The organism is Aurantivibrio plasticivorans (genome assembly GCF_055392955.1).
Genome location: NZ_AP036020.1, coordinates 3,283,556 through 3,341,226, shown reverse-complemented (window position 1 = coordinate 3,341,226; position 57,671 = coordinate 3,283,556). Strand labels below are relative to the sequence as shown.

At 47.9% G+C, this 57,671-nt stretch carries 48 protein-coding genes, 1 tRNA gene and 1 other RNA gene (2 of these 50 running past the window's edge); 36 read left to right on the top strand and 14 right to left on the bottom strand.

The annotated features are described in order from the left end of the window. The 6 genes from ACZ5NB_RS14960 to ACZ5NB_RS14935 all read left to right on the top strand — a co-directional run. Positions 1-782: the 3' portion of a sodium:solute symporter family transporter gene (locus tag ACZ5NB_RS14960; protein WP_460239159.1), read on the top strand. 655 nt of this gene lie to the left of the window's left edge; 782 of the gene's 1,437 nt are visible here — the last part of the coding sequence; the start codon falls outside the window, past its left edge; the stop codon is at positions 780-782. 262 nt (positions 783-1,044) lie between these two features. Further along, a complete protein-coding gene (locus tag ACZ5NB_RS14955; RefSeq protein WP_460239160.1) occupies positions 1,045-3,282 on the top strand; it encodes a TonB-dependent receptor in 2,238 nt (745 codons plus the stop codon). Positions 3,283-3,363: 81 nt separating this feature from the next. After that, the gene (locus tag ACZ5NB_RS14950) at positions 3,364-4,965 is read left to right on the top strand and encodes a class I adenylate-forming enzyme family protein (RefSeq protein ID WP_460239161.1); all 1,602 of its coding nucleotides are present in this window, start codon (positions 3,364-3,366) and stop codon (positions 4,963-4,965) included. Continuing rightward, positions 4,949-5,854 (top strand): alpha/beta fold hydrolase, encoded by a 906-nt coding sequence (locus tag ACZ5NB_RS14945; RefSeq protein WP_460239162.1) that lies wholly within the window; start codon positions 4,949-4,951, stop codon positions 5,852-5,854. Before ACZ5NB_RS14950 ends, ACZ5NB_RS14945 begins: the two co-directional genes overlap by 17 nt. 255 nt (positions 5,855-6,109) lie before the next feature. Further along, a complete protein-coding gene (locus ACZ5NB_RS14940) occupies positions 6,110-7,354 on the top strand; it encodes an NAD(P)/FAD-dependent oxidoreductase (RefSeq protein WP_464107568.1) in 1,245 nt (414 codons plus the stop codon). Between the two features lie 71 nt (positions 7,355-7,425). Further along, positions 7,426-10,101: a nitrate reductase gene (locus tag ACZ5NB_RS14935; protein ID WP_460233032.1), complete on the top strand. Its 2,676-nt coding sequence runs from the start codon at positions 7,426-7,428 to the stop codon at positions 10,099-10,101. A gap of 73 nt (positions 10,102-10,174) precedes the next feature. On the opposite strand, the gene ACZ5NB_RS14930 is transcribed toward ACZ5NB_RS14935, so the two are convergent. Together ACZ5NB_RS14930 and ACZ5NB_RS14925 are read right to left on the bottom strand one after the other, a co-directional pair. Beyond that, a complete protein-coding gene (locus ACZ5NB_RS14930) occupies positions 10,175-11,584 on the bottom strand; it encodes a DUF5666 domain-containing protein (RefSeq protein WP_460233031.1) in 1,410 nt (469 codons plus the stop codon). Positions 11,585-11,589: 5 nt separating this feature from the next. After that, positions 11,590-12,396: a DUF6502 family protein gene (locus tag ACZ5NB_RS14925; protein ID WP_460233030.1), complete on the bottom strand. Its 807-nt coding sequence runs from the start codon at positions 12,394-12,396 to the stop codon at positions 11,590-11,592. Between the two features lie 296 nt (positions 12,397-12,692). On the opposite strand from ACZ5NB_RS14925, the gene ACZ5NB_RS14920 reads away from it, so the two are divergent. Together ACZ5NB_RS14920 and ACZ5NB_RS14915 are read left to right on the top strand one after the other, a co-directional pair. Further along, complete coding sequence (locus ACZ5NB_RS14920) at positions 12,693-14,369, top strand: alpha/beta hydrolase family protein (protein WP_460233029.1); 1,677 nt, start codon at positions 12,693-12,695, stop codon at positions 14,367-14,369. 175 nt (positions 14,370-14,544) lie between these two features. Continuing rightward, complete coding sequence (locus tag ACZ5NB_RS14915) at positions 14,545-14,934, top strand: PaaI family thioesterase (RefSeq protein WP_460233028.1); 390 nt, start codon at positions 14,545-14,547, stop codon at positions 14,932-14,934. A 43-nt stretch (positions 14,935-14,977) separates the two neighbouring features. On the opposite strand, the gene ACZ5NB_RS14910 is transcribed toward ACZ5NB_RS14915, so the two are convergent. Both ACZ5NB_RS14910 and ACZ5NB_RS14905 read right to left on the bottom strand, forming a co-directional pair. Then, entirely contained in the window at positions 14,978-15,694 is a 717-nt protein-coding gene (locus ACZ5NB_RS14910) for a P-loop NTPase family protein (protein ID WP_460233027.1), read from the bottom strand. 264 nt (positions 15,695-15,958) lie between these two features. Further along, complete coding sequence (locus tag ACZ5NB_RS14905) at positions 15,959-16,921, bottom strand: AraC family transcriptional regulator (protein ID WP_460233026.1); 963 nt, start codon at positions 16,919-16,921, stop codon at positions 15,959-15,961. A 156-nt stretch (positions 16,922-17,077) separates the two neighbouring features. On the opposite strand from ACZ5NB_RS14905, the gene ACZ5NB_RS14900 reads away from it, so the two are divergent. Beyond that, complete coding sequence (locus ACZ5NB_RS14900; RefSeq protein WP_460233025.1) at positions 17,078-17,908, top strand: NmrA family NAD(P)-binding protein; 831 nt, start codon at positions 17,078-17,080, stop codon at positions 17,906-17,908. Between the two features lie 31 nt (positions 17,909-17,939). Then, complete coding sequence (locus ACZ5NB_RS14895) at positions 17,940-18,395, top strand: anthrone oxygenase family protein (protein ID WP_460233024.1); 456 nt, start codon at positions 17,940-17,942, stop codon at positions 18,393-18,395. A gap of 81 nt (positions 18,396-18,476) precedes the next feature. On the opposite strand, the gene ACZ5NB_RS14890 is transcribed toward ACZ5NB_RS14895, so the two are convergent. Both ACZ5NB_RS14890 and ssrA read right to left on the bottom strand, forming a co-directional pair. Further along, positions 18,477-20,045 carry a cryptochrome/photolyase family protein gene (locus ACZ5NB_RS14890; protein ID WP_460233023.1) on the bottom strand — a complete coding sequence of 523 codons (1,569 nt, stop codon included), beginning with the start codon at positions 20,043-20,045 and terminating at the stop codon, positions 18,477-18,479. A gap of 163 nt (positions 20,046-20,208) precedes the next feature. Beyond that, positions 20,209-20,596, bottom strand: a transfer-messenger RNA (tmRNA) gene (gene ssrA, locus ACZ5NB_RS14885). Between the two features lie 309 nt (positions 20,597-20,905). Between ssrA and ACZ5NB_RS14880 the strand changes: the two genes are divergently transcribed. The 3 genes from ACZ5NB_RS14880 to ACZ5NB_RS14870 all read left to right on the top strand — a co-directional run bounded on the left by ACZ5NB_RS14880 (position 20,906) and on the right by ACZ5NB_RS14870 (position 24,350). Further along, a complete protein-coding gene (locus ACZ5NB_RS14880) occupies positions 20,906-22,255 on the top strand; it encodes a Do family serine endopeptidase (protein WP_460233022.1) in 1,350 nt (449 codons plus the stop codon). Between the two features lie 77 nt (positions 22,256-22,332). Beyond that, positions 22,333-23,355, top strand: coding sequence for a type I glyceraldehyde-3-phosphate dehydrogenase (gene gap, locus ACZ5NB_RS14875; RefSeq protein ID WP_460233021.1), 1,023 nt, complete (start codon positions 22,333-22,335; stop codon positions 23,353-23,355). A 110-nt stretch (positions 23,356-23,465) separates the two neighbouring features. Further along, the gene (locus ACZ5NB_RS14870) at positions 23,466-24,350 is read left to right on the top strand and encodes a hypothetical protein (protein WP_460233020.1); all 885 of its coding nucleotides are present in this window, start codon (positions 23,466-23,468) and stop codon (positions 24,348-24,350) included. On the opposite strand, the gene smpB is transcribed toward ACZ5NB_RS14870, so the two are convergent. Next, the gene (gene smpB, locus ACZ5NB_RS14865; protein ID WP_460233019.1) at positions 24,347-24,820 is read right to left on the bottom strand and encodes an SsrA-binding protein SmpB; all 474 of its coding nucleotides are present in this window, start codon (positions 24,818-24,820) and stop codon (positions 24,347-24,349) included. The two genes, ACZ5NB_RS14870 and smpB, sit on opposite strands and share 4 nt — an antisense overlap. Before the next feature lie 209 nt (positions 24,821-25,029). Here smpB and ACZ5NB_RS14860 point away from each other — a divergent pair, with 209 nt between their 5' ends. From ACZ5NB_RS14860 to ACZ5NB_RS14850, 3 genes are read left to right on the top strand one after another with little or no spacing between them, the layout of a single operon-like run. Beyond that, entirely contained in the window at positions 25,030-26,433 is a 1,404-nt protein-coding gene (locus ACZ5NB_RS14860; RefSeq protein WP_460233018.1) for a sodium-dependent transporter, read from the top strand. Between the two features lie 21 nt (positions 26,434-26,454). Then, positions 26,455-26,889, top strand: coding sequence for a type II toxin-antitoxin system RatA family toxin (locus tag ACZ5NB_RS14855; protein ID WP_460233017.1), 435 nt, complete (start codon positions 26,455-26,457; stop codon positions 26,887-26,889). Between the two features lie 43 nt (positions 26,890-26,932). Continuing rightward, entirely contained in the window at positions 26,933-27,283 is a 351-nt protein-coding gene (locus ACZ5NB_RS14850) for an RnfH family protein (RefSeq protein WP_460233016.1), read from the top strand. A gap of 25 nt (positions 27,284-27,308) precedes the next feature. Here ACZ5NB_RS14850 and ACZ5NB_RS14845 read toward each other — a convergent pair whose 3' ends face one another. Continuing rightward, positions 27,309-27,728 (bottom strand): outer membrane protein assembly factor BamE, encoded by a 420-nt coding sequence (locus tag ACZ5NB_RS14845; protein ID WP_460233015.1) that lies wholly within the window; start codon positions 27,726-27,728, stop codon positions 27,309-27,311. A 172-nt stretch (positions 27,729-27,900) separates the two neighbouring features. Here ACZ5NB_RS14845 and fur point away from each other — a divergent pair, with 172 nt between their 5' ends. Then, positions 27,901-28,308 (top strand): ferric iron uptake transcriptional regulator, encoded by a 408-nt coding sequence (gene fur, locus ACZ5NB_RS14840; protein ID WP_460233014.1) that lies wholly within the window; start codon positions 27,901-27,903, stop codon positions 28,306-28,308. Positions 28,309-28,329: 21 nt separating this feature from the next. Here the strand turns inward: fur and recN are convergent, their stop codons facing one another. Beyond that, positions 28,330-29,982, bottom strand: a complete 1,653-nt coding sequence (gene recN / locus ACZ5NB_RS14835) for a DNA repair protein RecN (RefSeq protein WP_460233013.1) — start codon at positions 29,980-29,982, stop codon at positions 28,330-28,332. A gap of 213 nt (positions 29,983-30,195) precedes the next feature. On the opposite strand from recN, the gene grpE reads away from it, so the two are divergent. From grpE to greA, 10 genes are all read left to right on the top strand, one after another. Further along, entirely contained in the window at positions 30,196-30,768 is a 573-nt protein-coding gene (gene grpE, locus ACZ5NB_RS14830; protein WP_460233012.1) for a nucleotide exchange factor GrpE, read from the top strand. A 165-nt stretch (positions 30,769-30,933) separates the two neighbouring features. Further along, entirely contained in the window at positions 30,934-32,859 is a 1,926-nt protein-coding gene (gene dnaK / locus ACZ5NB_RS14825) for a molecular chaperone DnaK (protein ID WP_460233011.1), read from the top strand. Positions 32,860-32,993: 134 nt separating this feature from the next. Next, positions 32,994-34,127 carry a molecular chaperone DnaJ gene (dnaJ, locus tag ACZ5NB_RS14820; RefSeq protein WP_460233010.1) on the top strand — a complete coding sequence of 378 codons (1,134 nt, stop codon included), beginning with the start codon at positions 32,994-32,996 and terminating at the stop codon, positions 34,125-34,127. A 105-nt stretch (positions 34,128-34,232) separates the two neighbouring features. Beyond that, entirely contained in the window at positions 34,233-34,826 is a 594-nt protein-coding gene (locus tag ACZ5NB_RS14815; RefSeq protein ID WP_460233009.1) for a DUF502 domain-containing protein, read from the top strand. Positions 34,827-34,882: 56 nt separating this feature from the next. Continuing rightward, the gene (gene dapB / locus ACZ5NB_RS14810; RefSeq protein WP_460233008.1) at positions 34,883-35,689 is read left to right on the top strand and encodes a 4-hydroxy-tetrahydrodipicolinate reductase; all 807 of its coding nucleotides are present in this window, start codon (positions 34,883-34,885) and stop codon (positions 35,687-35,689) included. A 389-nt stretch (positions 35,690-36,078) separates the two neighbouring features. Continuing rightward, complete coding sequence (locus tag ACZ5NB_RS14805) at positions 36,079-37,215, top strand: trypsin-like peptidase domain-containing protein (protein ID WP_460233007.1); 1,137 nt, start codon at positions 36,079-36,081, stop codon at positions 37,213-37,215. A gap of 367 nt (positions 37,216-37,582) precedes the next feature. Further along, the gene (locus ACZ5NB_RS14800) at positions 37,583-39,130 is read left to right on the top strand and encodes a methyl-accepting chemotaxis protein (RefSeq protein WP_460233006.1); all 1,548 of its coding nucleotides are present in this window, start codon (positions 37,583-37,585) and stop codon (positions 39,128-39,130) included. A gap of 420 nt (positions 39,131-39,550) precedes the next feature. Then, positions 39,551-40,693 carry a glutamine-hydrolyzing carbamoyl-phosphate synthase small subunit gene (gene carA / locus ACZ5NB_RS14795; protein ID WP_460233005.1) on the top strand — a complete coding sequence of 381 codons (1,143 nt, stop codon included), beginning with the start codon at positions 39,551-39,553 and terminating at the stop codon, positions 40,691-40,693. 85 nt (positions 40,694-40,778) lie between these two features. Further along, entirely contained in the window at positions 40,779-44,000 is a 3,222-nt protein-coding gene (carB, locus tag ACZ5NB_RS14790) for a carbamoyl-phosphate synthase large subunit (protein WP_460233004.1), read from the top strand. Between the two features lie 49 nt (positions 44,001-44,049). After that, entirely contained in the window at positions 44,050-44,526 is a 477-nt protein-coding gene (gene greA / locus ACZ5NB_RS14785) for a transcription elongation factor GreA (RefSeq protein ID WP_460233003.1), read from the top strand. Positions 44,527-44,632: 106 nt separating this feature from the next. Here the strand turns inward: greA and ACZ5NB_RS14780 are convergent, their stop codons facing one another. Further along, the gene (locus tag ACZ5NB_RS14780; protein ID WP_460233002.1) at positions 44,633-45,262 is read right to left on the bottom strand and encodes a glutathione S-transferase family protein; all 630 of its coding nucleotides are present in this window, start codon (positions 45,260-45,262) and stop codon (positions 44,633-44,635) included. Positions 45,263-45,360: 98 nt separating this feature from the next. Here ACZ5NB_RS14780 and ACZ5NB_RS14775 point away from each other — a divergent pair, with 98 nt between their 5' ends. Beyond that, entirely contained in the window at positions 45,361-45,798 is a 438-nt protein-coding gene (locus tag ACZ5NB_RS14775) for an excinuclease ATPase subunit (RefSeq protein ID WP_460233001.1), read from the top strand. An 86-nt stretch (positions 45,799-45,884) separates the two neighbouring features. Here ACZ5NB_RS14775 and yhbY read toward each other — a convergent pair whose 3' ends face one another. Next, entirely contained in the window at positions 45,885-46,190 is a 306-nt protein-coding gene (yhbY, locus tag ACZ5NB_RS14770; protein WP_460233000.1) for a ribosome assembly RNA-binding protein YhbY, read from the bottom strand. Between the two features lie 267 nt (positions 46,191-46,457). Between yhbY and rlmE the strand changes: the two genes are divergently transcribed. The 8 genes from rlmE (at position 46,458) to ACZ5NB_RS14730 (ending at position 54,915) form a co-directional block, all read left to right on the top strand. After that, positions 46,458-47,078: a 23S rRNA (uridine(2552)-2'-O)-methyltransferase RlmE gene (gene rlmE / locus ACZ5NB_RS14765; protein WP_460232999.1), complete on the top strand. Its 621-nt coding sequence runs from the start codon at positions 46,458-46,460 to the stop codon at positions 47,076-47,078. 188 nt (positions 47,079-47,266) lie between these two features. After that, positions 47,267-49,168, top strand: a complete 1,902-nt coding sequence (gene ftsH, locus ACZ5NB_RS14760) for an ATP-dependent zinc metalloprotease FtsH (protein WP_460233521.1) — start codon at positions 47,267-47,269, stop codon at positions 49,166-49,168. An 87-nt stretch (positions 49,169-49,255) separates the two neighbouring features. Further along, the gene (gene folP / locus ACZ5NB_RS14755) at positions 49,256-50,110 is read left to right on the top strand and encodes a dihydropteroate synthase (protein WP_460232998.1); all 855 of its coding nucleotides are present in this window, start codon (positions 49,256-49,258) and stop codon (positions 50,108-50,110) included. A 46-nt stretch (positions 50,111-50,156) separates the two neighbouring features. After that, positions 50,157-51,497 (top strand): phosphoglucosamine mutase, encoded by a 1,341-nt coding sequence (gene glmM / locus ACZ5NB_RS14750; RefSeq protein WP_460232997.1) that lies wholly within the window; start codon positions 50,157-50,159, stop codon positions 51,495-51,497. A gap of 135 nt (positions 51,498-51,632) precedes the next feature. Further along, positions 51,633-52,391: a triose-phosphate isomerase gene (tpiA, locus tag ACZ5NB_RS14745; protein WP_460232996.1), complete on the top strand. Its 759-nt coding sequence runs from the start codon at positions 51,633-51,635 to the stop codon at positions 52,389-52,391. A 60-nt stretch (positions 52,392-52,451) separates the two neighbouring features. Next, on the top strand, positions 52,452-52,883 hold the full coding sequence (gene secG / locus ACZ5NB_RS14740; protein ID WP_460232995.1) for a preprotein translocase subunit SecG: 432 nt from the start codon (positions 52,452-52,454) through the stop codon (positions 52,881-52,883). A 327-nt stretch (positions 52,884-53,210) separates the two neighbouring features. Continuing rightward, positions 53,211-53,295 (top strand) — tRNA-Leu (locus tag ACZ5NB_RS14735). 345 nt (positions 53,296-53,640) lie between these two features. Continuing rightward, positions 53,641-54,915, top strand: coding sequence for a valine--pyruvate transaminase (locus ACZ5NB_RS14730; RefSeq protein WP_460234704.1), 1,275 nt, complete (start codon positions 53,641-53,643; stop codon positions 54,913-54,915). Between the two features lie 9 nt (positions 54,916-54,924). Here the strand turns inward: ACZ5NB_RS14730 and ACZ5NB_RS14725 are convergent, their stop codons facing one another. The 3 genes from ACZ5NB_RS14725 to ACZ5NB_RS14715 form a co-directional block, all read right to left on the bottom strand. Beyond that, positions 54,925-55,287 (bottom strand): group I truncated hemoglobin, encoded by a 363-nt coding sequence (locus ACZ5NB_RS14725; RefSeq protein WP_460234703.1) that lies wholly within the window; start codon positions 55,285-55,287, stop codon positions 54,925-54,927. Between the two features lie 100 nt (positions 55,288-55,387). Further along, positions 55,388-55,921: a lytic transglycosylase domain-containing protein gene (locus tag ACZ5NB_RS14720; RefSeq protein ID WP_460234710.1), complete on the bottom strand. Its 534-nt coding sequence runs from the start codon at positions 55,919-55,921 to the stop codon at positions 55,388-55,390. 116 nt (positions 55,922-56,037) lie between these two features. Further along, positions 56,038-57,671, bottom strand: partial view of a proline--tRNA ligase gene (locus ACZ5NB_RS14715; protein WP_460234702.1) — the 3' portion only. The gene runs 91 nt beyond the window's last position; the window shows 1,634 of its 1,725 coding nt (coding positions 92-1,725); the start codon falls outside the window, past its right edge; its stop codon occupies positions 56,038-56,040.

The following is a 57,671-nucleotide window of genomic DNA, read 5'->3' as shown; positions in this document are numbered from 1 at the left end:
GTAGTGGCTATGGTGATATATTTAATCCTGAGAGCAACTTGTATTTCGATTTTTTCTCTGTGTTTTTAAGTGGCTTTATCGTGACCTTCGCGCTGATGTTGCAGCCACACATTCTGACTAAAGTGTTATACCTTCGCAGTGAAAAAGATATTGGAACCTTCATAGGAACGACGGTAATCGTTGGAACATGTTTTACGTTGATGCTGTTGGTCGGCTTCTACGCACGTATAGCCGGTGTTGATGTGTCCTCGCAGGATGCCGTTGTAGGTGAATATTTGCTACATGAATTCTCGCACTCTGTGTGGGGCCAATATGTATTGACGTTAATTTTTATCACGTTATTGGCTGCTGGCATGAGTACTCTTGATGGAATATTGGTGTCGCTATCGGCAATGGTCGTAAAAGATATTGTCTTGCCTTTCACCGGAGATGCAACCAAAGGTCTATTTTGGTCCCGCATCACCTTAATACTAATCGGCTTGGCTGGAGCCGCTGTCGCTTGGGATCCGCCGCCTCTAATCGGGCTCTTTGCGCAAAAAGGTGTTTACGGGTTGGCGGCAGCGTCATTAGTACCAATATTGTTCGGTGTGCTGTTTCAAGGGCGTATACCGTTGTGGGTTGTCGCGATTGCAGCTGTAATGGGTTTGACCATCCACTTAGTTCTTAACCTCTTTGGCGGTGTAGAGAATCCCGCTGTATCTTCTAGCTATGCGATTTTGGCTTCGAGCCTATTTGCTCTGTTGGGCATGCTGGGAAATAAATTGTTGACCTCTAATAGCTAATAAAAAATCCACTTTAACGAATTTGTTATAAGGGGAATGTTGACATTTCAACACTTGTTGAATATTGTCGATTCTGAATTCAACAAGTGTTGAAATATTGAGATGTCGATGTGAAGTCAGGCGAGTTTTACCTCCCAGTGTGCTTCGAGCTTGGGCTCCAGGTTTCGTGAGGTCAGTTTGCGCAGTCGCGTCGAAGAATATGATTTGAAGCTAGATATATATAAATTAATAACGATGAGCCTCAACATAGAAGGTCACAATTATGAATAATAAATTAACGCGTATTGGTTTGGTTGGTACCGCAGCAGTGGTCACAACGATAAGTTCATTCAGTTTTTCGACAGTTGTGTTCGCCGCTGAACCCGGAGCTGTGATTGATGAAGTAGTCGTTACGGCGCGGAGAAGAGAAGAAAATCTGCAAGATGTTCCGGTGGCGGTGAGTGCGTTTAATACAGCTGAGTTAGAAAAGCAGGGTGTCACAGATATTACACAGCTACAGCAGAACCTACCTAACACAACACTCCAAACGAGCCGCGCGACCAACTCAACCTTAACGGCCTATATTCGGGGTGTCGGTCAGCAAGATCCTTTGTGGGGTTTTGAGCCTGGCGTAGGAATTTATATAGATGATGTGTATATCGCCCGGCCTCAGGGTGCAGTTTTAGAAGTGTTGGATGTCGAAACCATTGAGGTATTGCGAGGGCCACAAGGAACGCTCTACGGAAAAAATACAATTGGTGGTGCATTAAAATACAACACTCGTCGTATTGGCAATGAGCCAACGTTTGAAGTGACAGGCCGAGCAGGTAGCTATTCGCAGCGAGATATAATCGCATCCGGTTCTATGCCGATTATTCAAGATCGATTATTTATTGGCGGCGGTATAGCTTCGCTTCAACGAGATGGTTTTGGTGAATTTCGCAACACCGGCGATGAGAACTACAGCAAAGATCTTATGTCCGCTCATATGAAGATCGAATGGCAAGCGTTGGACAATGTATTGGTTGGTTTCAATGCTGATAGGACAAATGATGATACCGACCCGCGCGGTGGTTACCGTTTAACAGAAAGTCTGGTAACGGGCCAATTACCTTACCGTAGTGTTTACGATTCCGATACAAGTATGCCTAACGATAATGAAGTGGTGACTAAAGGCGTATCGTTGCGTGTCGCTTGGGAAATTAACGAAAGCTTTGAATTTAAGTCGATTACATCATCTCGCAGTGGTGACACGTATACCGATATTGATTTCGATTCTACGCCAGTGAATTCGTTCGATGTGCCCGCAGTTTACGATGACTCGCAATTTACTCAAGAATTTCAGTTTAACTATGCAGATGAAAATCTAACGCTTGTATCGGGATTGTATTATTTTGAAGGTGACGCGTGTGGAGCATTTGATGTTGTGCTTGGCCTCGGCGGTATTACGCTTGAAAATGGCGGATGTGTTGACACTGAAAGCTATTCGGCTTTTGCACAGGCTAGCTACGATCTTTCTGATCGTTGGTCGATGAGTATTGGTGGCAGGTATACGAAAGATGAGAAAGTCGCAGATGTGTATCGCTATGTTTACTCAGGCGTTAAATATCCAAACGATGTCGCAACTCCCATTGCAGTTCAATCAGACTTTCAAGGTGATGAGAGCTGGTCAGAATTTTCGCCCCATATAGGAGCGCAATTCAATATTAATGATGACTCTATGCTGTATGCGTCTTTTACCAGCGGCTTTAAGTCGGGTGGGTTCGACATGCGCGCGAATCAGTCAGTAAACCCAAATGCTAACGACCCGTTTGATCCGGAAACAGTTAACAGCTTTGAATTAGGGTGGAAAGCTGCTCTATGGGAGTCACGTTTAAGGTTAAACACTGCGCTATTTTATAATGACTATCAGGACCAGCAGGTGACCGTGCAGCGTGCCGTAGGTGCTACTGATTTTGCGTCGCAAGTCGTTAATGCGGGTGAGTCAGAAATGAAAGGAATTGAATTGGAAGCGCAGCTTTCACTCTTAGATAATTTAAACCTTGCCTGGACACTCGGCTACATCGATGCGGAATTTGTTAGTGTTGAAACGTTCGATCCTAATGTCGGAGCTGTAGTCGATGTTTCTGATGTTTGGGTGGTGTCCAATACGCCAGAATGGTCTTCCAACTTGGCTTTAACCTATTCCCTTGAGTTGGCAGGTTGGCAGAGTCAATGGCAAGCGAGTTGGGCATTTCGTGATGACACCCATATCTTCGAGACTCCATCAGTATTAGATGAGGACAGCTACTCATTGCTGAACGTGAATATCGTATTCACCTCTCCCGATCAACACTGGGCTGTTGGGTTGCACGGGAAAAATCTAACTGACGAGGAATATCGAGTCGCTGGATATAACTTTGCAGCTACGTTTGATAGCAATGGTAATCTTGTGGCTCCTGGTTTGGGCGGAGAAGATACTGTGACGGGGTTTTATGGCGACCCCCGCACAGTAACCTTATCTATTGGTTATCGATTTTAGTTCCCTAGTAGTGTGTAACCCCACTCGGGGTGGCCTTGCCACCCCATTTTTTCTTCAAGTATGTATTTCGGAACTTATAAGATGATCCCTGCTTTTGGAAACAGCTCACCATTACTTCCTGATATTTTTTCTTTGCATGGAAAATGGAGAAACAATCAACCTGCTGTAATTTGTGAAGATGACTCATTGTCATGGCGCGAGCTGATGGATTTAACGCACCAGTTTGCTAATGGCGTCATAGCGAAAGGCATACAACGTGGCGACAGAGTGGGCGTTGTGATGTCAAATGGTATTCCAATGTTGCAAGCGCTATTGGGAATAATGTCAGCGGGCGCCGTATCGGTACCGATTAATCTGTCTGTTAACTCGGAAGCGTTGGTCAACATGATGCGAGATGCCAATGTATCCGCAATTATTGTTACAAGTGATCAGTTATTTCGCATCGACGCATTGCGCCAAGAATTGCCCGCCTCGGTGGAATTATTCGTCTGTGATAAAAAACTGACTGATGAGAAGGAGTGTGATGAGAAGGAGTGTGATGAGCAGTCCAGACATTGGATAACAGTCGAAGAGCTTTGCGCTTCTCAGCCCAATTCGCAACCAGATGTTAGTATCGATCATGATAATTTGTTGAATATTATTTATAGCTCCGGTACTACAGGTATGCCAAAAGGTATTGCCCATACTCATCAGGCACGTAGAGACTGGGCTTATGATTTGGGTATTGCATTACGATACAACGGTGGTGCAAAAACATTGGTTACAATCGGCTTGTATTCCAACATCTCTTGGATCGGAATGTTATGCACGCTAATTGCTGGTGGGACGTTAATAATTCATAAAAAATTTGATGCCAAATCGTTTCTGGACGATGTAAGAGATCGAGGAGTCACTCATACTGCCATGGTGCCGTTGCAGTTTCAGCGAGTATCGGAGCTGATGCATTCGCACCAACATGATGTGAGCTCAATGCAAGCAATGATGTGTTGCGGCTCCCCTCTGCACGCGGATCTCAAACAAACACTATTTGAACAATTTCCCTGTGGAGTTATCGAGCTCTATGGTTTGACTGAGGGCATTATTACCACCTTGGAGCCGGAACAAGCGGAAGGTCGTTGGTCTTCTGTCGGCAAACCGTTGGTTGGCACCGACATACTCATCATTGATGATGAGGGTGCCCCACAAAATAGAGGGGTTAGTGGAGAGGTGGTCTCTCGCGGCCGCATATCGATGGCGGGATATTACAACAATCAAGAAGCGACAAACGCGAGTGTGTATATCGATACTCAAGGGGTTAAGTGGCTTAGATCAGGTGATATTGGTTACCTCGACAGCGACGGATTCTTATTTATCGTAGACAGAAAGAAAGACATGATTTTGTCCGGTGGCCAAAATATTTATCCGCAAGATATTGAAGCGGTGTTAAAAAAACATCAATGGGTCGATGATGTCGCGGTGATTGGTGCAAAAAGTAATCGCTGGGGAGAAACTCCTGTAGCGCTGGTCGTCGCTAAAAAACCAAACATTGATACGCAAAGCTTGAAGAATTGGGCAAATCATAAATTAGGTAAGCAGCAACGTATTACAGATATAAGAGTGGTTCGGGAATTACCTCGCAACCCGAATGGGAAACTATTAAAGCGTGAATTACGTAAAGAGTTTGAAGATGTCGTCTACGAATAAAAACAGTCATAGTTGGCAGGATGTGTGGTGTACAAGCGGCGATGGTTTGAAGCTGCATGCACGATATTATGGTGAAAGAAACGAAACAAAACCAACAATCCTATGTATTCCTGGTTTGACGCGAAACGCAGCTGACTTTCATGCGTTAGCGGAACATCTGTCGAAATATTTTTGCCTGTTCTGCGTTGATCTTCGTGGCAGAGGTCAGTCCGATTACGATAAAAATCCGGAGAATTACACACCGGCTGTATACATGCAGGATGTACTTGGCATGATAGATCAGCTATCGCTACGAAACATCCTGTTGATTGGGACGTCGCTTGGCGCACTAGTTTCAATGCTAATGGTAACTCGGCAACCTCAGCTCTTTGTGGGTATTGTTCTAAATGATTTTGCTCCCAAAATCGAAGCCGCTGGTCTAAAGCGTATTCAATCCTATGTTGGCAAATTGCCGCCAGTACACGATTGGCAGGAGGCCGCTGATCAAGCGAGGTTGATTAATGGCCGTGAGTGCCCCGGTTTGTCGGACGATGAGTGGCTGGCTTTCGCGCGCAATTTGTATCGTGAAAATGAGTACGGTATCCCTGTTTTTGACTATGACCCCGCGATTTCCCAGCCGCTAAACGAAGATGAAGGCGATATAAGATTTTACGAAATGTGGCCGGTGTTCGATAACTTACCGAATGTTCCCCTGCTGATGCTACGTGGTGCAAAGTCTGACCTTGTCGCGGCGAGTACAGTCATCGAAATGGAACGAAGAAAACCCTCACTGGCGGCAGTAGAAGTGCCGAATCGTGGGCATGCGCCTTTGCTCAATGAAAGGGTTTCCTTAGCGGCTATTGACCGGTTCCTGCGCCCTTTTTATCAGGGGAAAGTGGCTGAGCCCTAATATGTGAAACGCCAATGCTTAGGGCTGGGTATTTCGTGTCGCAGCGCGGTATGGGAGAAATAGGTCATCTTCCAGTGTCGACTACGGTAGTTAAATTTTCTTGGATTAGTGCCTGATTATTGTGCGGCGCAACTCTTTTTTGCGCCATTTTAGGCTTTTTGTGTGCGCCATGGCTCCCTATTTTAGTGCCATTTGGCCATGGCCTGCTTTGTGCATTGCTAACCCCACCCGATTTTAGATGTAGTTAATACGGCAATGTCTCAAATAAAGCAGTCTTTGGTAGTCGTTGGCAACGGTATGGCGGCTGGCCGTTTGTTGACTGAAATGCAGGCCTACGACCTGTCACGTTTTCAGATCACTGTGATTGGTGACGAGCACCAGGGCAGCTATAACCGCATCATGCTTTCCTCCGTTTTGGCCCGAGACTCCATTGTGTCTGACATTATTCTTAAAGACCGCAATTGGTTCGATGAGCACGGTATCCTATTTCATTGCGGGCAGGTTTCCGAAATTGATCGGACTTGCCAGCATGTTGTGTGTGAAGACGGTACTCGGTTCAGCTATGACAAATTAGTCATTGCCACGGGTTCGCGTTCCGCAAAAATTCCGGCAGATAATCAACAGCTAAAAGGTATCTACTCGTTTCGCAGCATTGCGGATACCGAGCAGATTATTGATCAGGCACAACAGACTAAGCATGCGTTGGTCGTTGGCGGTGGCTTGCTAGGCCTAGAGGCTGCCTATGGTTTGGCAAAACGCGGAGTAGAGGTCACGTTGGTGCATCGCTCTGGTTGGTTGTTGAATCGTCAATTGGATGAAGCGGCCGCGCGCTTGCTACAACGACAAATGGAGAGTCTTGGCATTCGCTTTGCGTTACGAAACGAAGTGGTCGAGTTTTGCGGCGCTGCAAATTTGAGTGGGGCAAAATTGAAAGATGGTCAGCAGCTTTCAGTGGAACTCGCCATTATAGCGACGGGCATAACGCCCAACGCAGAGCTGGGGTTATCTGCAGGTCTTCTTGGCGACCGGGCGATTCAAGTCGATGATTATATGTTGACGAGCGACCCAAACATCAGTGCGTTGGGTGAAAATGTTGAGCATCGCGGCAAAACATTTGGTTTGGTTGCACCCATATGGGAGCAGGCGAAGGTACTGGCGGGTCGTCTGTCGGGCCAGCCAACACTCGCATTTGAGAATCAGCCAGTCGCGACCAAATTGAAGGTTTCCGGCATACAGCTTTTTTCCGCAGGCGAGATAGAAGAAGCTACGAATCAACAGTCACTTCTATTGCATGACGAAGCGGCAGGTATTTATCGTAAGTTAATACTTGAAGAGAATCGTGTAAAAGGGATTGTGTTGTTTGGGGATGTTGCTTCCGGGCAGTTCTATTTTGATTTAATGCAGAGAGAAGTGTCGGTAGAAGCCATTCTGCCGGGTCTCATTTTCGGCGAAGTTTTTCTCGAGAAAGACATTGTCCGTGACCTTTTATCCGCAGCTTAAGGATTATAAGCTGGAGTTCCCATTTTGTGGCGCTGTTGGCGCTGGTTTAGTTGACCCTTTGTGTAGTCGATATGAAACGTATAGAAACTGTTGAAATTAGTCAGAGCGGTAGCACAAATACTACGTGCCCATACTGTGGTGTTGGTTGTGGTGTTACCGTGTCGACGGGTGGCGACAATGATGTTCGAGTGAAAGGCGACAAAGCACACCCAGCAAACTATGGACGCTTGTGTGTGAAGGGCTCTGCGCTGGACGAAACCTTGAGTGCAGGAAACCGTTTGTTGCGTCCTAAAGTGAATGGAGAAGACGTTAGCTGGGAACAAGCGCTGGCCTACTCTAGCGGGAAGCTAAAAAGCATTATTGAGCAGTACGGCCCTGATTCAGTTGCTTTTTATCTTTCCGGACAATTACTGACAGAAGACTACTATGTTGCTAATAAACTGATGAAGGGGTTTATTGGCTCGGCGAATGTCGATACAAATTCCCGTCTGTGTATGTCATCAGCCGTTGCTGCACATAAGCGTGCGTTTGGTGGAGATCTGGTCCCAGGTTGCTACGAAGATATCGAGTTGGCGGATTTCCTTTTAATTGTTGGCTCAAATACAGCCTACGCCCATCCCATTGTTTTTCAGCGTATTGCGAAAGCAAAAAAAGAAAACCCCAATTTGACTGTTGTCGTTGTTGATCCACGAAGAACAGCGACTTGCGAAATTGCTGATATTCATTTGCCTATTAAGCCCGGTAGTGATGGGTTCTTTTTTAATGGCTTGTTGAGCTTTATTGCAGATAACGGCTGTATCGACGATGAATTTGTTCACCAACACACTGATGGATTTGCTGCTGCTTTAGCGCAAGCTAAATTACAAGTGCCAGACACTAAATCAGCGTCTCAGGCGTGTGACGTTGATGAAGACGTTTTACGACAGGTCTATAACTATTTTGTTGCTACTGATAGGGTCGTGACAATTTTTTCTCAAGGTATTAATCAATCGACGTCTGGCTGTGACAAAGGTAATGCAATTATTAACTGCCACCTTGCGACAGGAAAAATCGGAAAGCCTGGCGCGGCTCCTTTTTCTATTACGGGCCAGCCGAATGCTATGGGCGGAAGAGAAGTCGGAGGCTTGGCGAATCAATTAGCCGCGCATATGAGCTTTGATGTTCCTCATCACGTGCGTTTGGTTGAAGCGTTTTGGCAAGCGCCCAACATGGCCGAAAAGGAAGGCTTGAAAGCGGTTGATATGTTTCAAGCGGTCAACGATGGAAAGATTAAAGCTATTTGGATAATGGCGACTAACCCAGTGGTGAGTATGCCCAGCGCGGACTTTGTGCGTACCGCGTTGGAAAAGTGTGAGTTAGTCATTGTTAGCGACTGTGTCGACAATGGTGATACGACCAAAACAGCAGACGTGCTTTTTCCGGCCCAAGGGTGGGGGGAAAAGCAGGGTACAGCCACTAACTCGGAACGGTGCATTTCTTTTCAAAAATCGTTTCTTAAGCCTATGGGTGAAGCCAAACCGGATTGGGAAATTATTTCCCTCATGGCGCAGCATCTCGGTTTTAGGGATGGGTTTAGTTATAACCACCCCGTCGATATTTTTCGAGAGCATGCTCGGCTTTCAGGCTTTGAAAATGACGGTCAGCGTGGGTTTGATATCTCAGCATTGGAAAATATAACGCGAGAAGAATACGAAACATTAAAGCCGACTCAATGGCCTATTACCCAATCGTCACCTACGGGTACGCAGCGCCTGTTTGGAGACGGACAGTTTTTTACGCCCAGCAGAAAGGCGCAGTTCATCCCTATAGCGGCGCGTTATCCCGCGGAGTCGCCCACCAGTGATCAGTTGATAATGAATACTGGGCGAATTAGAGATCAATGGCATACGATGACGCGAACAGGAAAGGCCTCACGACTCTTATCTCACGTGGATGAGCCCTATGTGCAAATTAATCCTGTTGACGCAAAACGGTTTAATGTTACCGCCAATAGCATTGCGCATTTGAAAAATCATAACGGTGAATTTTTTGGGCGCGTAAAAGTCAGTACAGACCAACGACAAGGTGATATTTTTTCTCCTATTCATTGGAATAGCGCCTTTGCTTCTTCGAGTCGTGTTGGTGCGCTAGTGAGTTCAAATGTGGACCCTGTCGGTGGGCAGCCTGAATTTAAACATTGCCCCGTATCGTTAGAAGCATTTACACCCAGCGTCGAAGGTTTTTGTCTCATTGCTAATGATCTTTCCGGGAGTTGGACACCGGCAGTGGACTATTGGGTAAAGGTCACATTAATTTCGGGAACGAAATATATTTTGGCGAACAAAGGTGTTGACGGTTGTTCTATTGGAGATTTTAAGGCTGCGTTTCCGCAAGTTGAATCGTGGGTCGACATGTCTCTTTCCAGCGGAGTTGCTGCCCGTGCAGCGGGCTTTATCGGTAATCAGCTAAAAGTTGTCGTCGTGTTGGACTCTCAAGTCGATAAATTAATGGATAGCACCTGGCTTGAGTCAAAATTAGAAACCGAAGTAGAAACCGATATCCGTTATCAGTTGTTGGCGGGTTCTCCCGGCGACGGTGCTTCTGCGCCAGGCAAAATAATTTGCTCATGTTTTCAGGTGGGTGAGAACCAAATAAAGAGCGCTATAGAAGAGGGTTGTGCTAGCGTCGAAAGCTTGGGTGAAAACTTGAAATGTGGAACCAATTGCGGGTCGTGTATTCCGGAAATTCAGCAGCTTATTCCGGGTTAGTATGCTTTAGATGACCAAGTCACCTGGAGGTGACTTGGTCTATATAGAGTCATCGCTTTTGACGATTAAGGCGTTACTCAAACTCTACTTCGTCAGCCGTCCCATCGGTAGTCAACTCATCTTGAAGTTTAATGATTGACCCTTCTTGTAGGGTTGAAAAGAAGTTTGTACTCGATATGGCAGATTCATTGGCATCTTTGAATTGCGTGCTACCATCCACTGAATAGGTGATACCGAATAGGGTGATACTACTTCCGCTAACAAAACTATCAACAGGTCCTTGCACTTCGTCATCGTCTAAATCATCTCGGCGAACTTCGGTAGCGATGTAGCTACTTCCATTGTCGATGAGCCGTACTTCCAGGAAATCGCTTGGTGTGATTTCATCCACAGTAAATATGTCTTCGACCCCTGTTTTATCATCCATTCGGGTACTGTTGTCGACTGTGAAATCGACGGTACCGTTGAATAAACTTAATGTGACTGTTTGACCGTTGATGGCTGAAACCGTCGCATTGATTTCTAGTTCACTGTCTCTCGCTTCAACCGATCTTGCCCGAAGCACGCCACCTTCAATTGGGCCTTCGACCTCTACTTTTAGATCGTTGGCTAACACCAGTGAAGCAGGGCTAAATGTGGCCGAGGATGCATCAACTTCCTGGCCAAGAATAGAAAAGGTTGTACCCGATAGGTTGGTGATAAAACCTTCGATGCTCACTTTGTCTATTTCATCACCGAAAATATCGTCCTCTTGCTGAACACGCGTTGCGGTAATGGTTGTGCCGTTTAATGTCCCTTTTACTTCAACACCGAGTCCATTGGATAGAGGTTCTTCGACTTCCGATGCAGTGCTGTAGTCAACGGTATAGGTTCCAACAACAAAACTCATGGCCACGGTATCGAGTGAATTAATCTGTCCTTTGATTTCAACTTCACTTATATCGGTTTGGAAGGCAGATTTTCGTTCAATACGGCTGGCTACCAACTGATTGGCGCTATTGCGGAAGCCGCTAACTTCAACAAGGTCATCGACAGCAATGGTGTCAAAACTGGTGTCATCGAAGACGGTTGAAACAGGATCGAGAATAACGGTTGTATTCAACACAATAATTTCCCGTTTACCATTGGTTAGCACTGCACCAATTGAACTAACGGGGCCTTGAACTTCATTGTCAAAAACAACGGTGGTCGCAGTGCCTGTGTTACCTGTTCCATCAATTTCACCTGAAACAGTGACAACCATGCCGAGTTTAAGGTCAGATTCCGAGCCAGGGTTATCGTCAATAGTGATCGAGGATGAGTCGGTTTCGAATTCAACGCCATTCACAAAAATACTGCCAAAGCCGGTAATCGAGCCCGTTGCTTGAGCGGGTGAGCCGGTACCGCCAATGCCAACGACTTCGCCGTTACTGGAACTACCACCGCCACCGCCACAGCCAATCAATGGGAGAATTAATACGGATGGAATTATTAATCGTTTCATAGTCTTTAATCCTTTCGATCGCTGGGTTTTTCCGAATAGTAGATGCCAAGTGCGACGTAATGGCAGTCTGCTTCAGAATCGCGCACTTCGCGTTCCGATAGCCATGCATCTAATTCTTCGAGTAATTGCTGAGATTTTTCACTGCTTAGTTGCTGAAAATCTGAAACCATCGCTGGGTTTAATCGATGGCTAGAGACTTTGCGTTGAAATCTGAGTTGGTCAGTTGTTGAGTTGATGTTGTGATCAATGGTGTCGATTAGCTCGGCAACATCAGTGCCCAATATATTTAACTTGTCAGCGGGGGCATTACTGGGGATGTAGGCATGGCTGACAAGTTCGATTCCACGGTCTGTTTCGTTGATACACTTTGCTTCGCTCAGCAAAATTTGCATGGCTGCTACCGGTATATCACCGCTAAAGCGCTTCACGAGTTCCGAGAATGACGCGTGTCCATCCAGCGGTAAGCACTTCGGTTGACCCTGGTCGTCTAAAAACTCCTGATCGTTTAGCCATCCACTGATTACCCTCACTGCACGGTTGTATCGCTGGTCTGCGGCTTGGGTATCCAGCGCTTGTAGCTCGTGAAGTCGTTTGGTTTCCTTACGCGTAAGCCCCGTCATGCCGGACACTCCGGACACCGTGCCTCTTCTGCCTGTTTCTTCCATTAATTCAAAGCCCACGTCGACATAGGTCTTGCGGATTAATTCAGCTAGGGTCCCGTAGGCAATCCCATTCCTTATCAGAATGCGGGTCAGCGCCTTTAGGATTCGAAGCGTTGCAGATGTAATCGGTGATTCGGTTGTATTAGCCATATTTGGGAATATATTCCCAAATATGGCGTTTGTCCAGCAAGTTGTGGTGCTGATGCGTTAAATGTGAGCTATTCCACGTTGCAAATAGGTTGTTTTCTGTACGGCAGCTGTGGTTCGGGTTGGTTAGGGGAGGTTGACGGAGAATAGCTGCGACTATTGTGGTCCATAGTTAGCAGATATTATTCGCTGTACTTGTTGGCTTGCTCGTTTTTGTGCGCCCGTTTAGATCGCCAATGCAGCAATGTAGTAGCATATTGTGCAGTCCCTGCCCTTATAAATGAGTAGAAGGAAGCTAAATGAAATTTCCCGTTTACCAAAACCTATTCTTGTTAGTGTGCTTAGTCTCAATCGTTTCCTGTGGCGGAGGGGGGAGTAGCAGCAGCGGCGGCGGAGGTGGAGGTGATGTGCCAGATGATGGGATCACTTTGCTCGACTCCTTGCCAGCTATTAACAGCGTTTCAACAATGAATGCGCCTCACTTCGCTTTGAGTCACTTGGCGACTAGCGGTTTGACCTATAGCTACTCTGAACCGTGCAGCTTAACGACTTCGCGGTTGATTATTCGAGGCACCAGCGATATTGACGATACGTCTAAGAATCGATTGGTTGATCATTTGCTAACGTGCGATGACGACTTAACCGCTGACAGCAACCAAACCATTACGCTTGAAGATTCTGCATCTCAAACATTGAGCCTATTGTTTAGAAGTGCGGCTTCGGTGACACCCGCAAACGAACGTATCAATGTTGTTGAGCAAGAGACGTTACCGCTAAACAGCATTGGGAATATTACGGCGCTTACATTGCTTGAAGGCGCGGTGGAAGAAGCGGATCTATCACCTCTGGTTGAAGCGTTGGTGAATAGTTTGCTGAATGATATTGCGAATGATGAATTGCCAAATTTGTTTAATCCGTTGTCAGAGTATGATGTCGTTACGCAAACGGTTTTATATGAGTCGATTGATCCTCGGGGTAATGTCAGCCAAGATCTATCCGGGTTGATTGTATTTCCCGATACGAGTGGCCTGAGTAATTTTACCCCGAAGAACGACATTGTATTGCTGACGCATTCCACTGACCTTACACCAAGTGATAAAAGTACGTCGGGGCCTTGGTATAACTTGGCAATTGTGCTGGCTAGCCGTGGATACTTGGTGGTTGTGCCAGACAATTATGGTTTGGGCAACACCAGTGCTGAAACAGAAACCTACCTTCAAGCAAAACGAACGGGAATTAATGCGGTGGACTTAATTTCATCTGCGATTAATTCGGGCAATTATGACGATGTCATAACGCCCAGTGCTGGTGCCAAAAATGTCGCGATTGCTGGCTATTCTCAGGGTGGCCATAGTGCAGTGGCTGCGTGGCAAGAGATTTTGCATAATCGGCAAGGCGAATTAAAAACCACTCGGCTTTATACCGGTGCTGGTCCCTACAATGTGTATGAGACAGTGAAAGGCGTTATTAACTATGCCAACGGCACCTGTTTGATGGATGATTATTGTCGTTACGTTAATGATGAATTGGTGACAGCTTATGCCGTAGAGCGAATTTTACCTCCATTGCTTCAATACGCAGACACGGGTTTAGAAACAGCAGATGTCATCACTGGAACGCAGCTTACGAATGATTTCACAGCCGGTTTTATCGGTAACCTCAGCGCTTATAACGCACTAAAAGCACTATTACAGCTGAGTAGTTATACAAACATAACTAATCCAGGAGTCGCATTCAGCGACTCGACATTAGACGTCTACTTTTACCATTCAAATTATGACCGGCTTGTGGCGCGTGCAAACAGCGATGAGTTTATCGATAGTTTGGGCGGGTACGTTCAAGGTATTTATGATGTCAGCGATAGTTGTAATTCGAGCAATATTCAGCTGCTATACGCCAACGTCAGTGAGGTCGGGGTGGTGCATGGGGTATGTGGCATTATCATGATTGATGATTTACTCGCAGAATTTGATTAAGCACATAGACTAATTATTTGGTGTTGTTGAATAATTCTTTAGCTATTTAAAAGACTGATAGCTTGCATTGTCATTGATTATTTGAAATCTAAACAATTAGCGCTTAGTGTGCTCCACATATATTTGTGAATTCTTTCTTGATTCTAGCGTTTACAAAATGTGGAGCCGATCAGATATGTCCGAGCCGCTGAAATTTCCATTTGCGGAATTAATTGGGTTGAATCTTGTGCGTCGGGGCGACGGTGAAAGCGAGTGCGAACTCGACATTTCAGAAAAACATATGAACCCTCATGGCATTGCCCACGGCGGTGCGGTATTTTCGCTGGTGGATACGGGCATGGGTAATGCGGTAACAACTTTACTTGATGACGGCGAAATGCCCTCAACAATCGAAATAAAAATTAACTATCTGCGTCCGGCTGTCGAAGGGAAAGTGATCTGTCAAACCCGCGTCGTCAGTAGAGGCAGGCGTACCGCGGTGATCGAAAGCCGTGTTGTTGATCAGCAGGGCAAAGATGTGTGCCTTGCTTTGGGTACATTTATGATCTTGTCAAAACAAAACTAAAGGTGAAAGTCGATAGCGTTTGCTATCGACTAAATTGTGCTAGTTACACAACAGGTGCTTCTTCAATCTCGGGTGAAAAACTCAGCAGTTCATTGAGTTGGGTATAATTTTTCTCCATCCACACCTTAACTCGATGTTTTTCCACTCGCGTTAGGCGGTCGCTACTGTTTGCGGCGGCCCAAAAGCTCAAGCTACTAAAATCGATTTTGCTAGCTAGTAGCGGGTGCAGTTTCTCAAGGGTTAATGTTTTAGCGCCATCCTGTATCGCGTTTTTGAAGTAGCTAGAGTTCTGCAACACTGAAAAGTGTTCACCCCGCCCAGCATTTTGTACGATAACTGTTGTCAAATTCTTATGCTTGAACTGATTTAGCGCTTTCGTCAATAAGGTAATGGAATCATAGCCGCCATCCGCAACGTGCCAGTAGTAAACCTCGAATCCAATCGATTGCAGAAGATCTAGAATTCCACTTTCTTTCATCCATTGACTTAAGTCATCCAAGGTTTGCGCCGCAAGATCAACCAAAATATCTGACTTGCCTAATTCTGCTGCGTCAATAATTTGATCGAGGCTTTCATACTGGTCGACAAAGACAGGCGACGTATACCCATCGTAAAAACGGCTAAAGGTCTGATGGGACTGATCGGAGTCAAAGCCAACAAAGGGTTTTCCGTGGTCGATATAGTACTGCGCCAACAATCGCGCGGTGAACGATTTACCCACGCCACCTTTTTCACCACCAATCAAATGCAACTTCGCCATACGCAACCCTTCTGTCATGGATGTATCAAAACTAGGCCCATCATAATAGGGTTGCGTTGCAGTGTTGTGAAGAACCTAGCGATATTTTTATCGTTATGATCATACTCTTTGCTCTGGTTGTTCGACGTCATGGTGGGCGTTAAGCCATTACCGCAATATTACGGGTGATGGGTCGCCGCTTAACGTAAAATCGGCCCAGTCTTTGGTGGCATGAATAAGCGTTGGAACGGTTTGCCGGGGATCGACTAAAAAGCGTCGCTACGCTTAGGCTTTTTTGTCTCGCGATGGGCGTAAGGGTGGGACGCCAAATACACGTTTGTAGGCTCGCGAAAAAGCGGCTTCGGATTGGTAGCCCAGTTCTTCTGCTAGATCAACCAGCGGGATTGGCGATTGCATAATTTTAATGCGGGCTAGGCTCATTCTCCATTCAGTCAGGTATTGCTTGGCGGAGGTGCCAATGATTTCTGTAAACCGCGCTGAGAATCCTGACCGTGACATGCCTGCGTGGTGGGCAAGCTGCTCCACGGTCCATATCGTTTCGGGATGAGCGTGCATTGCTGCGAGGGCCTTTCCGATCTTTGGGTCTTTCAATGCGCCGAGCCACCCTGAGTTCGCTTCGGGTGAGTGTTCGAGCCAATAGCGAATGGCTTTTATCACAATAATATCGGCTAGATGGGCAACGACAGTTTCACCGCCTGCACGGAGTGAGCTGGCTTCTTCGGCCATGATGTCCATAAGACCTTGTAGTGCCGCGGGTAATTGGTTGTTGTCACTTTGCATGTGAATAGCAGCGGGTAGTTGAGCGACGAGTTTTTCCCCAGCAACGTGATCAAAACTAACAACACCACAGGTCAGTAGTGTTTGTTGTCCACCGCCGCCGTGTCGTATTAATTCAAAGCGATCAGACAATTTGTTGACTGGTATCTCGAAGAACGGTTGGCAAGAAACGTCTCTGTCTGAGCAGATCCGGTGCCCCTCGCCGCGAGGGAGCAATACTAATTCACCAGGCTGTAGCGATATATCTTCTCGTTCCGGGAAACGTAATAAGCAGCTACCTTCGGTAATGATGTGAAACATCATCTTCCCTTTCATCGGTGGCATATCCATGCCCCACGGGGCGCTCAGCTCTGAATTGGCATAGATCAGGCCGTTGAGTCGCAACGAGTACAGGGTTTCCCCAAGCGTATCACTCGGTGCTGGAATATCGCGCTGTTGGGTGATTTCCATTGACTGCCAGCCATGACGTTAGGTTTGGACAAAGTGCTAAGAAATATAGAGATGTGATCATTAAACATCAAGGTTTGTGCTCGTAGACTTGTTTTCGTTCTCAAGGGAATCCTTTGAAAGCACTTCCAGAAAATCAACGAGCAAGGAGAGTACACCATGAAAAATGAAGCAATCGCTATTGTTGGGGCAACAGGCAAAACAGGCGCACGAGTTTTACAACGTTTGGATTCGCTGGGTTACACCACACGAGGTCTTTCACGTAACAGTGAGTTTGCATTTGATTGGGCGGACAAATCGGGCTGGCAGCACGCATTGCAAGGAGTGAAAACAGCCTACGTCACCTACTTCCCAGATTTAGCGGTACCTCAAGCAGAGAGTGACATTCGTGAGTTTGTAGAGTGCGCAAAATCAGTGGGAATCAATCACTTGGTGTTACTGTCCGGGCGAGGAGAAGAGGGCGCGCAAAGGGCGGAGAATGTCGTTAAATATAGTGGTTTAGACTGGAATGTTGTTCGGGCAAGTTGGTTTATGCAGAACTTCAGTGAAAGCTTCATGCTGGATGGTTTGAAGGGCGGTGAGTTGTTGTTACCTGAGCCGAAGGCGAATGAACCCTTTATCGATGTGGATGATATTGCTGAAGTGGTCGTTGCGGCGTTGATACGTCCTGAGCTTAGAAATCAATTATTGGAAATAACTGGTCCAGAGCTACTGTCTTTTTCACAGTGTGTGAAAACAATTGCCGACGCGAGTCATCGTGACATTGGTTTCGAAACAGCACCTGTTGACGCTTACTTGGTAGGCGCCAAAGCACAAGGCTTGCCAGATGATATCGCCTGGTTGCTCAATGAACTGTTCGTCAATGTACTCGATGGGCGTAACGAGAATACAACTGATACCGTTGAGCATGTACTTGGCAGACCAGCGCGACGTTTTCAGGATTACGTAAATGGTCTAGTTAATACCGGCGTGTGGTCGGCGGCTAACTAGGCAATTAACAGCCGAATATTGGAGTCTCGATATGATCCTTCTACTTATCTTAATGACCGGTCTTATGGCCGGTATCTATTTTGTTTTTTCAGTAGTCATTATGAAATCGTTAGCGGCATTGCCCGCCAACGATGGGGCTAAAGCAATGAACAAAATTAACGATGTCATTTTGAATACCGCTTTTATGCCATTATTTTTCATCTCAACACTATGGTTTGCAGGTTTGATTGTGTGGTCATTTGCTGACTGGCACGTAGGCCGCTCCTCACTGGAAGTCAGTGCTGCTGTAATCTATATCGTGGGTATGTTTTGTGTGACGGCGTTTGGTAACGTTCCGCTCAATAATTATCTGAAACAAAGTGAAGATAATGAACAATACTTAACGCGTGCTTGGCAAGAGTACTTGTCAAAATGGACAGTGCTCAATCACCTGCGAACTATCAGTTGTATTGCAGCGTGTGCGGTACTGGTCCTGGCACAATTGTAGCCATGATTTTTTAACGGGGAGAACAAAAGATATTCTGGCTGGGGCTTTTACGGAGTTTGTTGATAGCTAATAGTCGCTGGGCTAGGCATAAGAACTTTTGACAATAATCTCGCGTTCTTCGTCACTCTTTCGCCACCAATTTTTATAAGCGAATGCCATCCTGGGGTTTTTCCCAAGCGTGTCGGCGTGTCGATCGAGGAACTGCCAGTACAATCCATTGATGGGGCATGCATTATCTCCGACGGTTTCTTTGACATTAAACTCGCAGGATTTGCAGTAATCGCTCATACGATTGACGTAGGCGCCACTCGCGGCATAGGGTTTGGTGCCAACAATGCCGCCATCGGCAAATTGCGACATGCCTCGGGTGTTGGGAAGTTGCACCCATTCCAGTGCGTCGGCATAAACACCCAGATACCAAGCATCGACGTGGTCGGGGTTGATGCCCGCGAGCAAACAGTAGTTGCCAATAATCATTAGGCGTTGGATATGATGAGCGTAGGCGTGGTCGAGCGACTGTCCGATCGATTGTTTAAGGCAGTTCATGTCGGTGTCGCCGTCCCAGAAAAAATCTGGAAGGTCAGCGTTCGCGTTTAAACTATTTTGAGTAGCGTACTCGGGCATGTTTGCCCAGTAAATGCCGCGTACGAACTCTCGCCAACCTAATATTTGTCGAACGAAGCCTTCTACCTGGGCGAGGTCAATATCGGATCGGTTTCGATATGCATCAATGGCGGCATCAATCACTTCACGCGGATGCAGAAGTTTTGCGTTAATCGAAAAAGATAGTCGCGAATGATATAAGCTCCACGCGTTTGGGCTTTGGTCCGTCATCGCATCTTGGAATTTTCCGAATAAGGGTAAACAGCTATCACAGAAAAATGCCAGTAATTCGATAGATTGGTCTCGCGTTACTGGCCAGTCAATGCATGCCTTTTCAACACCAAAGCGTTCTACGCCTGCGTCGTTGAGTAGTGCGTAGATATCAGTGGCATCATTACTAAACACCTTGGGCTCGGGAATGTCTTTTAGGTCTTGTTTACTAAGCTTTTTTCTATTCTCCGAATCAAAATTCCAGCGGCCACCTTCGGGTTCCCCTTCCTCCATCAGTAGATCGAAGCGCTTGCGCATCATGCGGTAAAAGAATTCCATTTTCTTATGCTTGCTTTGTGGGAAAACCTGGTTTATTTCATCGGAAGGTAGTAGGAAATGCTCTGTGTCGACAATGGCGACAGGAGTTTTAGCCTTCGCCTGAAGATTTTGGACTTGCGCGAGTAGGCGCCATTCATCGGGCCGTTGAAACAGTATTGTTTCGGGTTGGTAGTGGTCGTATAGATTGGACAGTATTGACGCCAGGCAAGAGTTAGTTGATCGGCCTTTTTCGGCTCTAGCTTTTTCCTTAATCGCAATGGAGTCGTTAAGCCTGAAGTATTCAACGCGATGTCCGCCTTGCTTGAGGCTATCTGCAAAAGCACGCATGGCAAGAAAAAATGCAGCAATCTTTTGCGCGTGATGCTTTACGTAAGTCATTTCCTGAGGTAACTCAGCCATGGCATAAAGTACATCTTCACGCTGCTCGCTAAACCACGAGTGCTGTTGGTTTAACTGGTCGCCGAATATAAAGCGAATTTCTTTGGTGGTGGTACTCACGCGCGTTCCTGTGAAAGGTTTCATGTCTGTAATATCTAATCAGTACGTCTTTTCACTTAGGAAAGTTCATTGGGTCGCAGATAGGTGGCTATGTTGGAAGGGTAATATGAATTTGTAAGGGCAATAAAAAACCCCATCACCTTTCGGAGATGGGGTTTGTATTTGGTGGAGGCGGGGGGAGTTGAACCCCCGTCCGTCAGCACTCCGCTCAATGCTCTACATGCTTAGGTCCGTTGATTAATTTAGTCGCTATCAGCCCAACGGGCAGGACGTTAGCAACGAGTCCAGTAAAAGTTTAACAGCGCCGCCCCGAACATGCTTTGCTGCGATCCTATTCTGAATGACAGTCGTTAACGCGGTACAGGCACCTTGTTAAAAACCGCTAACGGCGCACCGTTAGAAGTGCTTCATCAACTGCTTACGCAGCTAATTGAGCACCGTAGTTGTCGTCATTGGCAACTAATAAAATGCAGCTTTGGATTTACGTGATTCGCTACCCTCACGACATGCACATTGAGTTTTGTTACCGGCGTCGAATCCTAATCGCCCCCAATTCTTCTATCTGACGCCGCTAGCTGCGTTGCGCTTCCTCTCTCGTTCAGTCACGTACTTTGTGTACGCTCCTTCACTTGCTCGTCGCGCGCCTTGCTAGAGGCGACATCTCTGTGAATTGGACTTACTTTTTGAGTCCATGCTTTGAAGTTGGCTGCTATGCGGCTTCTTCAGAGCAGTCGGTCATTGTATGACAAATGCCTTGGTAATAGTAGATGGGGCTGATTGGGTGGGTTTCAATGTGGTGCGGAGGTTGAAATGTGGGGTGGGGGCCCTATTGTAGGTAACTGGCTGATTTGGAGGGTTTTATGGGGCGACTATCGAAGGTATTGGTGGGTTTTTTTCTGGCGGTGATGTCCTCGACGGCTGTGGCGGCGTTGCCCGCCTTTGATTCACAAGGGCAGCAGTTACCGTCGTTGGCACCGATGCTCAAATCGGTTAATCCGGCGGTGGTCAATATATCAACGTTCTCGACGCAGCAAGCGTATAACCCGCTACTGAATGACCCCTTCTTTCGCTTCTTTTTTGATGCGCCACGAGGCAGGCCGCAGGTTCAGCGGCGTCAACAAAGTGCGGGCTCTGGGGTGATCGTCGATGCGGGTGATGGCATTGTACTGACTAATTACCACGTCATTAAGGGTGCCGATGAGGTGCAAGTAGCGCTGGTAGATGGTCGAGAGTTCACTGCAAAGGTGCGTGGCGCTGACCCGGATTTAGATATTGCTGTTTTGGAAATTGAACCGGATGCATTGCAAGCGGTAGCGCTGGCTGATTCAAATAGCCTGGAAGTGGGTGATTTTGTCGTCGCCATCGGCAACCCTTTTGGTATTGGCCAGACTGTCACCACGGGGATCGTGAGTGCGCTAGGTCGTACAGGGCTGGGTATTGAGGGTTATGAAAACTTTATTCAAACCGACGCTTCGATTAACCCTGGTAACTCTGGTGGCGCCTTGGTGAATTTGCGTGGTGAGTTAATCGGCATTAATACGGCAATTATTGCACCTGCAGGCGGAAACGTCGGCATTGGTTTTGCAATCCCCATTAATATGGCGAAAGCCAGCATGGAGCAGATCTTGCGGGACGGCGAAGTTAAGCGTGGCCAAATTGGCATCAGCTCACAGGATATGACCGCGGAACTGCGCCAAGCCTTCTCGTTAAAGCGTGGGCAAAAAGGGGTGTTGATCACCGGCGTCGACGCGAACTCTACGGCCGAGCAGGCGGGGCTTGAATCGGGTGACATAATTATCGCTATTGAGGGCGAGCCGACGCAATCTTACTCACAAATGCGCAGCCAACTTGGTGTGCGCGGTATTGGTGATGCGGTTGAAATCGAGTATCTGCGTGATGGTAAACGCCGCCGCACAGAGGTTGAAATTGCTCCGCCCAAACAATTGGATGCTACAGCGCAATTACACCCGCTGTTGGATGGTGTCCGTTTTGAGGAAAGCCCAGAAGGTAAAGGTGTTTTGGTTACCGGTTTGGCGCCTAACTCGGTTGCAGCCTATAGCGGCTTGCGACCGGGAGATTTAATTTACGGTGCGAATCGCTTGCGCGTGAGTGATTTGAAATCGTTGGTAGGTGCTGTGTCACGTAGTCGTCAACAAATATTGTTGCAAATTGTACGTGGCGGGCGTTCATTTTATGTGGTGTTACGCTAAACTGAATTAACGACGTGTCAATACAATGAAATTCATCGCGGGGTTTTTGGCAGCCCTTCTATTTGGAGAGCAACACTATGGCAGTACCAAAAATTGCAATTAATGGCTTTGGACGAATTGGTCGAACTGTATTACGCATCGCAAAATTACGTAAACACTATGATGTCGTTGCAGTGAATGATTTGGCCAGTGCTGATCAACTGGCTTACGCCTTGAAGTATGACAGTATTCATGGGCAGTACCCCGGTAAGATTGAAGTCGATGGCGATAAAATCATTGTCGATGGCGACCCTTTCGTCGTGCTCTCTGAAAAAGACCCTGCCGATTTACCTTGGGCGGATTTAGGGGTTGATTACGTTGTCGAGAGTACGGGTAAATTCCGCAAGTTAGAGCAGCTAGAGCAGCATTTAAAAGCGGGAGCAAAACGTGTACTACTCACAGTACCGAGTAAAGAGCCTTTGTCCGCAACAATTGTTTCCGGTGTTAATGATCATGTGGTCACGCCTGAATCAAAAATTATCAGTAATGCGAGTTGTACTACTAACTGTGCGGCACCGCTTGCGAAAGTGTTGCACGAAGCCTTCGGCGTAAAACGTGGTTTGCTTACCACAGTGCACGCTTATACGTCAGATCAACGATTAATTGATGCGCCCCATAGCGACAAACGCCGCTCGCGCAGTGCCGCAACGAACATTGTGCCGACCTCCACGGGTGCGGCAAAAGCCATTGGTGAAGTGTTGCCTGAACTTAAAGGTAAGCTCGATGGTTTAGCCATGCGCGTGCCGGTCAGTGATGGTAGCTTGGTGGATTTAACCGTTGAGCTGGAAAAAGAAGTCACAGTTGAGCAAGTTAACAAAGCGATGCTCGATGCCGCAGAAGGGCCGTTAAAAAATATTTTGTCGTATTGTGATGAGCCGATCGTTTCCAGCGATATTATTGGTAATACTCACTCCAGTATTTTCGATCCAGAACTGACGCAAGTGATGGATAAAACCTTGGTCAAAGTGGTGAGCTGGTACGACAATGAATTTGGCTATTCAACTCGAATGGAAGAGCTGATTGGCCGGTTGGCTGAAATGGATGGAATGCAGCTGTCTTAGTTGCATCCGGTTAGTCAAGCTTACAGATGTTTAATCGGGTTTTACTTGCAGCAAATACTATGCGGATGGTCTAATCGTAAGAAAAATTTACGGGAATTTTTTTGGTGCGAATGAATACTTTAAGCAAGTTGGCTTGGTTTCCTTTGTTGGTGGTGTTCGGGCTGGCGGGTTGTGATGATAGTGAGACTAAGTATATTTATATAGAGTCTGAGGATGATGCTGGTTCAGGTCAAGCCTCATTTGATCTTGATAATTTGCCAGGTACTTGGCTATACCGACAGATAACAGGGGTATACAACGTTGAAACTGATGAACTGTTGTACACGAGCTACGATGAAAGGCCTAATCTGTTTCGAGTGGATGACGGTCATGTTTTTTATTCAGAGTGTTTGAGTTACGAGACAGGGCGGCCAGCGATCGCTACTGATAATTTTCTATACCTTAATGGTGGCACTATGGCTTTCGAACCAGCCGGAGAAGGGATGTTTCGCACTATCTCTTCTGAGCGGTGGGTAGAGTCTTGGAATCCGGACCCAAGTCTTTATTATTTAAATAGAGCTGAACTAATAAAGGTAAGCGAAGAATATATATTGGACGCTGGGTTATTTACCCTTGGTGGCGGTTCGGTGAGCATTACTGAGTATGATCACGTGTGCCTTTCTCGAGGCTACAATGATTTGTTGCCTGAGCAATTATGGTTATCCCTTGAGTTCTTAGATCAGGGCGAGCGTGCGGGCTTCGATATTGCTATCAATGAAAGGTTGGTTGAGGGCAGTTATAGTTTTGACGAAAATGTCAGTGGCCCAATTGAATACATAAGTTTTAAATCGAATTCAGCTGCATTTGAAAGCGCAGTGGGTGATTTTCTGATCTTCCCAGCTCAAGCTGAAATTCTAATTACCGCTAGCGATGAGGAAAGCCTAATGGGGGCTTTTTCGTTCGAGTACAACGATGTTCCCTATTCGGGTGAGTTTCATTTTTTATTCGAGTATTAGTTACTCGCTTTCATAATCCGCCGCTTCTCGCGATTCCAATCCCGCTCTTTTTCGGTGGCGCGCTTGTCATGCATCTTTTTACCAACGGCGAGTGCGATTGATACCTTCACTAAATGCTTTTTCCAATACATCGATGTGGCCACCACGGCGTGGCCTTTCTGTTCGACTGCCTGTTGCAGTTTGACGATTTCTTTATCGTGCAATAACAGTTTGCGAACGCGAGTGGGTTCAGTGACGAAGTGGGTTGATGCGGTGGGTAACGGTTGGATTTGCGCGTTGGACATGAAGGCTTCGCCATTCCTAAAGAAAACGTAGCTGTCAGTGATTTGTACCTTGCCTGCGCGGCAGCTTTTGACTTCCCAGCCATGCAGTACGATACCCGCCTCGTAAGTATCCTGGATGTGATAGTCGAAGCGTGCTTTTTTGTTTTGCGCAATGTTATTGCTGGGTGTTTTTGGTTTCTTAGCCATGGCGGCGGATTATATAGGCCCGTGCCAAGCTTGCCTACGCCTGAGTTGTGAAGAATACCGTCCTCAATTTGCTATATACCTGACTGCCACCACCCCCAATTTCCGGTACAATCGACCGGAATTTGATATCAAGAGACCCCACTTAAGCGCCCAGAGGTATGGCTAGGTTGAGAGGCGTTCGGGGCTAGGACAATGACTTTGGGGGAAAGATGACGGCAGGTCGATCCAATCAGCGCAAAATGCACGGCACCTGGAATAGCAGCTGGACCTTTATTCTGGCGGCTACTGGTTCAGCCGTCGGCCTAGGTAACATCTGGAAATTCCCCTATATCACGGGTGAAAACGGTGGCGGCGCCTTTGTGCTGGTGTATCTCGTGTGCATCGCGGTAATTGGTATCCCCATCATGATGGCGGAGGTTATGTTAGGCCGTCGTGGCCGCTTAAGCCCAGTTAATACGATGCATGACTTAACCGCCGAGGCGGGGATGAGTAAAGCGTGGACAGGCATTGGTTGGATGGGGGTTGTCGCGGGCCTGCTCATTTTATCTTTTTACAGCGTTATTGCGGGTTGGGCATTGAACTATGTGTTTGTGATGGCTGAAGGCACATTCGCGAATGCGACAGGTGATGTGGTGAATGCCCACTTCAACAACATGCTGGCCGATAAAAACGAACTGATTAAATGGCACACTATTTTTATAGCGCTGACCTTGGCTGTGGTGATTGGTGGTGTGACCAAAGGTTTAGGTACGGCGGTTCGTGTCCTAATGCCCATTCTATTCGTATTGTTAATTATTATGTTGGGCTACGGTATTTTCGAGGGTAACTTCAAGCAAGGCTTCGCGTTCTTGTTTGATTTCAAATTCGACAAGCTCACCTGGGATGGCGTATTAGAAGCGCTGGGGCACGCCTTCTTTACCTTGAGTTTGGGTATGGGCGCGATTATGGCCTACGGCTCCTACATGCCGGAGCATGCGCCTATCGGTCGTACGGTAGTAACCATTGCGATCTTGGATACGGTAGTGGCACTCGTCGCCGGCTTGGCTATTTTCCCGATCGTGTTTGCGAATGAGGCCGTTCAGCCAGGTGCTGGCCCTGGTTTGCTGTTTGTCAGTTTGCCCATTGCGTTTGGCAATATGCCTGGCGGAATTCTGTTCGGTACTATCTTTTTTGTACTGATTTCTATTGCCGCCTGGAGTTCGGCTATCTCGTTGATCGAGCCTGGTGTTGCATGGATTGTTGAGTCGACCAAGCTCGATCGTTTTTGGGCCAATGTCGTGTTAGGTGCTATCGCTTGGGTTGTCGGTCTGGGGACTGTGTTGTCTTTCAATGACTGGTCGGGCGACGAATATAAAATATTTGGTATGACTTTCTTTGATTCGGTGGATTTTCTCACGGCCCAAATAATGCTGCCGCTGGGTGGTTTGTTTATCGCCATATTTGCAGGCTGGTGCATGCACAAAAGTCACGTGCGCGAAGAGTTGTCGCATGAGTCGAAAGAAGTCTTTGAGTTGTGGCGGGCTGCGGTGCGTTATGTATCGCCCAGTTTGGTGGGGTTGATTTTTATTGTCCTGCTGTGGGAAAAAATCTATTCCATCATCAGTGCGAGCTAACACGGGTTTAAAATAAAGTCAGTGGCAAAAGTAGTTGAAAGAAGTGCGTTGGTTCCTTTTTCGACAGCGCAAATGTTTGAGTTAGTTAACGATATTGAGCGTTACCCTGAATTTATGGATGGCGTTGTTGGTACTCAGTTGGTCTCACGCAGTGAGTCGGAAATCGTTGCCGGTTTGGACATTCGAAAAAGCGGCTTCGCCCAAAGTTTTATCACTCGAAACACCCTAATCCCCTTTGAGCGTATCGAGATGCAGTTGGTTGAAGGCCCGTTTGAGCAACTAGAAGGAACTTGGACGTTTGAGGCGCTGGGTGATATCGGCTGCAAAGTGGGCCTCATTCTCACGTTTGAATTTAAAAGTAAAATATTAGCGGTAGCGGGTAACCGGGTGCTTGAGTCGGTTGGTAATCAACTGGTAGACGCAATGAGTCAAAGGGCCAATAAGCGCTATAGCTAAGCACTAAGCATAGCCATCAGTTTTCAGTGGAGATACATCGTCAGTGGCAACCTCTGTAGAAAGTAACGCATTTGAAGTTGAGGTGGCTTATGCCACCGTGGAAAAACAAAAGATTATTGCGCTGAGGGTGATGCCTGGTACCACAGCGTTGCAAGCGGCGGAAATCTCGGGAATCACCATGGAATTCCCTGAAATTGATTTGTCGACGGCTAAAATGGGGATTTTCGGCAAGGCGTTGGGTGCGAAAGGTCTGAAGTCTGCGGCGGAATACGAGTTGCAGCCTAGAGATCGAGTGGAAATATACCGTCCGCTAATTGCCGACCCGAAAGAGGCTCGCCGCAAACGCGCGGCAAAAAATAAAGCGTCTAAATCACAGGATAGCGGCGAGCCGTGATGTCTGGTTGTCGGGCAAGATCGAACTAGCTTGCCTCGGTTGCATCGTTATTTGGAGTAGGCATGTAGTCGCCCGTGAAATGGCTTAGCCCACCGTTCTTAAAAAACACGGTGAAGCGCTCTTCCTTTGTGTTTCCCTCAGGATCACGCAGCGTGTAGAGGTAATCCCAGCGGTCTTGCTGGAAGCTATCTGCTATCAGAGGGGTGCCGAGAATGTAACTGACTTGGCGAGGCGTCATGCCCGGCTTGAGTTGGTCGACCATGTCCTGCGTAATCACATTCCCTTGCTGGATCGTCAGGCGATATACCCCGGGAAACTGGAAGCTCGTACAACCCGTGGTGGTTGTCAGGCAGAGCAGGGCTGCGCCAAGCAGAGAGAATTTGGCGAGACGAGACTTAATACCTGACTTAAATAATTGGTTAAATTGCATGAACTGGGGTTCCACATCGTTTAGCGAACGGGGATAATACTGAATTGTCTCGACACTGAGAAGGGCACCTCGTAAACCGGTACCGGTGTGTCAGACCCGATAGACCCCTATTAAGTTGCAGTCGGTAATGCTGGCTGCAGATAATAAGTACTAACCGCGTTAGCGAGAAAGACCTTAAGGACCTGAAATGTCATCTGAAAATGTTGAATTACGTAACGCTGGGCTGAAGGTCACTTTGCCCCGTGTAAAAATCCTACAAATTTTAGAAGGTTCTGAAGAGCGTCATCTCAGTGCGGAAGATGTGTATAAATCACTGTTAGAGAGTGGTGAAGATGTGGGTTTAGCCACTGTCTATCGCGTTCTGACGCAATTCGAAAGCGCCGGTCTTGTGATGAGCCACAACTTTGACGGCGGCCATAAGGTCTACGAGCTCGCCAAAGGGGATCATCACGATCACATGGTCTGTGTCGAATCTGGTGCTGTTGTTGAGTTTCACAGTGAAGAAATCGAGCGTTTACAGCTCGAGATCGCCCACAAAAATGGTTACGAGCTGGTGGGGCACTCATTGGTACTGTACGTAAAGCCTAAGAAGTAACTTCCTTCGCTATTTGCACTGTTATGCCATTAGCTCTTTGGCGTGCTCCAACGATGTGGCGGTGAGCTTATCACTGCCCATCATCCTCGCAATTTCTTCTACCTTGGCGTCTCCGGATAGTGGCAGAATCGCCGTTTCCATATTGCCTTTCTTCTTACTTTTGCTGACGAGAAAATGCTGATGTGCCTTGCTGGCCACTTGTGCCAAATGGGTAACACACAGAATTTGTGCTTTCTCTCCAAGCTGTCGCAGCATTTGGCCGACAGTGTCTGCCGTGCCGCCGCCAATACCTACATCCACTTCATCGAATACTAAGGTAGGTGTCGCCGATGTTTGTGCAGTCACCACTTGGATTGCTAGGCTGACGCGCGACAGTTCACCGCCAGACGCAATCTTGTGTAATGGTTTCAACGGCTGCCCAGGGTTGGTACTTATCAACAGTTGAATATCCTCTGCCCCCTGCGCATTACCCTCATTGGGCACTAATGTGACCTGTAGGTTGGCATGTTCCATGGCCAGTTTATGGAGCTGCTGATTAACGGCTTTGGACAGTTTGTTGGCTGCTTTTTGGCGTTGGTTTGACAACTTCTGAGCGAGAGAGCGGTAGTGCGATTCAAGTGCGATGCATTTCTTCTCAAGTTGATCAAGGTCGGCGTCATCGCCAGTGATTTCAGTCAACTCTTCGGCGAGCTTTTGGTGGAGATCAAACAGCTCTTCCGGTGTAATGCGGTGCTTTCGAGAGATTTCAAAGATGGCTGATAGGCGCTCGTCGACAATTTGCAAACGCTCTGGGTCGAGCTGAAAGCCGTCGATAAAGCGTTCCATACCGCTGATGGCTTCCTCTACCTGAATCTGGGCAGACATGAGCAACTGGGTTGATTCTCCAACGGCGGGGATGTCCTGTGGTAAGCCCTGTGCGATATAGAGCGCTCGGTTTAGACCTTCTAAAACACTCTGTTCTTCACCACCGCAGAGCGCTGTGAGTTGATAACTGTTGTTGAGAATACTCTCGCCGTTGGCCAACTGTTTCTGTTCCGCAACGAGCTGATCGATTTCCCCGGCTTGAAGGTCGAGTTGATCGAGTTCGTTGACTTGGTAGCTCAGTAATTGCACTCGTGCAGCGGCTTCGTCAGCATTATCTTTTAATGTTTGGAAGCGCTTTGCCAGTTGTTGCCATTCACGAAATGCAGCGCTCACTTCTTTCACCAGTGCCGTGTGTCCTGCGTAATCATCGAGCAGGCGGCGCGGTGTTTCTTTTTTGAGGAGTGATTGGTGCTCGTGCTGGGCATGAATATCGATCAGCATTTCACCAAGGGCCTTTATTTGTGCGAGTGTTACGGGCTGCCCGTTGATAAAGGCTCTTGAGCGGCCTTCGGCGCTAATCATGCGGCGTAACAAACACTCATTCGGTTCACCTTCTAGCGCGTTATCTTCCAGCCAAGCACGCGCTTCGGGTAAGGCGCTAATGTCGAAGCTGGCATTGATATCCGCCCTGTCTGCACCGGCTCGAATACGGTCTGCATCGGCTCTATCGCCTAAGGTAAGGCCGAGAGCATCGAGCATTACCGATTTTCCCGCGCCGGTTTCACCGGTGACGGCCGTCATACCAGAATGCAGCTCAAGATCGAGATGTTCAACGAGGGTGTAGTTGTTGATGCTGAGGTGAGTCAACACGGGGCCGAGTCTCCAAAGAATTTTAGTGGTTGTTTATACAGTGTTTTTTGTCGATTGGCTAGCTGAGAGCGATGAAATCTACGTGGTATGTCAGCAAAATTTCTCCTAAAGGACGCTTGAAAGGCGTCCAGTTGCCCCCATATTCCCGCCAGTGGAAGTAATTGGCCTATTGGCCAAACTGAATAGACGTTGTTATTGCTAGGGGAGAGAAACGTGTCCGACGAGACAAAATCTGCAGAAATTGATGTGGAAGAGGGTGTGAACTCCGAGGTAGAGACCGCCGCAGACGCCGAAGTAAGTACCGAAGCGACCGAGGGCGACCTTCAAAGTGAAGTGGCCCGTCTGCAGGAAGAGTTAGTGGAAGCCAAAGACCAAGCGCTGCGTGCTGTGGCTGATGCTCAGAACGCTCAGCGTCGAGCTCAGCAAGATGTGGAAAAGGCTCATAAATTTGGTCAAGAAAAGCTAGTGACAGATCTGCTGAATGTGGTGGATAACTTAGAGCGCGCACTAGCCGCATCTCAAGGTGACGAATCGGAAGCGGTTAAAGCAATCGTTGAAGGCGTTGAGTTGACGTTGAAGTCGTTGGTAGAAGCGTTGGAAAAGAACAGTGTTGAGGCTATCGACCCAGCGGGCGCGCCTTTTGATCCACAGTTGCATCAAGCGATGACCGCCGTCGCTAATCCCGATCTCGAGCCAAATACGGTAATGGATGTATTCCAAAAGGGTTACACCTTGCATGGTCGCTTAGTGCGTCCAGCCATGGTGGTGGTGTCGAAAGCACCCTAATACGGAGCGTTTTAGCGTCGGTTAAAAAAGCCTGATTTAAGTGTGGATATCGGGGTTGAATTCCCCAAAATCAGGCCAATATAAGGTAGCAAGTTAAAAAAGTGAGTCACCCGTTATACAGACCCGGCGGCTCAAATGTAAGAGTTACGTTTTTGGAGAAAACACATGGGTAAAATTATCGGTATCGACTTGGGAACAACGAATTCTTGTGTCTCAGTTTTGGAAGGCGGTAAAGCCAAAGTTATCGAAAACGCAGAAGGCGATCGTACTACACCATCCATCGTTGCATTTACAGATGACAGCGAGATCTTGGTTGGTCAGAGCGCTAAGCGTCAGTCAGTAACCAACCCAAACAATACGCTGTTTGCTGTTAAGCGCTTGATCGGTCGTAAATTCACTGATGATGTCGTTCAAAAAGACATCTCTATGGTGCCATACAAGATCGTTAAAGCTGACAATGGTGATGCTTGGGTTGAGGTGAAGGACGACAAGAAAGCACCACCACAAATTTCGGCAGAAGTCTTGAAGAAAATGAAAAAGACGGCGGAGGATTATCTCGGTGAAAAAGTTACCGAAGCGGTAATCACTGTTCCGGCTTACTTTAACGACTCACAACGTCAAGCGACTAAAGACGCCGGTAAGATTGCTGGGTTAGATGTTAAACGCATCATTAACGAGCCAACCGCCGCGGCTTTGGCTTACGGTATGGATAAAGCGAAAGGCGACCACACTATCGCGGTTTACGATTTGGGTGGTGGTACCTTTGATATCTCTATCATTGAGATTGCCGATGTCGATGGTGAGCACCAATTCGAAGTGCTTTCAACCAACGGTGATACGTTCCTCGGTGGTGAAGATTTTGACTTGCGTTTGATTGAATACTTAGCGGAAGACTTCAAGAAGACTAACAATATTGATCTTCATAACGATCCACTGGCTCTACAGCGTTTAAAAGAAGCGGCAGAAAAAGCCAAGATCGAATTGTCTTCTAGCCAACAAACCGAAGTGAACTTGCCATACATTACGGCAGACCAAACCGGTCCTAAGCACTTGGTGGTTAAGTTGACTCGCGCGAAATTAGAATCACTGGTTGAAGAGCTGGTTAAGCGTTCATTAGATCCAGTCAAACAAGCAATTGAAGATTCTGGTTTATCTGTTGGCGATATTGACGACGTGATTTTGGTAGGTGGCCAAACGCGTATGCCGATGGTTCAAGAAAAAGTTGCTGAGTTCTTCGGCAAAGAGCCACGCAAAGACGTTAACCCAGACGAAGCGGTCGCCATGGGTGCAGCGATTCAAGGCGCCGTATTGGCGGGTGATGTGAAAGACGTATTGCTTCTCGACGTATCGCCTTTGACCTTGGGTATCGAAACCATGGGTGGTGTCGCGACGCCATTAATTGAGAAAAACACCACGATTCCTACTAAGAAATCGCAAACATTCTCAACCGCGGAAGACAATCAAACTGCAGTAACGATTCACGTTGTGCAGGGTGAGCGTAAGCAAGCAGCGCAAAACAAATCGCTCGGTCGTTTTGACCTGGCGGATATTCCTCCTGCGCCACGCGGCATGCCACAAATCGAAGTGACTTTCGATATCGACGCTAACGGTATCTTGAACGTAAGCGCGAAAGACAAAGCAACGGGTAAAGAGCAGTCAATCGTGATTAAGGCGTCCTCCGGTTTGAGTGACGAAGAAATCGAAGCAATGGTGAAAGATGCGGAAGCGAATGCGGAAGCGGATAAAAAGTTCGAAGAGCTGGCTGCTGCACGCAACACGCTTGAAGGCTTAATCCATGCAACGCAAAAAACCTTGACCGAAGCGGGCGACAAAGCGAGCGATGAAGAGAAATCTGCCATCGAAACCGCGATAAAAGAAGCGGAAGAAGTAGTCAAAGGCGACGATAAAGACAAGATCGAAGCGGCAACGACTAAACTGACAGAGGCTTCTAGTTCACTGGCGCAAAAACTCTATGCGGAGCAAGCTGCGCAGGCAGAACAAGGTGCGGATGCAGGTGCAGAGCAAGCTGATAGCAAGGCGGACGATGGTGTTGTTGACGCTGAGTTTGAAGAAGTTAAAGAAGATAAATAACCCTTCGATAGAGTAGGGTTCACAACGCGGAGCTTGCTCCGCGTTTGTTGTATCTGGTCAGGCTAAATACCCCGGGCCTTGGCCAGTTATGCGGCAAGTAATTTACGTTGTTGGGGGCAGGTAGAAGCAGGATTATGGCAAAGCGCGATTACTACGAAATTTTAGGTGTTGAAAAGGGCGTATCCGATCAGGATCTGAAGAAAGCCTATCGTCGTATTGCGATGAAATGCCACCCTGATCGCAATCCTGACGATAAAGAAGCTGAAGAAAAATTTAAAGAAGCGAGTGAAGCCTACGAAATTCTCTCGGATAAAGAAAAACGTGCAGCCTACGACCAATTTGGTCATTCCGGTGTTGAAGGGATGGGCGGTATGGGCGGCGCTGGCGGTGCCGGTGGGTTCGGTAATTTTAGTGATATCTTCGGCGATGTCTTCGGTGATATTTTCGGGGGTGGTGGCCGTGGCGGCCACGGCGGGCCAAGCCGAGGTTCAGACCTTCGTTATACCCTAGAGTTGAGCTTGGAAGATGCTGTTAAAGGTACCAGTGTAAAAATTCGCGTTCCTACCCTGGTGGGCTGTGAAACCTGCGATGGCACCGGTGCAAAATCCGGTACTAAGCCTAGTCAATGTACTACGTGTGGTGGTATCGGCCAGGTGCGTATGCAGCAAGGATTTTTCTCCGTCCAGCAAACGTGCCCTAGCTGTCGCGGTAAAGGCTCTATCATTACCGATCCTTGCGGTGATTGTCACGGTCAAGGTCGAGTAGAAGAAACCAAAACACTATCCGTCAAAGTGCCTGCGGGTGTCGACACCGGCGACCGCATTCGTCTCGCTGGCGAAGGTGAAGCGGGGATGGATGGTGGGCCTCCCGGTGATTTGTATGTGCAAATGTCGGTTAAAGAGCATGAGATATTCCAGCGCGACGGCAAAAACCTCTATTGCGAAGTGCCTATTGGCTTTGTCGATGCCGCGCTAGGCGGTGAACTGGAAGTGCCTACTCTTGATGGTCGTGTGAAGTTGAAGGTTCCGGCGGAAACGCAAACTGGCAAGCTATTCCGGTTGCGCGGAAAAGGTGTAACGCCAATTCGTGGCGGTGCTGCTGGTGACTTGCTGTGCCGTGTTGTCGTAGAAACACCGGTGAAGCTTAACGGTAAACAAAAAGACTTGTTAAAAGAGTTCCAGGCCAGTATGTCAGGCGACACTAATTCGCCTCGCCAAGAAAGCTGGTTCGAAGGGATGAAAAACTTCTTTGGTGATATGAAGTTGTAAACCCATACCAGCATCGAGGTTTAAACCACAGAATTGGCGACCAAGTGTCGCCAATTTTCGTTATAGGTGTTATTTTCCCTTTTTAACCTATCTGGCGAAGCGGCAATGAAAACCATCACAAATACCTTTCTAAAAGGCTTACTCTTCTCCCTGCCGATTCTCATTACCTTCGGCTTAATCTATTGGGTCTTTGTTACCGCTGAGCAAATGCTTCGCGTTCCTCTCGAGTGGTTGCTGCCAGAAGGCTGGTACATCACCGGTATGGGCTTGCTATCCACCTTCGGTATCGTCTTTGCTTTGGGGGTGTTGGCCCAAGCTTATTTGATTGAGAAGCTGTTTGTCTGGTTCGAACTCTTGATGGAGAAAATTCCTTTCGTAAAAACCGTCTACACTAGTGCGCGAGATCTGTTAGGGTTTTTAACCGGCTCCAATGAGCACGATATGCAAAGTGTTGTTGCTGTGGAAGTCAATGGTATGCGCATGATTGGCTTTGTCACTAACGAGCACATTGCTTTGGGGGAGAATACTGACCAAGTAGCGGTTTACATTCCGATGAGCTACATGATTGGCGGGTTTTTAGTGTATATGGATAAAGAAAAATGCACGCCGTTAGATATCCCCGTGCAAAAAGCCATGCAGCAAGTCATAACGGCACACATCAATCACAGTGATTCCAGCATGGATAGCGCTGAAAAATAGTCCCTAGTAAATTTACTAATCGTTTTTGAATCAAAATTTGAAGTAAAGGCAAAATCATGACAACACGAATTGCAGTGACCGGCGCGGCTGGTCGAATGGGTAAAATGTTAATCGATGCGGTATCGCAAGCGGAAGGCGTTGAGTTGGCAGCGGCAATTGAGCGGCCAGAAAGTAGTTTGCTTGGCGCTGATGCCGGTGAGCTTGCTGGGCTTGGCAAAAATGGTGTTGCAGTTGTTGGTGATCTTGAAAGCGTTGTAAATGATTTTGATGTTTTGATCGACTTCACTGTACCAGCCGCTACGCTGGCTAACGCCAAAATTTGTGCTGCGCACGGTAAAAAAATTGTGATAGGTACAACCGGTTTAACGCCAGAAGAGAAAGAAACTCTTTTAGCCAACCAATCTGAAACCGCTATGTGTGTTGCCGCGAATTTTAGTACCGGCGTTAATGTCACGTTAAAACTACTCGATATGGCGGCCAGTATTTGTGGCGATGATTACGATGTGGAAGTGTATGAAGCACATCATCGTCATAAAGTGGATGCACCATCGGGTACTGCCTTGGCGATGGGTGAAGTATTGGCGAATGCGTTAGATCGTGATTTACAAAAAGTGGCGGTGTATGGTCGTGAAGGTCAAACCGGTGCTCGCGATCGTGAGACGATTGGTTTTGCGACTGTGCGTGGTGGTGATGTACATGGTGATCATACGGTGATGTTTATGGCGGATGGTGAGCGTATTGAGATTACGCATAAGGCGTCTAGTCGGATGGCGTTTGCGCGTGGGGCAGTGCGTGCGGCTGGGTGGTTAGCTGGGAAGGATAAAGGGTTGTTTGATATGCAGGATGTCTTGGGGCTTAAATAGTTTTTAATTTTGGATGAATGACTTTGAAAGCCTGGCTTCTGCTGGGCTTTCTTGTTTTTGAGGTGGTGGAACTAGATTCGGATTGCGAAGTGGGACGGCCTTGCGCGACACGCGTTAATACGTCCCTGTAGCTCTCTTCGGCATCCATGCCTCACAAGGTCGCCCAAGGCCACCCCACCTCGCAAACTTTGCATCGGCGTGTATTTAAGCATGGGTGGGGGTTGGTCCTATTTGTTGCAGCTTATTGGCAAGCAAAAGCTGAACAATATCGGGTAGTATGACTGTCGAGAACTCTTTGGAATAAATTTAGTGAGATTTTGATTAATCGGCATGGCAGTGGTACTTTTCGACTTTCATTGTAAGTTGAATAATTGAATCATGGGATTTAGATGGCAAGGGATATTAATGTGAATTTAGTTCAGTTGACGATTTTGGTGCTTTTGGGGGTGTTTAGTTTGAGCTGTCCTGTAACAAGTGAGGCTCAAATTTATCGATACAAAGACGAAAATGGCCGTTGGCATTACACCGATAAAAAGCCAGCGGAAAAAGTTAAGGTGGAGGAGATGGAGGCTCCCTCTAGTAGTGCGTCTTCTAAGGTGGTTGCAAACCAGGATGACTGGGTCGACTTGTCCGCAAAACTTGAAGCACTTTATAACCCTCAGTCGGTGGTCGAAGAGGCGACACTTGCGGTTGTTTCAATTGAAACAACCGTGGCCGTTGGCTCTGGTTTCTTTATATCTGATGGTGGTTACCTGGTTACCAACAAGCATGTGATCAGGCCGAAATCATCTACGAGTTGGGCAGAGCAGCAGGGGGAATTCGATAAAGAAGAGCGTGTAATTGCTGAGATGTTCGAAGACAATCAAATAGAGAAGCGTCGCTTGGAATCGATGGAAGCGACATTGAGGCAAATGCGACAAGAAGTGTCTGCCCCTGGGAATTACATAGACCCAACAACTCCTGAGGAATATCGGATATATAAGCGTCGTTTTAATGATATGAAAAGGGCTTACGACAAAGCGGTGGATAAAGCCAACCGACGACAGCGAGAATTTAGGGAGCGCAAACGAACGTTCAGTCGAACCAGTACAGCAGCTTCTCTGTCTCAGCATTTTAAGGTTGTTTTCAAGGATGGCACTATTGGACAGGCACATTTGCTGGAACTGTCATCGACAAATGATCTTGCTTTGTTGCAGGTGACTGGCTTTGTTACGCCGCATCTAAACCTAGGGAGCATGAGCTCTGCCCGGCAAGGTGTTCCTGTTTATGCACTTGGAAGCCCGCTTGGACGACGTGATTCGGTTACGTCCGGCATTATTACGAGGGCATCCAGTGAAGAGATTGTCACAGACGCAAAAGTTCTTCCCGGAAATAGCGGTGGCCCGTTAATTGATTCGAACGGAGATGTTTTGGGTATTAATACACAGAGGGTTTCGGCAGATCAGCAAGGGCACTCAGAAGGGTTTGGCCTCGCTATTCCCATTAGTACTATTAAAAGTGAATTTTCTAAATATTTACAAGAGTAATCTCTCAGGAAATTTTCTGGCAAGTGATTTTAGTCTTGCTATGGATTTTAAATTTTACTACCAAGAGCCCCAAACCTAAATTCTTAAGTGAATAGTTTATGTTTCTCCCTCCCCCCCCTCTAAAAAAAGTAGTACTGGAGTGGGGGCAATTCGCTTTGCAGCAATGACTGCGTTTGTCGCTGCGGGGTTGCTTGCAAGGTCGGCCAAAATACTCCTCATTGAAATCGGCGGCTAGTTTTTGAAGCGTACTTTAACGTTTTCAAAAGCGAACGACTAAAAGCTATTTCCTTCCAAACTGGGTGGTATTGAAATTTACGTCTATGCTGAAAAAAGAAGTATAAAACTTTTTTTTAAAGGGCAGATTGAGATGTTTGGAAGTATTTCACTTAAATGGAAGGTGTTGCTGGGTATTACGCTCACCAGCGTGCTGGCGGTCGTTGGATCAAATATGACAGCGCTAAGCATGGAGGTTGATAGGCTTTATAGTTCTATTGAGAAAGAGTCGATTACGCTGGCCAAAATTGTTGGTGGGAGTACTCATGGTGCAATCGCCTTTGGGGATGATGTTTCGGCACGTGACACCTTACTCGCGCTAACCGCGAATCAGCGCGTAGCGGCGGCGGTGATTTACGATGAGACGGATAAACCCTTCGTTTGGTACGAGCGTGGCACAGAGCCATCAAAGGAATTTCCTCGGGGGCTTCCTGGTCAGCCTGGTACCCAGGGACTCGTCAACGATGGTGATTTCATTGAGTTATTTGACCCTATTGATGCGGGTGGCATCCAGGTTGGCGCTATCTATTTAAAAGTCGATTTGACCGAAGCCGCACAAACTATTGCAGATACCATCGCGACTTCTGTTGTTACGATTCTAGTGGTTAGCGTGCTGGCCGCTGGGGTTTCATATTTGATTCAGGCGGCGATAGTGAAGCCAATCAACTCGGTGGTTGTTGCGCTTAAGGACATTGCGCAAGGCGAGGGTGATTTGACCCAGCGGTTGGAGGTGAAGTCGCAAGATGAAGTGGGTGAGTTAGCGCAGTGGTTTAATACCTTTATCGATCGGGTTCATAAAATCATTAAGGACTTTGCCTCCACGGCTGAGGATCTCAATCGCAATACCGAAGGGCTCAGTCACACGGCCAAAGATACGGAAAGAGGCGTTGTCGATCAGCAGTCGGCTATCCAACAGGTGGTTTCCGCGGTGCGAGAGATGGCTACAGTGGTTAGTGATGTAGCGCAGAACGTGTCCCAGGCCGCTGATGAGGCTACTCAGGCGGATTCGGAAGCCAAGTCAGGCATGGAGGTGGTTAGCTCAACCATGTCGCAAATCCAGAGCTTGGCGACTGATATTACGTCGGCGTCTGAGGTGATTGATCGCTTGCAGCGAGAGTCAGAAAATATCGGTTCGGTATTGGATGTGATTCGGGGTATTGCTGAGCAAACCAACTTGCTGGCGTTGAACGCTGCGATTGAGGCGGCGCGTGCAGGCGAGCAGGGGCGTGGCTTTGCCGTGGTGGCAGACGAAGTGCGTACTTTGGCGTCGCGCACCCAGTCTTCAACGCAAGAGATCCAGGACATGATTGAGCGCCTACAGGTGGGTGCGAAGGAAGCTGTTCAGGTCATGGAGAAGGGCAAAGTTCAGGCGGAAGAGTCGGTCAAAAAAGCGGCTGAGACCAGTGAGTCCTTGAATGCGATTACCAACGGTGTGGCTTCAATCAAGGACAAAACTAATCAGATTGCCAGTGCTTCAGAGGAGCAAAGCGCCGCTACCCGGGAGATGGAGCAGAACATGGAGAATGTTGCTTCAGTCGCGAGGCAAACTTCTGAAGGTGCCGTGGAGATTGCGAGCAGTACGGCAAGACTGGCGTCGATGGCGTCGAACATGGCGCAGGTGGTTAAGCAGTTTCGCATTTAGGCGAGAATTAGCGTTTTTGAGCTATTTCTTGATTGGACATTGCACGCCATTTTCGTCTAAAATTCGCCCCCGAACTTGCGCCGCATGATCGACGGGAAATCTCCCGAACGATGCGCATCAAATGCCTACGATCGGGTTGAAACATAGATGCTACACGCATACAGCAGATGCCTGTAAATGAATCCTAAAAGCGAGATGAGACAGCCGTTTCATCTCGCTTTTTTTCAACTGATCGCCGGTAATCAACCGTAAATCCACATTAGTTTTCGCTCTTAGTGGCTTATTTTTACCTTTCGTGAATAAGTCAGAGCAAGGCTGCGCGCGCGATAAGTGCGCAATTGGGGAGGCGGTCGATTGATGGGGCTGCAGCAGTTGGCGACATATTAGTTAAAACAAGATTGTGACAAACAGGAGACGACTTTGAACACACAGCCCTCACGACCGGCCATTTTAGTTCTCGAAGATGGTACAGTCTTTCGAGGGATGGCCATTGGTGCTGACGGTATCTCCACCGGTGAGGTGGTATTCAATACCGCGCTGACTGGCTATCAAGAGATTCTCACCGACCCATCCTACGCAAAACAAATAGTCACCCTCACCTACCCCCATATTGGCAACACAGGCACCAATGAAGAGGATGAAGAGTGCGCGACCATCTGGGCCGCAGGTTTGGTTATCCGCGATTTACCTTTGTTGGCGAGCAGCTTCCGTAATCAGCAAAACCTTGATGATTACATGCGCGCAAACAATGTTGTTGGTATTGCTGATATTGATACTCGGCGTCTGACGCGCATCCTGCGTGAGAGTGGTGCTCAGCGTGGCACTATCATGGCTGGTGAAATTAACGAAGAGCAGGCGAAAGCGGCCACCGCGGAATTCCCAGGCCTGGCGGGAATGGATCTGGCGAAGGTTGTCACGGTTAAAGAGCAGTACCAATGGACAGAAGGCACGTGGAAACTTGGCGAAGGCCATACTTCTCCTTCGGCTGACAGTAAAAAGTTCAAAGTCGTTGCTTATGACTTCGGCGTAAAACGCAATATCTTACGTATCTTGGTTGACCACGGTTGCGATGTCACCGTGGTCCCTGCGCAAACACCTGCTGCGGATGTGTTGGCCATGAACCCTGACGGCATATTCCTATCTAATGGCCCTGGCGACCCAGAGCCTTGTGATTACGCCATTGCAGCAATTAAAGAAATCCTCGAAACCGACATTCCAGTTTTTGGTATTTGTCTTGGTCACCAGCTTCTAGGTTTGGCCAGCGGTGCGCGTACTAAGAAAATGAAATTTGGTCATCACGGTGCGAACCACCCCGTGCAAGATTTGGAAAAAGGCACAGTCATGATTACTAGTCAGAATCACGGTTTCGCCGTGGATGATGACAGCCTGCCTGAAAACCTGATCGCGACGCATCGTTCGCTATTCGACGGGTCACTGCAAGGTATCCATCGCACCGACAAGCCTGCGTTTAGTTTCCAGGGGCACCCGGAAGCAAGCCCTGGTCCACGTGATGCGGCACCTTTATTTGCTCACTTTGTTGAATTAATGGAAGCGGCTAAGTAGTCGGTCGCTTTTTTAAAAAATGGCGGATGTGCCGCAAAAATTTTAGACAGTATTTACTTCGGTATTTAAAACACTCGGAAGAAACATGCCAAAAAGAACAGACATACAATCGGTTTTAATTCTTGGTGCTGGTCCTATCGTGATCGGTCAAGCCTGCGAGTTTGACTACTCCGGTGCGCAAGCGTGTAAGGCGCTACGCGAAGAAGGCTACCGTGTAATTTTGGTGAATTCCAACCCTGCCACCATCATGACCGACCCCGCGATGGCCGACGCAACTTACATTGAGCCCATCACCTGGCAAACCGTTGAGCAAATTATTATCAAAGAACGCCCTGACGTTATTCTGCCAACGATGGGTGGTCAAACTGCATTGAACTGTGCGTTGGATTTGCATCGCAACGGCGTACTTGAAAAATACGGTGTTGAATTAATTGGTGCAACCGAAGACGCTATCGACAAAGCGGAAGATCGCAGTCGCTTTGACGCAGCGATGAAATCTATCGGCTTGGAATGCCCTCGCGCGAAGATTGTTCACAGTCTTGAAGAAGCGCTAGAGGTGCCTAAAGAATTTGGTTTCCCTTGCATTATCCGCCCCTCCTTTACCATGGGTGGTTCTGGTGGTGGTATCGCCTACAACTGGGAAGAATTCGAAGAAATTTGTTTGCGTGGTCTAGACCTGTCTCCAACTAACGAATTGTTGATTGATGAATCATTGATTGGTTGGAAAGAATACGAAATGGAAGTGGTGCGCGATAAAAACGACAACTGCATTATTGTCTGCTCCATTGAAAACTTTGACCCAATGGGTGTGCACACTGGTGACTCAATCACTGTTGCACCCGCGCAAACATTGACTGACAAAGAATATCAAATTATGCGTGATGCCTCGCTGGCGGTATTGCGTGAAATCGGCGTCGAAACAGGCGGTTCCAATGTACAGTTTGCGGTAAACCCAGAAAACGGTCGCTTGGTTATCGTTGAGATGAATCCCCGTGTATCACGTTCTTCCGCGTTAGCCTCGAAAGCGACGGGTTTCCCAATTGCTAAAGTGGCAGCGAAGTTGGCTGTGGGTTACACGCTTGATGAGCTACAAAACGAAATTACTGGTGGTGCCACGCCAGCTTCCTTCGAGCCGTCAATTGATTATGTAGTCACAAAAGTGCCTCGCTTCACTTTCGAAAAATTTGGAGAAGCTGACGCGCGTTTGACGACTCAGATGAAATCAGTGGGTGAAGTGATGGCTATTGGCCGCACCTTCCAGGAATCGTTGCAAAAAGCATTACGTGGCTTAGAAGTAGGTTCAGCGGGTTTTGAACCGATAGTTGATTTGACTGAATCTAACGCGCTGGCCGATATCCGTCGCGATTTAACAACGCCTGGAGCCAGTCGAATTTGGTATGTGGCAGATGCGTTCCGTGCGGGCATGACGTTAGAAGAAATTCATGAAGCCTCTGCAATTGATCCCTGGTTCTTGATTCAAATCGAGGATTTAATTAAAACCGAAACGGCTCTTTCAGCGCGTCAGTTGACCAGCTTAACAGCGGAAGAAATGTTCCGTATTAAACGCAAAGGGTTTTCTGATAAGCGCATTGGCGCGGTTATGGGGCAGTCTGAAAGTGCCGTTCGCGAGTTTCGTCACTCTTTAAATATTCGTCCCGTCTATAAGCGTGTCGATACCTGCGCTGCAGAGTTTTCTACCGCGACCGCGTATATGTACTCTACTTACGAAGAAGAGTGCGAAGCCAACCCATCCGATAAGGACAAAATCCTGGTGTTGGGTGGTGGTCCGAATCGTATTGGTCAGGGTATTGAGTTTGATTATTGTTGTGTGCACGCGGCATTAGCCATGCGTGAAGATGGCTACGAAACCATTATGGTTAACTGTAATCCGGAAACTGTCTCCACCGATTACGATACATCTGACCGCTTGTTTTTCGAACCCGTTACGCTAGAAGATGTGCTCGAAATTGTTGCGAAAGAAAAACCAAAAGGTGTGATCGTGCAATTTGGCGGTCAAACACCATTAAAGTTAGCCAACGCGTTGCAAGACGCGGGTGTGCCGATCATCGGTACCACGCCAGATGCAATCGACCGGGCAGAAGACCGCGAGCGTTTCCAGCAAATGATTCAGTCACTTGAATTGTTGCAGCCTTCTAATGCGATTGTCCGCTCAACAGAAGAGGCTGTGAAGGTTGCTGAAAGCGTTGGCTATCCATTGGTTGTTCGCCCCTCCTATGTGTTAGGTGGGCGCGCAATGGAAATTGTTTACAACGAGTCGGAATTGCTGCAATACATGACCGATGCTGTACAAGCCTCAGATGATTCACCTGTCTTGCTTGATCACTTCCTCAATAATGCCATCGAAGTTGATATCGACGCTGTGAGTGACGGTAAACAAGTTATTATTGGTGCGATTATGCAGCACATTGAGCAGTGCGGCGTTCACTCTGGTGACTCAGCTTGCTCACTGCCGCCTTACTCACTCAACGAAGATGTTCAAAACTTAATGCGCGAGCAGGTTAAAGCCATGGCGATTGAGCTGGGCGCCATCGGTTTAATGAACGTACAGCTAGCCTATCAAGATGGACAGATCTACGTCATTGAAGTGAATCCGCGGGCGTCGCGAACGGTACCTTTTGTCTCGAAATGTATTGGTGTGTCACTAGCGAAAGTTGCAGCTAGGTGCCAAGCAGGTGTAACTTTGGAAGAGCAAGGGTTCACGCAAGAGATCGTGCCTGACTACTATAGTGTTAAAGAAGCGGTATTCCCGTTCAACAAATTCCCTGCGGTCGATCCGATTCTTGGCCCGGAAATGAAGTCTACCGGTGAAGTAATGGGTGTTGGCGACACCTTTGCAGAAGCTTACGCAAAAGCTGAGTTGGGCGCTGGACAAGCTATTCCAACGAAGGGTACGGTGTTCCTTAGTGTGCGTGACTTTGACAAAGACGGTATTGTGCAAGTTGCCAATGAGTTGAGTGACCTTGGTTTCGCAATCGTCGCCACTCGTGGTACCGCAAAAGTGATAGAAGAAGCAGGGCTTACTGTGACTTCGGTCAATAAGGTCGGTGAAGGCCGCCCGCATATCGTGGATATGATTAAGAACGATGAAATTAATATCGTGATTAATACCACTGAAGGCCGTCAAGCGATAAAAGACTCTGCGTCTATTCGCCGAAGCGCTGAAAATCATCGCGTGTATTACACAACTACCTTAGCGGGTGCGCGTGCGATTTGTATGGCGTTGCGTTTTGGTCAACAACAAGAGGTGCGTCGTTTGCAAGAATTGCATCAACGAGTCGCACACTAGCAAACAGAATTTTACTGCCATGATATAGTGGCAAGATTGAGAACAGCTTATGAATAAATTTCCGATGACAAAGGTCGGTGCAGAAAAATTGCGTTCCGAGCTAGATCAACTTAAAAAGGTTGATCGTCCGCGTATTGTTACTGCAATTGCGGAAGCGCGTGAACACGGCGACTTGAAAGAAAATGCCGAATATCACGCCGCGCGCGAGCAGCAAAGCTTTTGTGAAGGTCGTATTCAAGAAATTGAAGGCAAGCTTTCACATGCACAAATTATCGATGTCACCACTATTCCCTGCACCGACAAAGTTATTTTCGGTACCACGGTTGATATAGTTAACTGTGATACAGAGGAAGAAGTTACCTATCAAATCGTAGGTGATGACGAAGCAAACGTAAAAGAAAATAAAATTTCGGTGAATTCACCGATTGCACGCGGTTTGATTGGCAAAATGGTTGGTGACGAAGTCGCCATTCAAACACCGGCTGGTGAAGTATATTACGAGATAGAACGCGTTCAACACATCTGAGCAGGCAAAGTTTGCCGGTCTCTGCTCCGCTATCAATCTCGTTTCTCGATTGATAGTTTTAAAAAAGCCTTCGCATTAGTAATGTGAAGGCTTTTTAGTTGGTCGTCTAGGCTTGTGTGCTAGGTCTAGCTGATACGGCTTGGTGCCAGCGTTTTATATTAAGTTGATCTTCTTTTGGCTCCAGTTTGATGCGTTGCGCAAATTCTAAAGCGATGAAAGCGCTGATGTCCGCTGTACTGAAACGATCACACGCAACAAACTCTCTCTCGCCGAGGTACTTGTCTAAGTCCTCAAAAAAGTCTTCTGTCCTTTGCCGTCCTCGCTCGGCTAGCGCTGGGATTTGCGCGTAGGGCCTTACGCCTGTCACTGCATGATCTGCGAGGCCTTTTGAAAAGTTGCGAAAACCATCGGCAACCGATGCGATGCCATTATTGGCGACCCAGTTGTCCCACATGGCAATTAAACCCTGTTCTTTTGCATCGCGCCCGTAAAGATTGGGTTCGGGAAATGCCGCTTCCAAATAACGACATATACCATTGACCTGACTGATGTGGCTCCCATCATCGAGCTCTAGAACGGGAATGTCACACAGTGGGTTCATTGCTTGGTAGGCTTCAGTCAGCTGTTCTCGGCCCATAAAGTCGACTTGCTGCGTTTCTATCGTTAAACCTTTTTCTGCAATGAAAATCCTAACGCGACGTGGATTGGGTGCAGGGTGGCAATCATATAGTTTCATAAGTGTGCTCTAGGTCGTAGGTGTAGTTTGGAGCGTTACATTGTAGCGGGTCTTGAAACTGGTGTAGAGTTAGGGTGGTTTTTAATCGAGGTGGTTTTATGCGAGTGTTATGTTGTCTTCTTGTTGTTTGTTTTACTGCTCAATCTGCTGTGGCGAGAGATGATACGCGGTTTTTTGGCATTCAGTCTGCAATGACCCTGGGCGAGAAAAAAACACCGATAGCAGATAAGCACATTAAATTTTATTTTGGCGATCAACCTCATGCGGAAGTGGTCGAACGTTTCGTGAAAGTCGATGCGCTACGTAAAACGAATTCGTTCGGTAAGTCCCCACAGGACGCGTGCGAGTGGGCTTTTTTGTCTGCACTTTTAGTACTGAGAGAAAAAGCCATTGATTACGGTGCGAACGCGGTTGTCAATATTCACAGCTACTATGACAAAAAACCGTTCGAGAGCAATGAAAAGTTTGAGTGTCATGATGGCGCCATTACAACGGGTGTGGCGCTTCGCGGGAGTATTGTCACGCTGGAAGAGTAGTCGCGAAAAGGCTAGCCGGCTGGCCTTCGTCTTCTGTCGGTCAGCCATGTGCGGAGTCGTTGTAATTTTTGCGGCAAGCAATTGTATTAATGCGGGCGCAATACGTTTGAGAGTTTTGGATTTGGTTTTGGGTTGGCTCGGTAGAGTAGTACCATCTTGCCAATCATTTGTACCACTTCAGCCTTAGTTTCCTTGGCAAGCTCCTCGACGATCATTTGACGATCATCCCGGTCTGCAATGCCGAGCTTCACTTTAATGAGTTCGTGATCATGCAGTGCGCGTTCCACTTCGCTGATGACGGCTTCACTGAGCCCGTTGCCTCCGATCATGACGGTAGGCTTGAGTTTGTGTCCAATGGAGCGGTATTGCTTTTTGAGGTCGGAAGATAACATTCGACGTGAAGACCTTTGCTGGTTTTAAAATGTAAATTGCACGTACTGTGAAGCCAAATAGCGATTCACAGCGTATAAGAAGCTAATGATGAGCCGGTTTGGGCGCGCTAGTCTACTCTCTTTAGCGCATTGATCAACGGTTTACTGGTTACGGCTTGAACGGTTACCTGCGCTTTTCGGGAAGGGTCGCGGCATAGGTGGTAGAATGGTTGCGTAATAATATGAGCTATTTTATTTAAACTAGATAACACCTATCAGATACCTCCTATGGCAAGATCGAAAAGTAGTCATCGCTGGCTGCGTGAGCACTTCAACGACCACTATGTAAAGAAAACCCGCGAGGACGGTTATCGTTCTCGGGCTAGTTATAAGTTGTTGGAAATACAGGAAAAAGACCGCCTTTTTAAACCCGGAATGTGCGTCGTTGACCTCGGTGCGGCCCCGGGCGGCTGGACTCAGGTTGCCAAGCAGTTGGTGGGTGATAAAGGCGTCGTAGTAGCGTCGGACATTCTCCCAATGGACGCTATTGCCGAAGTTGAGTTTATTCAAGGTGATTTTACGGAAGACAAGGTGCTTGAGCAGATTCTTCAAGCGTTGGGTGAGCAGCGCGCTGACCTTGTAATTTCGGATATGGCCCCCAATATGAGTGGAGTGACCGATATCGACCAGCCCAAATCCATGTATTTAGTTGAGCTTGCCGTGGATCTTGCTAAGCAAGTGTTGGTCAAAAATGGCGTATTTGTATCAAAGGTCTTCCAAGGCGAAGGCTTCGATGAAGTTTTCCAAGACTTAAAACAAAATTTTCAAAAGGTTGTGACCCGCAAACCTGAGGCGTCTCGCCCGAGGTCGCGAGAAGTTTATCTGGTTGCCAAGGGTTTTCGAGGCTAACAGCCGGGCTAGGCTGACCACAACCGCTATAATTCATTAAGGCTCCGGTTTTAAGGGGCAAGAAAGCTGGCAACGTTGCGCTGGAGTCGCTGCCTCCTCCGCTGGCACCAAAACCACGTGACCGGGGCTTCGGTTCGGGTTAGGCTTTCCCAATAAAGCAGTACAGCGAGGGTATTCGTTTGAACGATATGGTTAAAAATCTGATTCTCTGGTTGGTGATCGCTGGGGTGCTATTGATGGTATTCCAGACCTTCAGTCCTCAAGAGAACAAACAAGAGCTAGGCTATTCGGACTTTATTCAAGAGCTTCGTGATGGCCGGATTCGAGAAGTCGAAATTGATATCCTCAGTATCGATGGGGTGAAAACTGACAATACCCGCTTTCATACCGTGCGGCCACCCAATGTGCCTGATAACACGCTGTTGGCTGATCTCGAAGCGCACAAAGTTGATTATCAAGGCGTCGAGCTGAAAGAACCGAGCCTCTGGCAGCAGCTGCTGGTGGCAAGCTTCCCAATTCTATTGATCATCGGCGTGTTTATGTTCTTCATGCGTCAAATGCAAGGCGGTGGCGGCGGCCGTGGCGGCCCGATGAGCTTTGGTAAGAGTAAAGCCCGTCTGCTAGGTGAAGACCAGATTAAAACCACGTTTGCGGATGTCGCTGGCGTGGACGAAGCGAAGGAAGATGTTCAAGAGTTGGTTGAGTATCTGCGCGATCCCTCTAAGTTCCAGCGCCTGGGCGGTCGTATTCCCCGCGGTGTATTGATGGCAGGCCCTCCTGGTACCGGTAAAACCTTGCTCGCTAAAGCGATTGCTGGTGAGGCAAAAGTACCTTTCTTCTCCATTTCTGGTTCAGATTTCGTCGAAATGTTTGTTGGCGTCGGTGCATCACGCGTGCGCGATATGTTTGATCAGGCCAAAAAACAAGCGCCATGTATTATCTTCATCGATGAGATCGATGCGGTAGGTCGTCACCGTGGCGGTGGTCACGGTGGTGGTCACGACGAGCGTGAGCAAACTCTCAACCAACTACTGGTCGAAATGGACGGTTTTGAAGAGAATGATGGTGTCATTGTCATCGCTGCCACCAACCGCCCCGATGTGCTTGATAAGGCATTGCTACGCCCGGGCCGTTTCGACCGCCAGGTATTTGTGGGTCTTCCAGATATTCGTGGTCGAGAGCAAATCTTGAAAGTGCATATGCGCAAGGTGCCGATTGATGAGTCAGTCAGCGCGAGTGTCATCGCACGTGGTACACCAGGCTTTTCCGGCGCAGACTTGGCGAATATCGTCAACGAAGCGGCTCTTTTCGCCGCGCGAGCCAACAAGCGCTTGGTGACAATGGAAGAGTTTGAAAAAGCACGCGATAAAATCATGATGGGTGCAGAGCGCAAGACCATGGTGATGAGCGAGAAGGAAAAAGAAAATACGGCTTATCACGAGGCTGGCCATGCCATTGTCGGTCGTCTTGTTCCTGAGCACGATCCGGTTCATAAGGTCACTATCATTCCTCGCGGCAGAGCGTTAGGTGTCACTCAGTTCTTACCTGAGGAAGATAAATACAGCCTAAGTAAGCGTCAGCTGGAATCACAAATTTGTACGCTGTTTGGTGGTCGTATCGCTGAAGAGATGACCTTAGGAGCGGAAGGTGTCACCACGGGTGCTTCAAACGATATCGAACGGGCAACTGATCTTGCGCGCAACATGGTAATGAAGTGGGGCTTGTCAGATAAGCTAGGCCCTCTGCATTACGGTGAAGACGAGGGTGCTTACCCGGGTATGAGCAGTAGCAGCTATTCAGCGGCAACATCGAACACAATCGACGAAGAGGTGCGTGGCATCGTCGATGGCTGTTATGCGCGTGCAGAAACTATCCTAAAAGAAAACCGGGATATTCTTGATGCAATGAAAGATGCGTTAATGGAATATGAGACTATCGACTCGGAGCAGGTCGACGATTTAATGGCTCGCCGAAAAATGCGTCCGCCACGTGATTGGAACGATAGTGACTTCAATGGCCACATTAAAGGCGGCGGTGAATCAGGTGGTAAAAAGCCCGGACCAATCGGCGACCCAGCAAACGAAGTCTAGTTAAACCGATAATCTAAAACGGCCAGTGCGGTAAACGTTCTGGCCGTTTTTCTTTGTGGGCCAAACATAAAATGAAAGATGGACAACATGAAGCTGCAATGTGCTGACCTCTCGCTAGACCTATCATCGCCCCAAGTAATGGGGGTGTTGAACACCACACCTGACTCATTTTCGGATGGTGGCAGTTACTATCAAGGCGGTGGCTTGGATTTGGGCTTGGTGGTGGAGCGAGCGCACAAAATGGTCGAGGAGGGCGCTACCATCATCGACGTGGGAGGCGAATCCACGCGCCCAGGCGCTGAATCCGTGTCGCTTGACGAGGAGCTGCGCCGGGTAGTGCCGGTAGTCGAGGCAATCCGAAAATCCCTGCAGGTTGTAATATCGGTTGATACTAGCTCACCGCCCGTTATCAAGGCTGCTGCTGCTGTGGGGGCTGGGATTATCAATGATGTTCGCGCTCTGCAGCGAGATGGCGCATTGCAGGCGGCAGCAGAGACGCAACTGCCCGTTTGCTTAATGCACATGATGGGCGAGCCGGGCACGATGCAAAACGATCCTCGATACAGTGACGTCATTTGTTCAGTACGAGAATTTTTGGCCGAGCGAATTGCCGCATGCGAGGCGGCTGGCATTAGTAGAAGCAAATTGTTAGTGGACCCTGGCTTTGGCTTTGGCAAGACGATTGAGCATAACTTGGATATGTTGCGAAACCTCGGTGCATTTGCCGAGCTCGATCTGCCGATCCTAGTGGGGTTATCGCGCAAGTCTATGTTGCAGCACCTCCTGGGGCGCGCAGTCGATGAGCGCTTGGCTGGCAGTGTTGCGCTAGCGCTACTTGCAGCGCAGCACGGGGCGAGTATCATTCGCGCCCATGATGTAGCCGCTACTCGGGATGTGCTAACAGTTTTACGCGCAGTCGAAGAGAATACCGCCAACTGTTAACGAGGCCCAGCGGGCGATAACTAAGAGATGTAAGGGGGTTGTGAACATGGCTGGAGCACGCAAATATTTTGGTACCGATGGCATTCGTGGGAAGGTGGGTGAGCAACCCATTACTCCGGACTTTATGCTCAAACTCGGTTGGGCTGCCGGATGTGTCCTGGCGGAGCGCTTTGAGGGCCCCAAGCAAATATTAATTGGCAAAGACACACGAATCTCTGGCTACATGTTTGAGTCAGCCTTGGAGGCCGGTCTAATTAATGGCGGGGTTGACGTGGGGTTGCTGGGTCCAATGCCTACACCTGCAATAGCTTATTTAACTCGTACCTTCCAAGCCCAGGCTGGCATTGTTATCAGCGCCTCGCACAACCCTTACTACGATAATGGCATTAAGTTTTTCTCATCTCATGGTGCTAAATTAGGCGATGAAATTGAGATGGCGATCGAGGCGCAATTAGACAAGCCCATGGTAACTGCTGATGTCCTGGGAAAAGCGCGGCGCATCGAGGCTCAAGGTCGTTACATTGAATTTTGTAAAGCAACTCTTCCTTGGGGCTTTAGCCTCAAAGGGCTAAAAATTGTCCTTGATTGCGCGAATGGCGCGACATATCAAGTCGCCCCTTCTGTGTTTCGAGAGCTGGGTGCTCATGTTGTGACCATAGGCTCAGAGCCAAACGGTACCAATATTAACTACGAATGCGGCTCCACATCGCCTAAATCGCTACAAGCTAAAGTGCTTGAAGTGAATGCTAACTTAGGTATTGCTTTTGATGGCGACGGGGATCGAGTTGTCTTTGTCGATGAGAAAGGCGAGGTCGTGGATGGCGACGAGCTCCTATTTATCATCGCCGCTTACCGGCAACAGCATGCAGATGGTTGCAATGGGGTAGTGGGAACACTCATGAGCAACTTTGGGTTTGAATTAGCACTCAAAGAAATGAAAATCCCCTTCATGCGGGCTAAGGTCGGCGATCGCTACGTCATTGAAGCGATGCGCAGCAACGATTGGATGCTGGGAGGAGAGTCTTCCGGTCATATCATTTGTAGTGATGTGACGACAACTGGAGATGGTGTCATTGCGGCGTTGCAAGTGATGCAAGCGGTCGTAAGTACCGGCCACTCTATCAATGAGTTGAAAAGCGGCATGCGGAAGCTCCCACAAACGATGATCAATGTTAAATTGTCGCAGCAGGTAAATCTCGACGATAACAAAAAAATTCGCGCGGCGGTGCTGGATACTGAGGCCCAGCTCAATGGTCGTGGCCGCGTGTTGTTAAGACCTTCAGGTACCGAGCCAGTGGTGCGAGTAATGGTCGAAGGGGAAGACCAGCCTTTGGTCAAAAGACTGGCTCAAGACCTTTCTGAGGTCGTTACTGAAGCAATTGGCTAAAAAACGCTTTATCGGCCTAATTTCTGGCAGGATCTCAGTGCTTTAGCAGACTAAGTGATTGTATCTTGCGGGCGACTTAGCTAACATTGGCGCCCGCTTTTTGGCACCCCCCGTTAAACGAATAAAGGGACTGTAATGCGGCGTCCGCTGGTAGTAGGCAATTGGAAGATGAACGGCAACAAACGTAGTGTTGCTGAGCTTCTCGAAGGGTTGCTGGCGCAATGGCAAGGTATGCACCAAGCTGAGGTTGCGGTTTGCGCGCCTTATGTATTCTTGTCACAGGTTGAGCGCCAGTTGCAAGAATCGAATATCCATTTCGGATCGCAGGATGTGTCTGAGAAGTTAGACGGCGCTTTTACTGGCGATATCTCTGCCGCGATGCTGGTGGATATGTATTGTCACTTCGTAATCGTAGGGCACTCTGAACGTCGGGAGTACCATAAAGAAAGCGACCAGCTTGTTGCTCAGAAATTTGCAGCGGCTCAAGAAGCGAAAATGACAGCCATTTTATGTGTGGGTGAAACACTCGCTGAGCGTGATGCAGACGAGACCTTGGCGGTCATCGGTCGGCAACTAAGTGCAGTTAAAGAGTTGGTTGGTAGAGAAAATTTAGGTCGTGCGGTCATTGCTTATGAGCCTGTTTGGGCGATTGGCACAGGGCGCACCGCCACACCAGAACAAGCGGAAGATGTACACCGCTTTATTCGCGAGCAGCTAGGCGACTTTGGTGCGCGAACCCGTATTTTGTATGGTGGTAGCGTCAAGCCAGACAGCGCAGAAGCACTGTTTAAGCAGCCGAATATTGATGGGGGCTTGATTGGTGGAGCATCCCTAAAGGCAGATGACTTTATTGCTATCTGCAAAGCCGCTGATTTGGCAGAGTCAGCCGCTTAAACAAGTAACCCACTTGAAAGTAAAGAGAGCGGCAGACATAGTGCCGCAACGAGTTGAATCATGGAAACACTAGTTATTGTTGTACACGTAATCGCAGCTGCAGCAATTATCGGTTTGATCTTGCTACAGCAAGGTAAGGGTGCGTCGATGGGTGCATCTTTTGGTGCCGGGGCTTCGCAGACCGTTTTTGGCAGCCAAGGTAGTGGCAACTTTTTTAGTCGTATGACAGCAATGGTGGCGGTGGTTTTTTTCTCTACCAGTTTTGCTTTGGCGGTGATCGCGAAAAATGCGGGCGAAGTATCAGATGACCTCGGTATTCCCGGTTTAAACATTGAAGAGTCAGTTGTCCCTGCTGACGAAGACGCGGTTGAGTCTACGGTACCAGCGGCAACTGACGTTGAAAGCGCGGTACCGACTGTAGAAGAAGCTGAAAGTGCTGTTCCTGTCGTCGAAGATACTGAAGTAGAAAGCGAAGTTCCCGCAGCGGAATAAGTTTCTAATTGGTTTTATGCCCAAGTGGTGCATTCTTGTAGGTAAAAGCGTAGACGCGGAAGCGTGTCGGGTTAGTACTACAGAATTATCAGTTGGTGCAGCGTTAGAATTTAAGGTTAATGCCCAAGTGGTGCATTCTTGTAGGTAAAAGCGTAGACGCGGAAGCGTGTCGGGTTAGTACTACAGAATTATCAGTTGGTGCAGCGTTAGAATTTAAGGTTAATGCCCAAGTGGTGCATTCTTGTAGGTAAAAGCGTAGACGCGGAAGCGTGTCGGGTTAGTACTACAGAATTATCAGTTGGTGCAGCGTTAGAATTTAAGGTTAATGCCCAAGTGGTGGAATTGGTAGACACGCTATCTTGAGGGGGTAGTGGCGAAAGCCGTGCCGGTTCAAGTCCGGCCTTGGGCACCATAGAGAAAAAGGCACTCCATTTGGAGTGCCTTTTTTGTTTCTCGCAAGCGGGTTTAAGCGCTGCATTGAGTCGTTCGGTTCACTTTATATTGCGATCCCTAGTCCAAGTCCTTCTCACCACCTTCCTGGCGCGCTTCTTACAGTTGCTGACGCTAAATTACTGATTTTTTCTCTGTTCGTGACTCTTAGTTTGGTTTGATCAATATCAGGTGAGTGTTGATCAGTGAGACATTTATTTCATTAGATTAAGAGATTTCAGTACTATGCTATGGGTTTGGTGCTACTCGGTGATGATTTAATGTAGCGGGAGGGGAGTCTCCTTCGAAAGCTGTTTTAGAGAAGAATATGAAGCTATCAAAATTTGGAGAAAAATTTACGGGTCAATCCGCCACGGTGTCTTTAATGGATGATTTGGGTGAAGCTTTGTTGGTGAATCCAAATCTATTATTTTTAGGTGGCGGCAATCCTGCCGCTATCCCAGGCGCACAAGCGGTGTTTCAACAGACTCTCCAGCAGATTGTTGATGACGACAGTATGCGTCATAAAATGTTAGGTGTTTATCAGCCACCGCAGGGTGATCCTGATTTTTTAAACGACGTCGCGCGATATCTCCAAAAGTCCTGTGGATGGTCTGTATCGGCGCGGAATATCGCCGTTGCCAACGGCAGTCAGTCCGCTTTTTCCGTGTTATTTAATTTATTTGCTGGGCTTGGCAGTGATGGGATGAACCGTCAGATTTACCTTCCTATTACTCCCGAGTATGTAGGCTACGCGGATGTGGGGCACTCACCGAATTTATTTAAGGCGAATAGACCTCAAATTGATTGGCTTGATGAGCGTGTTTATAAATATCGAGTGGACTTTGATGCGTTTGAATTGAGCGACTCTGTTGGAATGATGTGCGCATCGCGTCCGACTAACCCTACAGGCAACGTATTAACGGATGCGGAAATAGAGCAATTAGCTGGTATAGCAAAAGCATCAGACATTCCTTTTGTTTTAGATTGTGCTTATGGAGCCCCGTTCCCCAATATTACATTTACCGAAGCGAAGCCGTTTTGGAATGAACAAACGATTCTAGTTTTAAGTTTGTCAAAGCTAGGTCTGCCTGGTGCGAGAACCGGAATTGTTGTAGCGAGTGAAGAAGTTATTCAGGCTTACGTTAAAGCTAACACTATTATGACGTTGGCCGCTGGGAATTTGGGCCCAACGATTGCAAAGCAGTTGTTGCGTAATAAAGCAATGGAGCCACTTTGTGAAGACGTTGTGCGTCCGTTTTATCGCAATGCAGTAGGGCAGGCGATTGGGTGGGTCGAAGAATTATTTGCCGATCTACCATACGCTATGCACAAGCCTGAGGGTGCTATCTTTCTATGGTTGTGGTTTAAAGGGTTACCTATCTCTAGTGCCGAATTGTACCGGCGTTTAAAGGCGCGAGGAGTTTTGGTGTTGGCAGGTGAGGACTTCTTTGTCGGGCTTCAGGAGACAAGCGAAGAGGGTGAGTGGCCTCATCGCTATGAATGTATTCGCTTAACCTATTGTCAGGCCCCAGATATGGTGTATCAAGGGCTGAAATTAATCGCTGAAGAAGTTCGGCAGGTGTTCACTGAAAACGCCTAGGTATTTTTGTTAGTGATTGAGTACATCGCCGCGAACACTATTGGCAACTGCCGCTGCTTCTTTGATTTTAGTATCGGTTACCCCTAGTTCTTTTAGAGTAGAGCCAAGGTGATCAATAATTCTGTTGTAGTGTTTGTCGTTTAATCCGTATTCGACTTGACGTTGGTGGGCAGCGCGCATTCCGCGGCCGCTGTAATTGTTTGGCCCGCCGAAGGCGAAGATTAAGAAGTGTTCCAACATTTTCTTTTGGCGGCTCATTACTAATCCGTCGAAAAAATAATTCACATCGGGGTCTGCAAGTACCTTCTTGTAAAAAATATCAACGGCTGCACCCACGGCGGGTTGGCCGCCTAATTCCGAATATAAGCTCATTGTTTAGCTCCGTGTTTCCTGAGTAGTTGTCTATAAGCATAGACGCTAATTCAACTAACAGTAGAGCTGAGAAGTGATTGGGGTCTTGGTAATAGTTTTGTTAGCGCCAGCGCTTTTCCCAGGCGACCATCACTTTTTCGGGGTAACGATAGGAGCCGAGGCTGCCATTGTAACGTGCTAATGCCTCGGCAAGCCGACCTTCAGAACGTTCAAGGTAGTGCTTAAGAATGGCGCAGCCATATCGAAGGTTGGTTTCAAGGTCGAACAAATTATCGTCAGGTCGACCGATTTCTTTTTTCCAAAAGGGCATGACTTGCATCATGCCTTGCGCACCAGCATGGGAAATCGCGAAGCGGTCAAAATGACTTTCGATCTCGATCACAGCCAATACCCACTCGGGGCGTAACTGGGCTTGCGTGGCGCTACGATGAATCTTTCGCAGCAGATCCAAACGCTGTTCCGGGTCTTTGACAAATCGTTCTAGATGTTGGGATTTGTCAAATAACCAGACTTCGGCATCAAAGCGGTCTGCAAAACTATCACTGTTTTCGATGGCGTTGCGTAACGCTTGACGCATAGCGTCATCTACATCGGCTTGCCGTTGGTTTGCGTTTGTCGAAAAACTCAATAGCATTCCAATGAAGCCGATGAGTATCACCGGCTTCATTGATGCGCGTCTTGCTTGGGCGCTGCGATCTGTTTTTCGTTGCGTTGATGACATCGTTAGCTATGCCGAGGTTGTATTATTGCCTAGCGGAGTTTCGCTGCTAAAAAGTCTAGCAGGCTATCAGTTTCAATTTCCTGTTTTGCACCGTCTCTGCGGTTAACGTATTCCAGTTTGCCGCTGTCTAAGCCGCGATCGCCAATGACGACACGGTGCGGAATCCCCATTAATTCTATGTCTGCCAGGGTGGCACCCAGGCGCGCTTTAGGGTCGTCCATAAAAATAACGTCGTGACCTGCTGATGTTAATTGCTCGTAGAGGTTTTCGCAGAACTCAGCGACAGCGGGTGATTTTTGCATGTTAATTGGCACAATGGCGAGCTGAAACGGGGCAATACTTTCTGGCCAGATGATGCCGTTGTCATCGTTGTTTTGCTCAATAGCTGCTGCAACAATGCGCGACACGCCGATGCCGTAACAGCCCATTGTCATGGGCTGGTCTTTGCCGTTTTCATCGAGCACAGTTGCATTCATGGCTTGGCTGTATTTTTTGCCGAGTTGAAAAATATGTCCCACTTCGATACCGCGTTTAATTTCTAGCACGCCTTTTCCGTCTGGACTCGGGTCGCCTGCTACAACATTGCGAATATCCACGGATTCATCAAATGCTTGGTCTCGGTTCCAGTTAACGCCGGTTAAGTGGAAGCCATCTTTATTGGCGCCACAGACAAAATTGCCAAGTACCGCTGCGCTATGGTCAACGTAAGTTTTGATTGGTAAACCAACGGGGCCTAGAGAGCCTGGTTTGCAACCGATGGCCGCTTCAATTTGCGCGTCGCTGGCAAAGCGCAATGGCGATGCTACGCCGTCGAGGTTACTGGCTTTGATTTCGTTGAGCTCGTGATCGCCGCGTAACACTAACGCGACTAGTGGTGCTTCGCCTGCCTCATCTTCTTCGCCTTGCACAATCAGTGTTTTGGCGATTTGCTCTATGTCTACCTTTAGGAATTCGGTGACCTCTACAACGCTATGTTGATTGGGGGTGGCGACTTCAGTCATGTCAGCGCTGGGCGCAGGAGCAGACATTTGCGGGGCAATCGCATCGGCCTTTTCAATATTTGCGGCGTAATCGCTTTCGGTGCTAAATGCGATGTCGTCTTCTCCGCTTTCAGCGAGTACGTGAAACTCGTGTGAGCCCGATCCACCAATGGCGCCGGTGTCGGCCAGTACGGGTCGATAATCTAGGCCAATACGATCAAAGATGCTGCAGTACGTTTGATGCATAATGGCGTAGGTTTCTTTTAGGCTCTCTTCTGAAAGATGGAATGAGTAGGCATCTTTCATCATAAATTCGCGCGCACGCATAACGCCGAAGCGAGGGCGTCGCTCGTCGCGAAATTTTGTTTGAATTTGGTAGAAATTGGTCGGTAGTTGTTTGTAGCTACTCAGTTCATTTCGTGCCAGCTCGGTAATGACTTCTTCGTGTGTTGGGCCTAAGCAAAAAGGGCGGTCATGGCGATCGTGAATACGTAATAGTTCCGGCCCAAATTGCCCCCATCGGCCTGATTCCTCCCATAGTTCGGCAGGTTGCACGACAGGCATTAATACTTCGAGAGCGCCAGATTTGTTCATTTCTTCGCGCACGATGTTTTCGACCTTGCGCAACACTCTCAGACCGAGAGGTAGCCAGTTATACAGACCGCTGGCTAATTTGCGGATCA

Excerpts from the sequence above, each read along its gene's own strand:
- ACZ5NB_RS14955 (WP_460239160.1), top strand. The coding sequence starts at position 1,045 with ATGAATAATAAATTAACGCGTATTGGTTTGGTTGGTACCGCAGCAGTG.
- ACZ5NB_RS14950 (WP_460239161.1), top strand. The coding sequence starts at position 3,364 with ATGATCCCTGCTTTTGGAAACAGCTCACCATTACTTCCTGATATTTTT.
- ACZ5NB_RS14945 (WP_460239162.1), top strand. The coding sequence starts at position 4,949 with ATGTCGTCTACGAATAAAAACAGTCATAGTTGGCAGGATGTGTGGTGT.
- ACZ5NB_RS14940 (WP_464107568.1), top strand. The coding sequence starts at position 6,110 with ATGTCTCAAATAAAGCAGTCTTTGGTAGTCGTTGGCAACGGTATGGCG.
- ACZ5NB_RS14935 (WP_460233032.1), top strand. The coding sequence starts at position 7,426 with ATGAAACGTATAGAAACTGTTGAAATTAGTCAGAGCGGTAGCACAAAT.
- ACZ5NB_RS14930 (WP_460233031.1), bottom strand. The coding sequence starts at position 11,584 with ATGAAACGATTAATAATTCCATCCGTATTAATTCTCCCATTGATTGGC.
- ACZ5NB_RS14925 (WP_460233030.1), bottom strand. The coding sequence starts at position 12,396 with ATGGCTAATACAACCGAATCACCGATTACATCTGCAACGCTTCGAATC.
- ACZ5NB_RS14920 (WP_460233029.1), top strand. The coding sequence starts at position 12,693 with ATGAAATTTCCCGTTTACCAAAACCTATTCTTGTTAGTGTGCTTAGTC.
- ACZ5NB_RS14915 (WP_460233028.1), top strand. The coding sequence starts at position 14,545 with ATGTCCGAGCCGCTGAAATTTCCATTTGCGGAATTAATTGGGTTGAAT.
- ACZ5NB_RS14910 (WP_460233027.1), bottom strand. The coding sequence starts at position 15,694 with ATGGCGAAGTTGCATTTGATTGGTGGTGAAAAAGGTGGCGTGGGTAAA.
- ACZ5NB_RS14905 (WP_460233026.1), bottom strand. The coding sequence starts at position 16,921 with ATGGAAATCACCCAACAGCGCGATATTCCAGCACCGAGTGATACGCTT.
- ACZ5NB_RS14900 (WP_460233025.1), top strand. The coding sequence starts at position 17,078 with ATGAAAAATGAAGCAATCGCTATTGTTGGGGCAACAGGCAAAACAGGC.
- ACZ5NB_RS14895 (WP_460233024.1), top strand. The coding sequence starts at position 17,940 with ATGATCCTTCTACTTATCTTAATGACCGGTCTTATGGCCGGTATCTAT.
- ACZ5NB_RS14880 (WP_460233022.1), top strand. The coding sequence starts at position 20,906 with ATGGGGCGACTATCGAAGGTATTGGTGGGTTTTTTTCTGGCGGTGATG.
- gap (WP_460233021.1), top strand. The coding sequence starts at position 22,333 with ATGGCAGTACCAAAAATTGCAATTAATGGCTTTGGACGAATTGGTCGA.
- ACZ5NB_RS14870 (WP_460233020.1), top strand. The coding sequence starts at position 23,466 with ATGAATACTTTAAGCAAGTTGGCTTGGTTTCCTTTGTTGGTGGTGTTC.
- smpB (WP_460233019.1), bottom strand. The coding sequence starts at position 24,820 with ATGGCTAAGAAACCAAAAACACCCAGCAATAACATTGCGCAAAACAAA.
- ACZ5NB_RS14860 (WP_460233018.1), top strand. The coding sequence starts at position 25,030 with ATGACGGCAGGTCGATCCAATCAGCGCAAAATGCACGGCACCTGGAAT.
- fur (WP_460233014.1), top strand. The coding sequence starts at position 27,901 with ATGTCATCTGAAAATGTTGAATTACGTAACGCTGGGCTGAAGGTCACT.
- dnaK (WP_460233011.1), top strand. The coding sequence starts at position 30,934 with ATGGGTAAAATTATCGGTATCGACTTGGGAACAACGAATTCTTGTGTC.
- dnaJ (WP_460233010.1), top strand. The coding sequence starts at position 32,994 with ATGGCAAAGCGCGATTACTACGAAATTTTAGGTGTTGAAAAGGGCGTA.
- ACZ5NB_RS14815 (WP_460233009.1), top strand. The coding sequence starts at position 34,233 with ATGAAAACCATCACAAATACCTTTCTAAAAGGCTTACTCTTCTCCCTG.
- dapB (WP_460233008.1), top strand. The coding sequence starts at position 34,883 with ATGACAACACGAATTGCAGTGACCGGCGCGGCTGGTCGAATGGGTAAA.
- ACZ5NB_RS14805 (WP_460233007.1), top strand. The coding sequence starts at position 36,079 with ATGGCAAGGGATATTAATGTGAATTTAGTTCAGTTGACGATTTTGGTG.
- ACZ5NB_RS14800 (WP_460233006.1), top strand. The coding sequence starts at position 37,583 with ATGTTTGGAAGTATTTCACTTAAATGGAAGGTGTTGCTGGGTATTACG.
- carB (WP_460233004.1), top strand. The coding sequence starts at position 40,779 with ATGCCAAAAAGAACAGACATACAATCGGTTTTAATTCTTGGTGCTGGT.
- greA (WP_460233003.1), top strand. The coding sequence starts at position 44,050 with ATGAATAAATTTCCGATGACAAAGGTCGGTGCAGAAAAATTGCGTTCC.
- ACZ5NB_RS14780 (WP_460233002.1), bottom strand. The coding sequence starts at position 45,262 with ATGAAACTATATGATTGCCACCCTGCACCCAATCCACGTCGCGTTAGG.
- ACZ5NB_RS14775 (WP_460233001.1), top strand. The coding sequence starts at position 45,361 with ATGCGAGTGTTATGTTGTCTTCTTGTTGTTTGTTTTACTGCTCAATCT.
- yhbY (WP_460233000.1), bottom strand. The coding sequence starts at position 46,190 with ATGTTATCTTCCGACCTCAAAAAGCAATACCGCTCCATTGGACACAAA.
- rlmE (WP_460232999.1), top strand. The coding sequence starts at position 46,458 with ATGGCAAGATCGAAAAGTAGTCATCGCTGGCTGCGTGAGCACTTCAAC.
- ftsH (WP_460233521.1), top strand. The coding sequence starts at position 47,267 with ATGGTTAAAAATCTGATTCTCTGGTTGGTGATCGCTGGGGTGCTATTG.
- folP (WP_460232998.1), top strand. The coding sequence starts at position 49,256 with ATGAAGCTGCAATGTGCTGACCTCTCGCTAGACCTATCATCGCCCCAA.
- glmM (WP_460232997.1), top strand. The coding sequence starts at position 50,157 with ATGGCTGGAGCACGCAAATATTTTGGTACCGATGGCATTCGTGGGAAG.
- tpiA (WP_460232996.1), top strand. The coding sequence starts at position 51,633 with ATGCGGCGTCCGCTGGTAGTAGGCAATTGGAAGATGAACGGCAACAAA.
- secG (WP_460232995.1), top strand. The coding sequence starts at position 52,452 with ATGGAAACACTAGTTATTGTTGTACACGTAATCGCAGCTGCAGCAATT.
- ACZ5NB_RS14730 (WP_460234704.1), top strand. The coding sequence starts at position 53,641 with ATGAAGCTATCAAAATTTGGAGAAAAATTTACGGGTCAATCCGCCACG.
- ACZ5NB_RS14725 (WP_460234703.1), bottom strand. The coding sequence starts at position 55,287 with ATGAGCTTATATTCGGAATTAGGCGGCCAACCCGCCGTGGGTGCAGCC.
- ACZ5NB_RS14720 (WP_460234710.1), bottom strand. The coding sequence starts at position 55,921 with ATGCTATTGAGTTTTTCGACAAACGCAAACCAACGGCAAGCCGATGTA.